This is a genomic window from Enterobacter sp. JH25, from assembly GCF_021725435.1.
Classification (GTDB): domain Bacteria; phylum Pseudomonadota; class Gammaproteobacteria; order Enterobacterales; family Enterobacteriaceae; genus Enterobacter; species Enterobacter intestinihominis.
On sequence record NZ_CP091320.1, the window covers coordinates 228010 to 275976 of the forward strand.

Genomic DNA, 47967 nt, shown 5'->3' on the forward strand with positions numbered 1-47967 from the left:
CTTCTCCGTGCTCCTCATAGACTTTCAGCCACTTGGCTACAGAACCACTACCAGCAAGCATAAAGTGAGCAGCAGCCTGATTGAGGGACATCTGCTGCTCGGTCACGGCTTTCACGACCTTAATGCGCAACTCTGGATCAGCACTAACGCCTTTAGGTTTGGGAATTAAACCTTTTTCTCCATGTTTTTCATAGAGGGCAACCCACGTCCTGACCTGGGTTCGAGGCACACCAAAACGTGCAGAGATGATCCTGTAACCATCATCAGTTGTGAAGTAGTGATTCACGACTTCAAGGCGCTTTTCGAAGGGGTATTTTGGCTTTGACATATCAGGGACTATTCCATTTCATCGTCCAACAAAATGGGTGCAGTACAGGTTAATTGAAAAATTACTCGGGGCTTTCTGCTTTTACCACAGTCAAACAGTGTTACCGCTGGCTGGGGCAAAAGCCTCCAGCACCAGCGTTATTATACCACCCTGCCCTGATCAGCCAAACACCCCGCCTACATAAATTACTGATTTTTCATTTATTTGACATGATTCACTTCCGGTTGTCGGCGAAAGTCATTTTATACTAAAGAAAAGGGTAACGGGCAGCTGCTGGGTCGGAACATACAGTGCAGTTCCTGCCCGTTTAATTTCCGGATGCAATGGTAGGATCAGGAGGCACTGCTTCCGTTGATTAGGGAAATCTTATGTGCCTGAATACGGCTGTATTCGAGATGGGATGCAATATTACAGATGCGCTCCAGTCGATCATGCAGCCTCGTGTAGGTCAGTCGATGAATACCGGACATTTCATCAAGTAGCCAGCGCTTGATGTAAGGGTTACAGGAAAGCCGGGCAAGATCGTCGTCATCCACTTCGTCAAAGAACCAGTACTGCTCCATCGGGACTACCTGAAATATCCACGGCCGGGGATAGTCCCCTGTGACAACCAAAAACCATGCAAGAAAGCATAGACACAGCTCAACGACCATAAGCATCGAAAATTGCGAATAACTTAGACCGGGCACATAGGGTGAACTATCCGCAACATACCCCCTGAGCAATTCCGCCACAAGGTAGCCCAATAGCGTCAAGGCCAGCATCAGGGTCAGGATTAATCCCCCATTAAACGCTACCGAAGCCTTTTGAACCCGATCAGGTGCTGTCCGGCTGCGATAGTTGGTCACTACTCTTTCTACAAGTGCCCTTATGGCAGCCTGTTCTTTACTGACATCAGCTCCGGAAAAACCGGACGGGCTTTTATTTAATTCAGTCATACCCCACTCCTGTTATGTGCTCTACTTAACAAACACGTAGATCATACAGAGCTCACGGACGCACTCCTGCCAGATAAAGGAGGGAATTTGGCTGTAAGACGGTTAGCCAACAGTTCAGGTTATGCGTGGGATCCGCCCAGTCAGAAAGGATTCCGTTAATAACAGGCAAGGTTAAAGGCAGATGGACGGTGAAATTGTGGGTGCTAAAAGGGGGTATTACTCTTTTTCCTGCATAGCGGTTTTTTCAGCCCGGGTGGCCAGACGAACATTTCCGAAAGGCTCACGGACAAGCAGTGGCTTCTCCTTCTTCCAGCCCCTGATAGCCGTTTCTCCAAACCGACGTGGTGCATTGCCGTTCCAGCGAGCAATCACATGGTTATCATGAATTTCAATAATGACAACGGGGTGGACAATGACCGTTGAAATGGTGGTATTTCCCATTTTGGTACGGGTTACAGACCAAACCTGCATCCCGGATTCCAGCTGGCTGATTTTCATATTATATCCTTAAGCCATCACGAACTGCGCCACAAACAATTAATGTGGCGCAATTTACCATAAACAATAAACATCAGATACCCGTGAAAAGATTTCCCTTTATTTTAAAATTCTTCTGGAGAAAAAATGATATTTCCAGAAGAGGTCAGCGAAATTCAGAAACGGCCATCACAATGGTGCTGCGCTGACGCTGGCGTTCTGCCTTGCGCTGCCTGCGGCGATAGATCTGTTTTGCGCTGACGTAAGGGCAGTCCTCACGGGTATACCAGCAGCAGCCGCAAGGTTCGGGCCGGGGTTTTCCGGCAAGTCCAAATGGTTTCATCAAGTCACCTTTTTAATGTTTTTAATGGAAAGATACTTACCTAACCCATTGTTTTATAGGAAATAACGTTGTTGCATAAACAGATACAGATAACCCTCAGGAGAAAACATGCAAAGGTTATCAGTGATAACCGCGTCCAGATACCGAGTGTCAGTCTGTAAACGTTTTATCACCAGAAAATGTGCTGCCGCAGCCTTAATGCCAGAACTACCGTTTACAACATTATGTATACCCGCTTTGAATAACGAACGAGCATGAATTACCTTTTCCCGGGCCGCTTCGATCTCAGCATTAATAACGCATTGCCGCGCCTGGATGACTGCCTCTCCGGTTAAATCGCGGAAATTCATTAGAGATGTGATCATGATTGACTCTCCAGATTATGTGGAATCATTATAACAACTGGCACCACGCCACAAATAACCTGAGATAAATTCTTTGAAATATTCCTATATATAAGGAATTACAGTCGGAAAAGAAACAATGAAATAGCGCCGACCGCTTAAAATCGATAAATTAAAATGGACGGCACTGGAATGAAAAACTGAAAGTAGTAAGACCGTAATTATCCTTCACGGATGTAAGCTTTAAAAGAGGAGTACTGGCAAAGCTTTGCCAAGTACTTCGGCGGTTGTGTCTACGATTTTACGGATGTCATCGATCTGCGAAGGCTTATTCAACACCACCGTAAAAAGCTCTCCTTCGTTATCAGCCTGCTCGCAGTTTCCGTATCGGCTCCCGTCGTACAGCTGCACAATACGTGACATAGAAGACTTTGTTTGTTTCATGGCTTTGCACCTGCTTTTAGGCAGTTTGGTTACTGGTTATCAGAAGCTGGTTTCATGCGCTTCCGGCTGGGACACGAACTGGTATTTGACGCCGCCAGGCACACCTACTGCTTCGGCAATAGAGTCGCAAAGCCGCGATAAATCATTTAGTGTCATCGGATATTCAATATCTACTGAATATAAAGCACCTGCATTTTCAGCATCTTCGATGTTTTTATACTGGGCACTAAATATAGCAATGGTCTGAATTTCGTGGTTATGCATGAACCGGTCCTTATTAAATTATAAAAGCCACCCGAGAGTGGCCTGAGTGGAAACTTAAATCTGTGAAGTATATTTGAGAGATTTTTTGCGATCCAGATGCCGGGCAACAATGGTTCCGATAACAAGTAGCGTGATGACCGCACTGAAGAAGGTGCTGTCAGGGACGCCCTGGAAAAAATCACTGAAACTGTAAACAATAAAAATCAATGCGCAAAAATAGAAAACGATACGAACATAAGGGGTAAAAAACATTTTCATCGGTTGCCTTCCATTCAGGGAGAATTCTCAGTAATTACATCACACCTGAAGAGAAACTATTTTCGTATAAATGAGCATTTTCGACATATCAGAGGGGGGTTTTACTCATAAATGAGGTAGTAAGGGTCACACTTGAGATGAAAGTTACTTTCCTGGCTGCGAACGAACTATCTCAAATGTTAGAGGTGTGCGTTCGCCTTAAGAGCTTCATGCCCTGAGGAGCTCAACTTGAGCCGATAGTATAAACCTGGCTCCAGATGCCTTACTGGCTGGCATAACTCCACGAGGCCCAGCCGGAACAGGACCGGAGAGCTCCTGCACGTCACATCATCAGGATTCCCCATAAACGTACGCCGTTCTCTGGCCCGTCTGAAATTGCCAGAGATATCATAGATCGTGCCGGATGCCATCCGTCTTAACACGTAAATCTGCGCCCTTGTAAGCTTCTGGGCGGAACTGCTTAAACCTGACATACCTTCCCGGCCTTATATAAAACAATCCGCCAGCAGCTCGACTGGCGGACAATGTTTGACTGGAAACAGCAAGGACATACTATTTGCTGACAAGTTTGATATTGGTTTCACTCATTCGAAGTCGAAACTCCTGAAAACCCTGCTCTACCGCTAACTCCAGCCACTCAACGGGAATGGTATAGCTACAATCAGACCCACCCAAAGCGGCATCACAAGCGTAATCCCAGTCCTCATCCAGTTTTGGATTCATCCCCTGGGCGTAAGCCACAGTATCGCGGGATGCGGGAGAGCCCTCAAGCTCAGCATTAGTGATCAGGTATACACCATGACTGTGCGCGAGAAGCACTTTTGGCACCAGATGTGTGCTGGCAATTTTTGAGGATGAGGGAAAGAAAACCCTACCAGCTTTACGCGCCTCTTCTTCAGTCTGTCCCTCAGCGTTAAGGAGGGCTCCCCCCGGATAGCATGCCGGGTCATAGATCTGATCTGGGGTGACCGAAAACGTTTTTGCGGTGCGAATTTCTTCGATCAGTTTATTGATATCTGCCATTTCAAATACGAGAGTGGTCACAGGCTTACTCTCCCTCTTCAGTGGACAACATCAGATACTTTGTTGCCAGCAGAAGCTCTCCCACATCCTTGAGGGACAATTCAGCTTTGCCTTCTACGGCAAGCTGCAAGCGCTGTCGAATTGCATGAACAGAATCTGAAGATAAAGATGCCATTTTGCGCAAAACGGCATTAGCCTTTTCTACAGCAGGATACAGAATTTCTGAGTTGGTATTATCTTCGTCATTATCAAAGATAATTTCAGAATCCATATTGATGTTATCTTCAAGCCAGCTTGAAAGCACTTCAAGTAATGACATCACCTTTTCAATTTGCATATCGCCTCCTCTGTTAACATGAAACAAATATAACAAAGTGGCTTACCCGGCTAATAACCTGAGCAGAAAGTTTTCGAACTTAGTTTGAAAACAAGTTTTCTGCTCAGGTTAATGTTAAAGTCGCTGGGTAAAAGATAAAAGGCACTGAAGATGATTTAAGCATCAAACAGACTAAATAGGATTCCGTCTTTTATAACGCTTTTAAAATAGAATGAATGAAATATAAATTTTGCGTTTAAGAATGAACGCTGTAGAGGATGATTTATCCTGTGATATGCAGTTTGTGGCCTTTAAAAAGGCTTTATTATGGACTTGAATTGCAAAGAGAGCACCGACATTTTTCTGGGGGCTCCCGCAGAGAAAAAGCTGTGAGGTTATGAAGACGTATAGGAGGTATTCGGCGAAATACTGTATGGCCACAGGAGAGCTTCAGCACCCATATCCTGCCGCCTCGCTCGCCTGTGGTGATTTCAATATGTTCTACGTCATACCACGTAGTTGTATTTCTCACTTTGTTTATGCTTCCTGACACCGCGTGAACGCAATCTTCGTCTGGATGCGTTCATAGATGGAAAACTGCCTTTCAATGGAATCGGCATTAGACAGTAATTCATGAAGCTCAGCAGAATCTGTATCAGGAACGATAGCGACAGAAACTCCATATTTACGCCCAGTTCTGATCAGGTGCGCAAGTTTTTCCTTCTCTGATTCTGTGAGCATTGCCAGATCCCTTCCGGATACCTGCTCGATAAATGGACCAAGGTTTTTCGGAAAAAAGGGTTCGGCATCAGAATTATGTACCGGGAGCGTTTGCGGCTTATCGAAGCTATTGGACATGAAAAGAACCTTTATAGTTAGAGAGGTGGAGACTGAATGCGTAGCCCATTAAAATTAGTAGTGCCACACTCGAATGCTAATCATACTTTATGATGGCTATGGTAGGAATGGCCGTCAACTTAAACCGCCAGAAGCGAGCCATTCACCGTTAAAGTAACTTTCCCGTATGATGTTCTTTTTATGGAATGAGTTGTTCACACTCCTCTTTAAGAGCCGCCCTGGAACGAGATCGACAGACTTTGCTTAATGAAGAGCGTAATTGATGTTCATCAACCCCATCAGCGACAAACTGACCAATTTTCTTTTCAAGACGCTGCATTGCCTCATAAAGCTTGGCATCAGTATTATTTTTAAGAAACCTCAGTATATAATCAGCAATAATTTGAACAGGAGTAAAGTTACACATCATGTATCCTTAATAAGTTGTGTAAAAATAAAACCATAAAAAACATAATCAGAAGTAGATTATTATACTTGAGTAAGCTTTTCAGCTAACAAGCTGGAGAAGCAGATTCCGGTAAATTACTACATATTTGATAAAAGTTACTGAATAAAAAAGCCCAGCGTACCGGGCTTTCATTCAATTTGATTCTAAGAATCTGACTCGCCGCCTGATTTTTATACCAAGAAGAGCGAACAAAACGCCAACGAATGCGACGGGACTACCTACTTTAAGACAATTAACCGACGCTTTTGAAAAGGTATGTGATTTAGACATACGTTTTTGCTCATAACGAATCGCAAGTGGTGAGACGGATTTATCTAAAGCTGTCTTTTCCAATGCATAACGAACTTTCACGGGAATATTTGACTGTAATACACCAGACATATACGCCCTAACAACATTCTGTGTTAACTTCACATCTGGCTTGCCGAGTTTTATATGTAGTTGCGCCTTTAAATAGTTTACAGATACCTCTTCGCCTGAGGGCCAATTACTATCATTTAAATATGCGACAAGTTTATCGTATTTTTCATGTTTTACATATTTCTTGATAACCTTTACAGTCGAAGCTGAAGTGGCATCAGTCTCTTCCGAACCTAAAGCAGATGTAAAAACTGACAAGCCGATAAGAAAAGCGCCAGCAATTAGAAGCATCGGGAATATCTCACCTATTTCCTCCCCCTTTAAAATTTTAAAGGCAGTTGAAGAAACTACTAATAGCCCCATAATCCCTAATAGCAACTTAGAATATGTAGTTAGGAAGCCTCCAAATGCATCGCCAAAATCCGAAACCACTAACTTATCTTCACCTTCAGATGAATTGAAGAATGACAAGGGCACATCAATATCAAAGTCCAGAACTGAAGGTGAGAGGTGTAATGACAGCAACCACAAGCAAAGACCAAAAATCATTATCAGCAGGCCCGCACCAAATATCGCGAAACCTGAATTTCTAATCTTTATAGACCGGTGAAAAAGAAATGACAGTTCACGGGAAAAATCGTCACTACTCTTAAGGTTACGCACCATGATCTACCCCTTTTTGTGTCAGTCGGGTGCGCAAATTCTCACGCATGGCAAGAACCTGTTTTTCTGTTTCCCTGAGCTTAATAGCCCCTTCTCTCTGGATTTTAACAACATCGCCAACCGTCTGGATAAGCGTATCCTGCACCTCTTTAAGGGTGCTTATATCAATAACCAGCCGTTGGTTTGCTTTCATAGTTTCTACTGCATTGCGATGCAGTAATTTTGCATTACTACGGAGTAACTCATTGTTGGCATTATCGATATCATTGGCAAGATTTACAGCGTTACGCTGTCCATTTAGAGAAATGGCTAACAGAAACTGACGCTTGAAATTAGGGACAGTAACCTCTTTGACGCTATGAAACTTGTCGATAAGACTTTGGTTATTTGCCTGTATAATCCGTACCATTGGCAATACTTGCATAGCAGACTGCTGAGAAACAACTAAATCGCCAATACGTTTTTCTAAATTAGCAATTAGCGTATCCAGATCAGATACTTCCTGGAACTTAGCAGGATTGTTACCAACATTAGCTCTGAGATTTTCTGCTTTTAATTGTAATTCTCCCAGCCTTAATTTACCGGCAGCAATATGTACACCTGTTAAGTGGTGTTCTTTAACGACTTCATCAAACATTTGCTGGAGCGAAATATTATTAGAACCGAGGCTATTCTGTGTAACTGAAACCTCTGAAACCAGAGCATCGATTTGTTCACGAGTTGATTCAAACTGTGCGGCGAAATTCTTCCCACGGGTGCGGATTTTATCCAACAAAGGGCCAATAACTGGCAGATTTGAACGACTTTCAGTTAAGTTCGAGATGTTTACATTTCTTGCAAGGTTGATAATTTCAGTTAATTTGCTCCCGGCTTCGTCTAAATCTTTATTGCGAATTTGCTCAAGCAGGCTATCCGCATAATTAGCAGTGTTTTCCCCCATTGCCCGGCCAAAACGATAAACTGTTCCTGGATCATCGGCATTAATGCATTCCGCGACGGCTTTAATCTCTTGTTCATCTTGCTCATTCAGCCCGAACTTTTCCAGTTCAGCGGAAGTCAAAGTAAAAGCAACAACCTCAGTTCTGGTGGTCAAATTATTAATCATTTTTGGAATCCCTCTAAATTTTGTCGCAGGCTTTTTAGAAGAGCCTCGTGGGCCTGATTAGCTTTTCTAACAATCGTAGGGTCAGTGTTATTTACTGATAACAGCGAAAGTGTGTGTTGCCGCCATACTGGAACCAGGACTTTTATAGTTTCGTTAAAGCGGTCAGCAATATCTATACAAGTCCCGCGAGTGATTTCCATCTGCATGGCGGCCATTTCATGAGACGCAAGCAGTGTTGCCAGGTTAGCTAAACGTCTGGCAAATCTTTCCCTCGGTTTATCGAAGACAAGGCTTAGATCGTCACTATTTTTTTCTTCGGTAGAATCCCTAAGGAACTCATGGCCTGCCTGGATAAAAATTTTAAGGCGTTTGATTTCTGACACATATGTTTCAAGCAGCTCTTCTAAAGCCAGTAGCGTCTCATTCACATGTGTCAGATATCCGTTCCCCTCATTAATAAGATTTTCCACCTTCTCACGTGCGTGTTGGTAACGAACGCGCTTTTCAAGGTGTTTGCCCGTAAAGCGGGAAAACCAGGATGGATTGCTACTGATAGAACGTGGATCTGCCTCCGCTAAGGCACTTACGATACGGTTCAAGGCTCCTGATAAAGCGGTAACTGCGTCTTTCTCCAGAAGATTTGAATACTTATCCATAGCCTTCGAAGATAAAGCCGAGTCGCCGTAATGGCTTATTGCCCCAGCATTAAGCAGAAGACCGGGTATAAATTCTTCTTTGAGTTCTGCTATCGATATGTTGCTGCTGTCAGTTGAAACGTTCATTTTTGCCTCAAAATGGTTATCCATGACAGCCTATCATTTACCGTTCTGCTGATTTTTCGGTTAAAGCGCCAAAACCTGGGTTTATCCGTTTTCGAGGCAAAAAAATAGAATCTGATCCTCACGTAACCCTTTGCCATTCTGATTAAAGGAGAAGTCCCCTACTGTCTGTGCACTGAATTCAGCACTGGATGAAGTTAGGACATGAAGTGCACATAGATCCCCTGCTTGACCTACCAATCACCGCCTTCAATGTTTAGATCTGGTGACCTTACAGCGACCATTTCTCTAACCGGATGGTCATTGTTGTCGTGGCTGCTCCCCAACAGCAGGCTTACCGTTCCGCTGGCAGAGTAATACATCGCGTCAGGAAAGTGCTCCCTGACCTCCTAAAGCAATTTGTTCATGCTGTTAGTTAAACGATAAAAGCGTCGGGCTGCGTTCGGCATAGCTTCTTCCAGGAGGTCAGAAGCATCAATCTCACGGCCGTTTATAACGCGGAGAATATCTTGCTCATCCATAGGTTACTCCCAGGCAATAAATCAAAGTGGCCAGGCAAAAGGAGACTCGCCTGGCATCAAAAAGAATAAAAGGTCGTTACGAACTGATAATGATGGCCTGGTCAGTTTGAGGAAGTCGGTTTCCTCTGATGAATGCTGGATGGCTTAAACGAGCAGATGACATGGTCATCGCCAGAAATGTCTCTTCACGCGAACGCAGCAATTCCCCCCATGAATAGGTTTCCCATACGTCGTGGGAAAGATCGGATTCCTTTATGTACCTTGACTGCATTGTTGGTTCAAAATCGACGGGAGCTAGACTGTCATAGGATGGATGTACACGGTACCCCAATTCTTCCTCCCTCTGATGGTATGCATGTGCCAAAAGGACATCATGGGAGACCAAGTCATAGTCTTTGTCCTGAACGAGCGTTTTTACGGTATGACTAATTTTTCCAAAGCCTTCAATTTCCCAGATTGTTATCATTGTGAACTCAGTTAAAGTCCGTGGGCTTTTTACCAGAAAGCCATTTAATGCACGTCGCCCCTTCAACATGACAACGTGGTAGGACTTGTTGGGATAAGGTTTCATTGCCACCAGCGAATCAGCTTTAAGCTCAAGTGACAATTCAGGTACAGAAACTGACACGAGAGTACACTTGTTTTTCATATGGTGAAGAATACGGGGCACAAGATGCAGATACATCATTTTCTCCTTTGAAGGATATACCAGGCAGCTCCTCAGCAGCATCAAAATATTTAAATCACTCTTTAATTAGTAAACCACTGCTGATTAACTTCTTTTATGTTTCACAGAAATTATTCGTTTTGTTTCTGTTCGTTATACTGCTCAAACCAGAAGACGACCGGTTTTTCTACAATATGAAGCAACCCAAAACGTTCTGCGGTACGGAAATTCACGCTATATGCGCGAGCCCGTTCAACCTGTTTGGTAATTTCTTTTCTCATTCCTTCAACACTAAAAGCTCCTTTAAAAAGGTTGCAGGGGGCGCATGATGGAAATAAGTTTTCTATAGCATGCAGTTCAGGGTGCATAACCTTACCCGTACTTCGGGCAACATGAGTTACGCCGCTGCCGACAGGGGCTCTCACCAGTTCAAAGTCGCGTCGAACAGGCTCAACATGATCGGCATGCCACCCTTTTTCAGGAAGCTTGCAACCACAATAGGCACAACGCCCCCCAAATTTCATTCGCAGCTCAGCTCGCTGTATTTTAGAGATCTTATTTTTAGGTTTTGAGAACCTACCATCAGGTGATTCAGCTTTGGATAACTTTGCTGAGGGCTCAGGTAATTCAACTAAATTCCCGTTGATATTTATCACCTTGACCATATCATTTTCCGCCTTTACTAAGCTCACGGGCACAGGAACTGGCTTAAGTAACCGCTAAAGATAACAGCCACTGACTGCATCTACCCAGACCTTCTGTTTATACTCAATAGGCCACCCCTCTTTATCTGCCCGGATGACGCAATCATTTACCGTGGTGCGTGACCGGATACGAGGCTTTGTTGAATAAATCAGATTTCGGGTAAGTCTCCCCCGTAGCGGGTTGTGTTTTCAGGCAATACGCACGCTTTCAGGCATACCTGCTTTCGTCATTTTGTTCAGCGCTCGTACCAGGGCCATAGCCTCCGCAACCTGACCATCGTAGTCACGCAGCGTCAGTGAACCCCCGAACAGCTGTTTTACCCGGTACATCGCCGTTTCCGCTATCGAGCGACGATTGTAATCTGTTGTCCATTTCCACCGCGCATTACTCCCGGTCAGCCGCTGATTCGCAACAGCACGGTTACGGTCTGCATATTCACCGGGCCAGTAACCCGCACCTTTTCGGGGCGGGATAAGCGCGCTGATTTTCTTACGCCGCAGTTCATCGTGACAGAGCCGGGTGTCGTAAGCGCCGTCTGCCGATGCTGCCCTGATTTTTCTGTGAGTCTGCCGGATAAGACCCGGGAAGGCTTCTGAGTCCGTCACATTGTTCAGCGACAGGTCTGCACAGATGATTTCATGTGTGTTGCTGTCAACTGCCAGATGCAACTTTCGCCATATACGACGGCGTTCTTTGCCGTGTTTTTTGACTTTCCATTCGCCTTCACCAAAGACCTTCAGCCCGGTGGAATCAATCACCAGATGCGCGATTTCACCTCGGGTGAACGTTTTGAAACTGACATTAACCGACTTTGCGCGCTTGCTGACACTGGTGTAATCCGGGCAGCGCAACGGAACATTCATCAGTGTAAAAATGGAATCAATAAAACCCTGTGCAGCCCGCAGGGTCAACCTGAACACGCGTTTAATGACCAGAACGGTGGTGATGGCGAGATCAGAATAGCGCTGAGGTCTTCCCCGTGATGAAGGCGTTGCCGACTCATACCAGGCCTGAATAGCTTCATCATCCAGCCAGAAAGTTATGGAGCCACGGTTGATGAGGGCTTTATTGTAGGTGGGCCAGTTGGTGATTTTGAACTTTTGCTTTGCCACGGAACGGTCTGCGTTGTCGGGAAGATGCGTGATCTGATCCTTCAACTCAGCAAAAGTTCGATTTATTCAACAAAGCCTCATAGAAGTAAAACTCAGTTAAATGAAGATCGTTTTCTTTCACGTATGCCGCCAATTTGCGGATACGCTGTTCAAGCATTGTATCTATCCGTAAGGAAACACTCTGCGGAACGTCACTTGCAAATTCATTGATACAATCAACGGTAGAAACTATGAATTTATTGGTCATGGCAGGCTCCAGGCCACCGGGGAAACCGGTGGCTACGGTAATTGGCAGGCTTAAGCGCCGCAAAGGGTGTCAAGGGAAGGGAGAAGCTTGCTCAGCTTGTCGTAATCGAGCGGAGACAGTTCTGTAACGAGTTCGACCGAAAGACTAGTGTTGTCTTCTTCACACAGAATATAGATTCCGTCTTCTGGCTCTTTTCCGGCACATGCCTTCAGTCGTTTGTTAACGACCTCCTGGGCTGAATCCGCTACGTCGCAGCTCAGGACATAGCTTGCCACATAGCTGCTCTCACCGTGGTAATGCGTCACTTTACACAGAGCATACTGGATACCGGCTTTGTGAGCCTCATTCATGAGACGAGAAAACTGACAGCCATCCTGGTAATAGTGGGTATCCTTTGTGACCAGAATAGTCATACCCCCAAATTCATCTGTCCGGCTTTTACTGCATGTAAATGCAGCAGTAATTGTTACCATTTCCGAGAGGTCGAATACCGACAGCACGGCAGTTGTGAGGCAAATTGCATGGTCAAGATCAATGGTCTCTCCATGAAAAACTGCCAGCCCACTGCTGGTAACTTCTGTTGCGAACAACAGTTCATAATTGCAGTCTGGGCAGGATGGTTGCCCAAAGCTCGGCTCAGAAGGGTCATACTCAGGGTGGTTCTCGATAATACTGAGGATCAGCTTCTCAGTCAGAGAACAATCTGTCAGTGGCTTATCAAGCAAACGCTCACCTTCTGCAATTTCTGCTTCGGTAACGAATGTGATTGCTTCTTGTGCCATTTTTGCCTGCTCCTGAGTGCAGGGAATAATAAACGACGCCTGAGTATAATTATCTGCCACAGTTGACTCCTTGATTATTTAATTAATGTATTTGATGAGAAGATCATAACAAATACACTAATACCAACTAATAACCTGAAGGCGTTTTTTTAGAAAAAATATTAAGAAGAAGAATATGAACACTACCTCATCTTAAATTAATATCATTCAGGATTAATATTCATTTTTTGCAAATAAAAACCGCCAGACGGCGGCTTTTATAAAGAGGGAAATATCATTGGAAGTTGAAATTACTTCACGGCAGGCCGACAAATTACGCGACTGCTGTGAGCTGAAGCGAAACTTGTAGAGGAAACTATAATCACCTTTTCTAAGTCGTCGGCACTGTCAGCAATATGATGCCGGAAAGCCTCCTCTGCATCACCAGGGGAGTCGGCTTCGACCAGGTAGGCCTGATCATCATCATCAAACATAATGCGCCCGGAAATGAGATAAAGTCGGCTCAAATCTGGCGTTGCTGCGCTCGTGCTTCGTTCGTTCAGATTCATTTTTTCTCCGTCTGTTGCTCGTAAAAAGAATGACGCCGGTTTAAAAGGCGTCGCCAGGGTTCGGGCTAAAACGCAGGGTTGCCATCGAGGAAGCTCATTGGCTGGCCAATAGCGGATGCCACCCTGAGAATTTCACCTGGTGTGGCATAACGCAGCATTTCAGAGCGTCCAAATTTCTGATACTCATCTACTGACATCTTTCTCCACTCTGGGTGAGGATCTTTTCCGCACAGTGACCAGTTGCTTTCAGAGGAATCACGACGGAGAACGTACACATCAAGCGAGGCTGTAAGCCCACTTCCATATCCCCGCTGCGCTACAATACGAACCTGAGAACCATCGTCGCGTTGCAACGTCTGGGTTAATTTCGTGATAGGATCCTGAGAATGCATGCCATTTACCTCGTTTTCAAAAGATTTACCGTAAGTAAATGATACCGAATCGAGAATTCTGGCTAATAGGTCAGAAGAAAAAATAATGAATATTTTTGAAGTGTAGGATAATGATTAGAATAAAATGGCCTGAATAAATCGCTAGCGGTTAAATCCGCTTATTTCAGAGAAGCTCTGATTTAGTAGTTAGGGAAAACGATGCGGTGAAAAGTAACTTTTACACCGCAATTCAGAAAAAAGTTTCAATTAGTCACATTACGAATAACCCGGCTTACTTTCGCATGTGCGTTCCCCTGGATGTTAAAGTAAAGCCCCTCAGGCAGACTCGTCGCCCACTTAACTCCTCGCTCAGCCATACGCTTCGGTGTTTCCAGCCAACCACGAGGAATATTGCCCGTAACGTCACCGATAACCCGTGAAATGCATGCTGCTACCCGGATGCCGCCGGGAATATCGCATTCGGATTCAACAATATGCATAACCTCAAATAAAGCACCATGCCGCTGGACATGATCGCCAATGTGCAACTCGATAGGAGAAACCATTTCTGTATCTGACTTCATATCTGTCCACCTTTAATTTAGAAACCGTCTAAATTACCAATATAGTTAATGTACCGGATGTTAATTCAACAAGTTCTGTATCACAACCATCAGTTTTTTTTGTTGGGTCTATATCGGAGAAACAAGTGAATATTGAATACACTCGTTAATACAGACAACCGGAAATGAATGGCACCCTAATTATCTCTGCGGCGTATGCTAAGCCGTTAATATTGTCATTTTATGGTAGAAACAATGCAAAATGAATAAACCGCTTGTCGCTTCAAACCACTTTATCAAAACCGTTAACTTGCATTAAGCCCGATACAGTTCGGCGAGCTCGTCCAGCATGGGGTTACTCTTATATCCCGGTGCGGCCGTAAAAAGGTTTCGGGAAATCGCCAGCCATTCCATGATTTTGTCCGTCGCCAGCCAACGTCTGCCAAGTCGCTCGGCTGCGATGGGAACTTTATGCAGGCCAGCGAAGGGATCTACAACAAGATCTCCCGGCTCTGTCAAAAACTCAATCAGAAACGCTGCAAGCCTGGTAGGAGACGTTGCACCATGCAGCGGAAAACCTAGCTCGCGGGCAATGGAATGGCAAAATCTCGTATCAGCGCAGCTATTGCCGTAAAACAAAGTATTTTTGGGGATCGTTCCTTCTGTTTTATTTCCAAAGGATCCGCTTTTAAGCTGGTACGCCCCATCACCATAAAAGGTCGTGCGATTTTCACCGCCTGCTGCCTGCAATTTAAGATGCTGCTCTGAATGCGGTTGCAGTACACGTAAGTTGTTTGAACGAACCTTACTCGCATCATTGGTAAACCACAGCACAGGCTCATACGATGAGCAGAGCTGCACTCGTTGCTTACATGCCCAGTGCGTTGGCGATGGGGGCTTACTGCGATTCACCCACTGAAGCCTGTCCATGAGCTCAAGCCCCAGCTTGTCACATAATGCCAGTGTCAGACGCTCCAGATACAGAGAACGTGAAGGCCTGCCCCTATTAAAGCTATCTTGAGTGATATTCAATGCCACACTTGCGCCGGGTACAAGCTGTTTCACGATCGGTTCGAGGATACGCAGAAGCCAGTCAATATAAACCTGCTCGCCACGCCCCCCGCCATGCCCGTAGTCTCTTGAATTTCGAAGGAGGTAAGGCGGCGAGGTCAGGCAAAGATGAATTTGCTCTGTGATATTGCTGAAGAAGGCATAGGCGTTTCCAAAAACCGATGCCCCAAGAGAAGTTGAGAAACCGACAACACAGAGCTTTTCCCATGACTCGTGTAGGTTTGTTTTCGTCTTAGAGGAGTATCTCCAGACGCCCCGTTTTTCTGGAACGCGTTCGATGACTCCGGCCTGCCGAAGAGTCTGCTGAAACCAGCGTACTTTGTGTTTGACGCCGCTGGTTCTGGTTTTATCTGACCCAAATTCTTTCAGTTCGTGCAATTCGGCATCCGACATGCCAGTTTCACGCTGCACTTCGCGATAAAGCTCGTCGTTGCTCAACGGCAATTCGGAGGCTGCGTAGATCCGTGCAATTAAATCCGTAGAAATCGTGCTCATCAGCCATCCTTAATGGAGATGCAGTTTAAATATCGGCCTGATGGTTGGAAGGGGGATTACTAAATCAAACCGATCTGTTTATTTATAGGCTTTGTCAGGTCATGCAGCACAGCTGGGCATGCGCAAAGAGACCCAGTCTTCTTTAGCGGAGACACCTTCAAAAGTTGTACTCAATCAGCCCCAAGATTTTGAAACTCAATGTGCTTTTGCTCACACTCCTCCCTGCCCCACGAGCCCTGCCATTCACAGATGTCCCGGTACTTAATTTCCAGCTTATCCATCTGTGAGAGGTTAGCTGTTGCGAAGTCTGGCCATATGTCGTGCCAGCATGCGTTGTACGTGACGCCTGCTGGTGGGCAATACATCATTGCATCAGCATGGATAATTTCAACGCGAGGATCGTTTGCAAACGAGGCCGCAACGAGGTTAATAACGTCCTGTTCTTTTTCAATTACTGTTACATGGGTTACATCTTCTTTTTGAAGAATGGCGTGAAGCACCATCCCCAGACCAAGACCATTAATGAGCACGCGCCCGGTGGCTCGCTCTAAAAAATCCTGGCAGGTTCTGATCTCCATCGGGGTATTGGACATCACCACATCCCAGCCGTTGGACAAACGCCGATATCTACCGGGCGGGATAAACTCGTCTGTATTACCTGTATACTCGGCACGAAGGGCGAGGCTCATCGCCTTATCTGCGGTAATTTCGAATGTGTCCAGTTTCCAGGTTCCGGACGTGCCGTCTTTAACGGGTAAATCAGAAAAGCAGCTCTTCATCAAGGCAACCAAAATTCCAGTAATGTTGTTACGCTGAACCTATCACAAACCTGCTCTTAATACAGTTATCAGGAGTGACAGCGATCTTTGAGGAATCGTTTAAATCACGGGCATCCTGTAGCGGACGCCCGATATTTAATCAAATGTCGCAGGTGTTAAAGGAAGCGTTGCAAAGTTGCAACGTCTTCTGGAGCAACCTCCACGCAGCTCCTGACACTGTAGTGATTTTCGCCGTTGTAGTCGTAAACCCCACCGTCTTCAAAACTCAGCTGTTCAAGCTCGCCATGGCACTCTGAAATGAGTGCCGTCTGGCAAGCATTTTTCTCACAATCGCTGACGAGTAACCGAACATAGCTATTCTCATGGTCGCCGTTTCGGTTCTGGATTTTAACGATAAAGTGTTTTTCAGACATTTGTGCCTCCAGCACAGTTTGAGGTTAATTTAGCGTTGCCCCGGCTCACCGGGGCAAGAATAAATCAACCCTTAATGAAACTGTGCCCCCAGGTGTTAGGCTTAAATGCCTGCTCTTTGATATATGTTTTCATTACCTTGCAGGTTTTTTTCAGGGCTTTGGTATTGGCATCGGTTACTGAGATAAAATGGCGAGAATAACGGTTTTCCCGGTATTGCTTATCAGCGTTTGGGTCAATTGCTTCGCTTTGCAGGAGTCCTTCGTGCCTGCCAATTACTATTACGTAGTTCATTTCACCTGAAACACGATCCGTGAGTAATTGAATGGAAATATCAGTCGCTCGCGTGGCCTGGCTAGCAGAAATTTTTGCATGTAAGAAAGCTCCCTTTCGAAAGTTGGCCGGAGTCAAACCTGTAATATCCTCGGTGCTAAAATTAAGTGAAGATAGAGTTGAAAATAAATCACAGCTAATGACTTCAGTATTATTAGACATAACCCGGCTCCGCTCATATTCATGTTAAGGTAATTATATCAGGTTGATAGCATTACCTAATAACTTGGTGGCAAAAAGTTGTGGTTTTTGATTAACTAAAATTGATGTTCTCAATACTGCTCAAGAATTCTTTCTTTACACCCGGAGTAAAAGGTATACGTTCAATGTATTTATAAAGCGTCGCAAAGGTTTTGGTTTCAATGTTTCGTGAAATAACATCATCAATCGGGTCTTCGAACATATTAATAAAAACATCAATATGCTGCTCTCCGCTTTCTGAAGCTAAAGAGAGAATACAGACCACTTCAATGTAGCGGTTATCCTGCTCTGCAATGAACAACCAGTGCCCTTCGTTAAAGGCTGGTGCAGCACTGAAGCGTTTTACAATAATTTCTGAAAGAGCATATCCTGCCTGATCCAACAGATTAATAAAGTTGAGTTGAGTTGAAACCACGTCTAACGCTTTCATAAAACCTCCTTTTCATCTGTACTTATTATACTGTTACCCATCCCCCCAGCTAATAACCTCCCAGCAAACTTTCAAAAAAAATACCACCTTTAATTAGAATTGAACACATCCTTTTTAAATAACAAAAAGGATTATGAAACCCACAATGTTTGTGATGTGCCACCAAGGAAAAGTAACTTTTATGTGCTCATAAATCTTATTTCGTATTCACTTTCCTTTGTCTTTCGGTCGTAGATTATCAGGGGAAGCATAAGAAGAATATGTGAGGTTTAAGCAAATGCGGTGATCGGGCATTATAATTTGGTGAGGCTATTATAAGTGGATAAAGATAGTCGTAGGTATAGGATCAGGTTAAATTGCATTTTCCCGGTTGCCTTCCCTGGCCTACCGGTTTCAGCTCAGATACTAAGACCAGCGGTAATACTTAAAATATTCCTCATTTGCAGCTATAAACTCCCTCAAACCGTTCATTAATCCCTTCTCAAACGCTGTCACGATAAACCGGTAACCGTCCAGTGTTTCAATGTAGTAAATACCGCCTGGTGTAATTCCAACATGCAACACCTCGGCTGTCATCATAAACTGGCCTTCCGGAAAATCATGCGAAAGGTAAATGAAACCAGTAGTGGCCGATGCGGGTGTGGCATTCACTAAGACCCCGTTAAACTGCTGCCCGTGCCTCGCCGGTACAAGCTCACTTCCCCTGGTTGACTTATCAAGCAGCCTCTTAACATCTTTTTCTTCTTTTAACGAGGTATAGACCCGCACATCACTGTCATCACCTGGGCGAGAGCCGGTGCCAACATGAGCAAGACGACGGTAAGCACTGCGCATATTAACGTGGCAGGATGCCCCTGCTCTACCCTGAAGCCTTACGCCAAAGTCTTCGCAAAGTAACAAAATCTGACGTAGCTGGTTTTCATGCACGGACGCTGAGAGTGAAAGATTGAAACAGGAAAAGGTCAGTTCTAAAACCTTTTCGCGTTTGTCATTGAAATGAGCTTCCAGCCTGATGACTGGCTTTTCCGACATTGCAAAAGCTTTGTCCGTTACTCTGTACCGGCATTCATCTCCGAAACATTCTTTAACAACGCTGGCTATGACCGTGTCGTGTTCTCCATCTTCCGGAGCTGGCACAAAGATTTCAAATTGTGCCGGTGTATCCGGCTCAAGCAGAACGGGATAGAGACGCGGAGAATTAAGCAAAGCGCATTCAGAATTAATGAGCTTAACCCAGGCGCTTTTGTCGTCCGGATCCTTAAGCTGCTGTCCAAGGTTATCGCAAAAGTCAACTATCTGACGGGTATGCTCATCCGTGACTGCACAGATCAGGTTAAGACCATGCGTGGCCATACGCAGTTCCCGGGTTCGGGACTGGGAATTGATCGACCAGGGGTTAAGTGAAAGCGAAATAGGGCTTATGGAAGGGACGACCGTCTCATTCTGCAAATCTGTAAGCTGGCAGTTCGCAGTAGGCTTCGGGGAAAGGGTACTAAATATGTAACTTGCCTGTTGTTTAGTACTGGCCTGGATATAAAACATCGCGTCCATGCTTGTATCCCGGGATGAAATTGAAAATAGCTTCATTTTTAACCTTAATGGATGAGCGATTTATAGTCATGTGCAGACAAATGAACATTATGTGCGCCATCATTCCATTCAAAGAATAATCGATACTTAGAGTTTACTCGAATGGAGGAATAACGGTTTGACGTCATTCTTAAGCGTTCATAACGCAAGCTGTTGGATAATAACTCCCGCTCACTCTGGACATTATCCAGCGTTTCAAGTCGACACAGAATCGCGTTAATAATTTCAGAAGGAATACCTGCCGTTGTTTTTCCATTACGGAAGAACTTTTCAAGCCGTCTGTCTTTAAATGAATGGATCATAGTTCCTCCGTAATAATTGACCTTAAAATTAAATTAAAAGGGCTTTGAATTAATGAATACCTAAAATGCGGGCGGCAACTGCCAGCTGCTTATCACTTAACTGACGCTGGTGGGTTAAAGAAGACTTAAGGCTTTCCAGAAAATTATTACTACTGGATTGTTGGGTGATTGCATCAACCATTTTTTGATGAGACCTGCACCATGCTGTGAACGCAGAACTGTGGGCGCTTTCAGTCCTTAAACGCTCGTCTTGCAGGGATGCTGACACTTTGCGGGCAGCTTGCGCATTAATGCGGTACAGCGCATTCAGCGTGTAAGCAGTACGGGTCGTTTCGAGGCTGTAACCCGTGGCTTTACAAGCCATACAGCGACTTCTATAAAAATGCTTACGCTCTCCCCGCCCATTGCATTTATCGCAAACAATACGAAAAGTATATTCCGCAGTACCTTTTACAGAATCAACACAGCGGATTTTTGCGCTGGAGATTTCAATTCCACTGCGATCATAATATTTGGTCATAATGTGATTCCTCCGGTTAGTTCTGGAGTAATCATGACAGAATGAATCTACTGGCTAATAACCTGAGAGTAAATATTTTAAAAAAACATTGAGAGAGGGGCTGCAAATTTATACACGAAGGATTCAAATATAATTTGTTTAAAAAATTAAGAGCATTCTGAAGTAAAATTGCATCAAAAAGCATTCATGGATAAATCATGTACTGGTGCCAGCGATTTAAACGAGGACATTGTTCCGGTGTAATTACACAGTTTAGCATCATAGATTATAACCAAAAGGAAGGAGTCCTTCCCGTCTCGGGAATATTACTTTCCCGTTTGCAGTTTAAGAGACACTTAATGAGAAAGTAATAATTAAGTCATGCTCAACTCTACATTTTACATTGAGGATGGCGTAACAGGGTACGGCATACTACCGTACCCTTGTGTAGGGTTTATGTTTGAGGGAATTCTATAGTAAATGTGGCCGTGCCAGATTGACCACTTACAGCGGGAGTAACGGGATATGTGCGCTCTTCACCATTACCAAGATCCAGTGACAGCGATTTAGTTTCACCAGGCTGGACCGTAACTCCGGCAACCGTAACGCCGAACTGGGCGTTTTTCTGAACAGTCAGGGTTCCGTTTAACTGTCCGGTAATGATAGAACCGTCCTGACGACGCAACACACTGGTTCGGATGATGGCCAGCGGCGTGTTGTCCGTTGCTTTCAGTGCTACGGCTGTGGCCAGCGTCTTGAGATTATCCAGCATAATCAGGTTAGCTGGCTGGTAGGTAAAATTAAGCGTTTTAGTGGTCCGGTTACCTGATTCGTCAATAGCCAGAGCCTCCAGATGATACATCTGTCCCGATTCGTCAGTATTGGGGAAGATTCTGGGGTATTCAGGAATAAAGACATCCTTGGATAGCGGCGTGAATGCAAGGGTGACCTTTTCAGAGTTAGGTCCACCAGCGAGCTGAAGCGATATCAGGGAAGCATCCCCAGAGGCATCAGTAACGCTTATGCGTAGGTTCTCAAGCCCTTTAACCAGTTTTCCTTCTGCGTCTGCGCCATTAAAGCTGAACGCAATAACCGGAAGCGTTGAGTCAATTTTCAGCGGTGCATTAAGCGTTTTGGTTCCTGTGTTTCCAACAAGATCCGTGGCAGACACGCTAACAACCGTATAATCCCCGTCCGGTAGACCAGCGTATGAGAAAGTGGCGTTTTTGGTTTTATAATCGCTTTCACTGACAGTCACAGGCTTCAGGGTGAAAGTTTCCCCCCGGGCATTTTTAAGGGTGGCTTCGAAAACTTTGGTATCCCAGTAGCTGATGTTCCAGGCGTTGACGCGATCATTATCGGTGGCCGTCATAGTGATTGTCTTGGAGGCCTTGTTTACCTGAGCGACATTAACCACCGGTGGGTTGTTATCCCAGATAACCGTAAAATTACCAGCAAGCGCATCGAATATGCTGTCACCATCTTTTCCCGAGTAAAGATGCAGATACTCAAATCCTTTGTCACTGGTGTAGTTGAAGTTAACCGTCATCTCGCATGAACTTTGTCCGACAGGAATAGTGCAGAACCAGGCTGCATTTTTTACCGTTCTGAACTTTTGCACGTATGGTCGGGGTTCTGCGGTTACCTTTATGCGGCTAATGGTGGCGGTTTTAACGCTGATTGAGGCCTGAGTTAACCACTCACTGGTATCACTCCGGTACATCTCTTTAGCCACTATCTTCGGGGCTATTTCCATCGCCGGGGCTGGAGTGAAGTTGAGGGAGTTATGATGAATTCGTCTTACTCCTCCCGCCAGAGTCTGAAATTCATGATAAGTATCCCCCACATTTGGATATATGTATTTGAAAGTATAGATATTATAAGTGCTATCGGACGTCTGGAAATTCGAGTCCGCCCAGCCATATTTGGAACCGTTAACAGCAGTAAAGTCACTTTTCTTCCTTAATACCCGTACGGAAATAGGGTTCTGGAAGACGGTCATGCCAGACTGATAGGAGACCCATGATCCGGTAGTGGCGTCCTGCACCTGGATGATATCGTCAGGCTTAACCCGATCAATTACGCTTCGGCGGCTTAGTTCGCTCCTGTTTCCCGCTTTGTCATAAAGGTAGATCCCCACTTTATATTCAGAGCGGTTTTCCGGTGCCAGGGCATTGCTGCTTGCGTCGGCGACTTGAACGGTTACGCTACCTTCCACTGTATTAATTTCCGCTGGCTTTTTACGCTCCACTCCAGCGGCATCGGTTATGAAATATTCAGCATTAGCAAGCCCGGAACCTTTATCACTCAGTCCATTAAAGACCAGTGCCTGGACGCTGGCGTACTGCATACCGGCTGGTACTGAAGTGAAGATCGCTTCGCTGCCAAAGTTCCACCCATTTCTCGTATAACTTATGGTACCCGTTGCCGGAGGCGTTCGGTCAATTGCAAGCGGGTAATCCTGCCGGGAGACCTCCTTCCCTTGCAAGTCGGTAATCACCTCTCTGAGGGTGAAGCTATCTTCTCCCATCGCTGGTACGGTCAGAGTCTTGCCGTAATAATCAAAGCCTGTCGAAGATGTGGTACGGTCATCAACGGTAACCAGGCTGCTTTTCGTGCTCCAGATGAGGCTCCCGTCACTTTTCAGCAGACTGAGCGTAATATAACGGTCCAGACCGGAAATAACGGCAACGTCAAAGCTCGTTACCGGATTAATCCATACGGATGCAGGCGATACGGTCTTTTTAACGTTCAGGGTATCTTTAAAGCTGAATTCTGCGATTTCAGCGGAAGCTCCTGCGCTGAAACCTGCAAATGCAATAAGCAGGGCTAGTTTGATTTTCATGGGTTGTCTCCTGATCAGGTTCCCCATGATACTTTTTCAGTGTTCGTGATCTTTTCGGGAAAATAGCTATTTTTGATGTTTTTCTTTTCTGCCCGGCGGGACTTTTTTGTTTACGTGAATGCAACAAAACCAGAAAAGTTACTTTTTGATAGGGTAAAATTAGGTTTCCCTAATTTCCAGAAGCAAGCGAAAGCAGAACTAGCTTAATAGCCATTAAGAACGCCATACCTATTGATAAATAACGCTCCTTACATTTAATGATTTGAGCATTTAAAAATGAATTAGCGAAAGAATTTTGGTTTGCTTTTTATTGCATGAGTAAAACAGTATTAATAATCCGGAGCCATTAGAACGTACTCTAAAGACTCCGGTATACAGATATCTTGCCAGTAAAAATGGCCTTACTCCTCATCATCCCCCAGCGCTTTTTTGATGGCGCGGCGGCGGGCTGCATCACCTACACGATATCCGACTGAATATACGTCATTCAACCGGCGCAGAATAAGATTTATTTCCTCATCTTGAATGTAGGCAGGTAAACACAGAACCACGTCGCCATCTTCATCATAGACTCGAACAACTTCCTTCTGCCCATCTCGCTCGCGAATAATCTGGACATGCTGAACCCTGGTGTATTCTGGGTTTACGCTCATTTTAAGTATCTCTCTGTAATTGTTGTTACCAGTTAGCTATAAGCCGGATAATTCTGGTATTCAGTGTTCTGCACAGCAATCGCCTGCTCGTGGATCATTGACACTGCCAGGCGGGCTTTAACTCGCTTGCTGGTGAGAAAACGCTTCACTTCTTTAAGTTCGCTGCCAGCCGACAGCATATTGAAGACATGCTGTTTGAGACTGTTGTTATTTTTGGCCACTTGTTTCTCCATCATCTTTGTACATGGTTATTTCAGGCTGGCCTGCCAGATCACACACGTTATCCATATGCTTTTGGACCCAGTCTGTTAGACCCAGACCTTCGGCCTTTGCCTGATTGACGTAACGCAGTTTACGTTCAGGGGTAACCCGCATCTGTAGTTGTGCCGTCGCTGGAACCGCCTCTTTCAGGGCGTTAAGGCCCCTCTGATCACGGGCCTGAATTGATGGTTTACCGCTAGGCATCTGATGTATCGCTCTCCCGGCGAGCGGTGGACAGCTCTATTTCTTTTGCGATAGCTTTATCTATGGCATCCAGCTGCATGGCAAACTTGATTTCAAGCGAACAGCGTAATGCCTTCAGGGCGCGTTCTTTGGTGCTGTATTGTGGTATGCCGTTCTGGCTACCATTCATGCCTCGCATGCGGCGGGAGGTTGCATCGACAACCTCTCCCTCTTCCCGTGTGCCGTGAACCGTAGTTCCGCTCCATGTCGGATAAACAGTGCCAGTGGCGGTGTTGAAGCTCCAGCCGTTTTGGTATTCCCCCGAGACCTCTGGTACGGGCATATCGCGTTCAACGCCATAGTCAGACCAGCGTAAAGCGCGGTTTATTCTGGCCTGTGCCACCAGCTCATCATACGCGGCTTGTTCTTTTTTATTCATCGCCATTTAGGGCAATCTCCTTAGAGGGGAATTAGGTGTTATATCGGTACGTAAGTGCTTTTCAGGCCTAATCTCTGACAAGGCCTGATGTGCCAGACTGCCGTTGCATTCACCGTTTTATGGCGGTTGACAGAGCCTCATTAAGAGCCGCAATTAGCTCAGGCGAAGTCGGCTCCAGATTTTTGGAAGCGTTCAGCAGCTCCTGAAGTGAAGAGATTTCCTTTGGCTCCACCTGGTTTGTTTCAGGTGCCGTTTTTTGCACTTCATCCAGTGTACGCTGTGCACCGTTATCCAGCACCAGCACCCCCCCGGCACGAATTTCTGAAATGGTGCGCAACGTATACATCAATTTATCCCAGACACGGCTACCAACCTCGAACCCGGAATCAGCTACTTTTTCTTCATTATGCTTTTGAAAAATTTCTTCTAACCAAGTGGTGAAGCGCTTTCCAAAAGTATTGGCGGCTAAAGAAGTGCAGGAATAAACCTGTTCGACCTGTTTTGTTCCATTTTTATCAGTGAATGTAATGAGACCGATTCGGCCACTGTTAACAGTGTAAAAGCGAGGTTGAAAGCCAGCTTTGAGAAGGTTTTCAATAGCTGAAAAAAAATCTTTTTTGAGCATCGGTTTCAAAATGGTTTTCCTTTTATGCCCGGTGCCGCCGGGGCGGTGGCGTTAAATATACGCCATGTAAGTAAATTAATTTATACCCATTTGATTGTCAATACAAACAAAAAAACAAACCATGTTTATTATTTTATCAACGATGCTATTTTAAAGTCCGTCTAAAATAAAAAACCAAAAAGTTAAATTTGAAGCCGTCCTTCCTAAATTCATTTCTTGCGCATATTAGCACCCTGCTTTAAGTAAATAATTTTTGAAAAAGTTGTCTGGAGGTTATTAGCTCGTGCATCTGGATTGGTAATATAAAGCCAACACAGAAAAGGAAAACAAAATGTATAAATTAGTATCTCCTCGTGAACTGACTGAGATTATTACCGGTTTACTGCTTAAACCTGAACTCCTTGGTGAGCTGGACTCACCAGAAAAGCATCGGATGTTTATGGCAGATTTAGGCCGCGTGGTGGCCGAACATTGTGGAGGTCTGGTAAACAGCGTCGTCTTGCCAGGAACAGAAGTTACAGTGTCGGATGGGTTACCGCTTAATGGCCAGCCGGTACGTTATCTCGGAATCAAAGAGAACATCCCTCACCTCCTTGTAGAGCCTGATGCTTCCTTACCTTCGCTCGCTAAAAACGTCTGGATGTATGCAGATCCTGAAGGCTGGAAAGAACATTTTGGAGCTGAGGAAGACTGCCTTACTCCTGAAATGATGCAGCTGTTCCGTAAAGGTATCCAGGCTCTTCAGAAAGAGCATGACACCCCTGAAATTAGCCTCACACTTCAGGACTGGCGCCTGGAGGAGGAAACACTGCCAGAAGAGGACAGTCAGGCCTATCAGGTCAGCGTTACCGGCCAACATAACATCCACTGTGAAGTTGTTAACAAGGAAGGTAACCCCTGTTTTGGTGTCATGTTCGAAATCGATCAGGGTGTGCCTGCCTTACACATCAACACCGGCGGGGATATGTTGCTCCACATTCATTGCGCCCATAACGGACTCGTTCTGACCCCTGATGCAAGCGGTCAGCGATTTGATAAGGCTCCCGTTGACCGCTTCTCTTATAACAGCCCATCCCTGCTGTTGTCTGCCGACTAACCAAGGCCAAATCTGAATTGTCCCGTTTAAGTAACCAACCCGCTGCCGCCAGGCGGGTAAATCCTCTTAATGGAGTTTTAATGCAAATCTCAACTGAAGTTCTGAACGTCTTATCTCGCTGCCGTGCTGAAGGGAACTTTCTTTTCCTGGCCGACCAGCTCGACCGCAGCATTTATGTTAAGACAAACAAAGTGCTCGAAGCCGCCGGTGGCAAATGGAACCGAAAAGAGCAGGCACATATTTTTACGGCGGATGCAGCTGAGCGTATCGAGCAAATCATTCTGACAGGTTCGGTTGACATCCCACGAGATCTGTTCAATTTCTTCCCTACACCTGAGAATTTAGTCACAGATATGGTTCTACGCGCTGAACCAGCTGCCGGGGAGCGTGTACTGGAGCCAGAGTTTGGTGATGGCCGCATTCTGAAAGCCTTAAAACTGGCGGCTCCGGATGCATTGATTACCGGGATCGAATTGAACGATGAGCGATTCCTTGCAGTGAAGAACGATAGTGTCCTTAGCACAGGAGTCGAGCTGGTGCATACCGACTTTCTTGGGTACCAGCCCGATGAAACTTTTGATGTTATCGTTATGAATCCACCATTCCTTAAACGCTCTGACGTTAAACATGTCATGCATGCCATCGCAATGCTCGCTAAGCGAGGTCGCTTACAGGCCATTCTGTCAGCTGGGGTATTGTTCCGGGAAGACACACTGACAAAAGCGCTCAGGGAGCGAGTCAAACAACTTGGCGGACAAATTTCGCCTCTTCCGGATGATACATTTAGGGAGTCCGGAACAAAGGTCAAAACAGCCCGCCTTGAAATTGATCTTCGCCGCTAACTGACAAGCAACCGGAAAGAAATCTTAATACGAGTAGCCGGTTAAAGTTACCTGACCGGCTTAACTGACTAAATCAATAAAGAGTGAACAGAAATGACGCATACTGCCGTTTCTCAGGCTAATAGTGCTTTGCAGCTACCCACGGTGGAGCATGTCTACGCTCTTCTGAAAGCAAATTGTAAACCTGACCGCTTTGACGGGCGTGACGGACCCGTGTGGGGCCAGGAATACTCGTGGAATCTGGCAAAAGATCGCTTACAGGATCTGGAGAAATACGGTAAGGCATATGTCTCCCGTCATGAAGACCGTATGGGGGAAGGATTTAGTTTTGGTCCTGACCTGTTAATTATTCGCTAACGCTCCTAATGCCTGATGATATGGTAAGCACAACTGGAAAAATATGTTTTCAAAGCCTATGACCACTTTCACACCAGAACGTATTGAACAAATTTTGGAATTTGCCGAGGGTAGTAACCCAAGCGAAGCAATGAGTCTCAGAGCTGACGAAGTTGCTGTACTGGCACGTATTGGAAAGGCAGTTATGTCGATTGCGCCTGTTTATCAGTGCGAGTTTTGCCACCATGACGCAACCGGGCAACTTCAGTGGCACTGGGAAGATGTGAACAAAGCTTTTTATGATAAATACGATCCAGACAGACGCGGAAGACGTCGAATCCTCTATACCGCCCCGCCGATGCCTTTAGTTTCGGCTGACCTGCTTAACATGGCTTCATCTGCTATTGAAGACTTGCTCACTAACAAAGACAGAAGTGGTGCGGGAATGTGGAATGACATTCCAGAACAGCTACGACGCGCAGCAGAACTGGTAATGGATAATAGCCGGGCCGCTGAAACAGAAGCGATGCTGATGCGTCTTTATGTAGAATGTGACACAGGTGAGCGCAGGGGCAACGGCACTCAATCTGGCGTAGCAATGCCTTCTTGGCAAACCGTTGAAGAGGCACGTGTGTTGCTAGGGGTGAAATGATGCAGTTCTCGCCAGGGCAGTTTGTAATTCACAACAAGAAGCGCCTTGCGGAACGAAGGTAGACGTACTGACTGAGGTTCACTCCCCTCTCGACTGGTGGCGTAATGCCGCCAGGTTTTGATTCATATATGCCGTCCGTTAACGCATTTATATCTGACATACCTAATTTATCCTGATTCTTTTTTACACAAAGTAAAAGCATCACTTAATGCGATATGTGGATGCCGATAGTTTCAGGCTAATGTTATAAGTTTTGCAATCGTTGCCAGTTTGGACACCACAGAAATGTCAGATGTAATTCCAAAAAGAAAGATTTCCGTCCTGAACGCACAATAAGGTTTGTCGAAAGGCAAATTATAGATTTGTAATTTCGAGCACCATATGGAGAAGTTTTTTATACTTTTACGAACATAGTGACCTTTAGGAAAAGCTTAAAATAACACCAAACCTAAAGGGGAATAAGAATGAAACATCTCGCTTTTATTACTGCTGTAGCCGGACTCGGTATGTCTGTTCAGGCCCCAGCTCAGATATATGAATCGGCCTTTAAAGACACGAACGGTATTGAGATCCACGCCCCGTCTTCTCGTCTTATGCTTAATCCGGCATCACCGGTAACTTTGACACTTATTTCAGGTCTTGATCGTTTCGTTAATGTCAAAGTCACGAAAGACACTGGAACTGTCATTCTTAATACTACGACTACACGGACGGGTGTATCAGACCGACTAACAGCTGCTGACGGTAGTGAGTTCTACGGCAAAAAAGTAACTTTGCCTGCTTTGGGTGAAGGCAAATTTGTCGTTCAGATAAACGTGTTAGATCTCAATCAGAAGCCTGTAGCGACCTATAACTATAACTGGCTAATTGATGTCACCCCTCCAGCGGCAAATGCTCTTACCGCTAATACTGGTTCTGGCTCTACCGCTGGTGACGTGTGGAAGCTTGGATTAGAGGCAACGGGGCAGTATGACTTCACCTCTTCGGGCGTAAGTGATGCAAATGGTATTGATAAGGGCCTAATATATATTTACAGGCAGGACGGTAGCCTCTACAGCACTACACAGATGCAGTATGACGTATCCGGCCAAAAGATGTACCACACTTACTCTAAGAATTCAGTTAAGGGAACCGGAATACCAGACAGCAACCTGGATGAAGACTTTACTGCAAAAGTTGTTATCTTCGATAACGCAGGTAATAGCCGAACGCTGCCAACTCAAAAATTTCGCTACGACAACACGCTGGGTGAGATGACACTGTGGGCCGTTCATGATCCAAATACGTCTTCCAGCGTCGTACCCGGGGTTTCTAATTATCCGGCTTACAAAGCCGGTATGGTCGTTAACGAAAACCCTATTCGATTAGTCTACCGGATCCCAAAATCTAACTACCGTGCTTATTCAGAAGGTGGGCTTCAGTTCATCAATCAATATTCCGCCCCCAAAGAGATAGCTGTAGACAGCACTTATGCTTATGTTGAAATGACTCTTCCCTATGGCTCAATTAATGGGGATATGGCTCGTATGGCGAACTTTGGCCAGTGGGGAGGGTATTATCCGTCATACAGCCTCGTTCTAAACCCATCTGCAAACCAAACGCCTGCATTTGCGGGTACCTGGGTAGATTTCCTCGATGATAAGGGGAACTGGGTTAAGTGGAAGGATTTTGAGAGTGTGGCTTCATCACGACTGCCAATTAAAATTTCCCGACTTCGTTTTAACGTTGAAGCCCGGCCCTTTGCACAAGAGATCGGCGGTAAGGCGACCTGCACCATTCCGGCAGGAAAAACCTCGTGTGAAGCGCCTGAGACGTTTGATATGGCCTTGGGTACCCAGGGCTACAATAGGATCCTTTACTTCGTTCGCAGCATCAGCAATCCCATTTTGCGGTCTGAGCAATGGATTATGACACGCTGGAACAATAAACAACTGCCGGTAATAAACTCGATATCATATGACGAGACTAACAAGCAGCTGGATGTACTGGCGTCACTTGAAGGCGATGGTAACTGGTTCGACTCGGTCTCATTGAGGGAATTTTATCTTTCCGATAAGAACACCGGTACCCGGATGTCACCCACAGGCGTAATCAAATCTCGTATCTCAGGTAACTACACGATTGCTTATGATTTATCCCGTCAGTCTGAAGGAAAATACAACGTTGAGGTCAACATCAGGGACTTCTTCCAGAACCAGACCAATAAAACTTTCGGAGAAATTGCTCTGGATAACACTCCTCCGACAGTGGCCATAACATTCGACGGAAAGCCGGTAAAAGACGATACGGTAGTGTACGGCCTGGAGAACCTCAGGATCGCTCTGGCAGATAATCTGACAACCCCGAGGATAACCCGTCTTCAGCTCGTAGGTGGCCCCACAGCTGATAACGTTGAGCTTACGTGGTCACCGGCAGGCAAAGATACATACATGCCTGAGTATCCGAGGCTGTTCCCAAATTTCGAACCATCTGAAAATTATTCAATTAGCGTAACAGTTGCCGATAGTCAGTCGAATACCAAAACCTATACTCAGAAGTTCAGTTATCTACCGAATAACCTTGTGCAGTTACATAATCTACGCACATTATCGGTCAGTTCGCCTCTCAAAACGACAGATGGCGTACCCCTTGCGTACCTGTCCACTAACGTTCTGCGTAAGACAAATGGAGAAATTGCTAAAGGGGTCCAGAACGCAACGCTGACTGTGCGGAAGGATGCAGCCTTCGGTATTAAATTTAACGGGGCACAGGCGGCTCCAGGTGAGTCAGTTGAGGTGCAAATAGATATGGGCCAGGGGGATAATCTTCTGTTACCCGTTTATCCTTCCGAAAATGGGAAAGTTGGCACCTCAGAATTCATGATTCAGATCGACGAGTTGAAGTAACTACCCGGAGCCGACAGTAAAACTGACGGCTTCAATTTTACTGCCCTCCTTGACTCCGATCAGCCAGTACGTCTTCAGAGATTCGCAAGGAAGAACCGAAAGAAAAGTTACTTTAATCGTACGTTTCCAGCGATGCTTTTAAAAGACAATGCACACTCGTTGATTACGACAATGGGAGTGAGTGTCGAAACCCTTGAGTAAGGATACCCGGTAAATATACAGCCCCGGGGATCCTCTTCCTTCAACCGGGGATGACAACGGTAGTGAGTCCGGCAACTCACTCCCGTTGTCACTTCTCTGACATATCGTCATACGAGCTTACTCAAGTGCATCCACAAAGATGGGATCGTTTTGAATCTAAACTGGTACTGGTTAGCCAGTCACTTGCATCTATTCCCCCGTCGATACTTAAGTGACAATTGTAGTGATCTGCAATACTGGTGTCTCAGAAACACTGACGACGGTAGAGACTCAATACCCTAACCCCTGACAACAGGAGTGAGCTTAGAGGTGTTACGCTGCTGTCACTTAATGCTTGGGAATTGCCTGACTCACAACCATTGTCATCCGGAGCTACTGATTAACGTTGAACCGCTGGACTTTAATGACAGTGGTAGTGATGGATAGGCTCATTTCCATTGTCGTCATTTTATCGGACAAGCCTCTTCGTCCTACAGGTTTAAGCTGACAATGGTAGTGATTGGATGATCTCACTACTGTTGTCACTCAGTTCTTTGAGCGGACCCTTCCCTCGGTTGGTCGGCATTAACAACGGTAGTGACTCGATTGGCTCACTGCCATTGTCATCGTGTAAATGACGTACCTTATCAGCTCAGCTGAAAGCAATGACAACGGAAGTGACTCTAATTGCTCACTGCCATTGTCGTCGTGTCTATTGAGAGCCTTATCAGTGCACCTGAAAAGCAATGACAACGGTAGTGATTCTAATGGCTCACTACCGTTGTCACCGTGTGTATTGAGAGGATGGTCCACTTAACTGGACGTCTATGACAATGGTAGTGACTTTAATAGCTCACTACCATTGTCGGCGTGTGAATTGAGAGGATGATCAGCTCAGCTGTACGGCCATGACAATAGTAATGACTTAATGAGCTCACTACCGTTGTCACCCTGTTAATTAAGAGGCTCATCTGCTCTTCTGGAAGGCTATGACAACGGAAGTGACTTGCTGGGCTCAGTGCCATTGTCGCCGTATGAATTGAGAGGATCATCCGCTCTTCTGGATGGCAATGACAACGGTAATGACTTAATAGGCTCACTACCGTTGTCATCCTGTAAGTTAAGAGGTTGATCTGCTCAACGGGACGACTATGACAACGGTAGTGACTTGCTGGGCTCACTACCATTGTCACCCTGTGAATTGAGAGGTAGATCCGCTTAACCAGACGTCCATGACAACGGTAGTGACTTTCTGGGCTCAATACCGTTGTCACCCTGTGATTTAAGAGGTTGACCCGCTCTACTGGACGGCCATGACAACGGTAGTCACTTTCTGGGCTCACTACCGTTGTCGCCACATAGAATGAGAGGAGCATCAGCTCAGCTGAACGGCAATGACTACAGTAATGAGCTGGATGAAGCATAACCATTGACATCTGGCCCAACCGGAAGCCGTATTCGCCAATCCAATCGAGATTCACAATGGCCGTGACTCGCCGCATTAAGTTCCGGTGTCCTCCCAAAGCTGAACGCACACTCGGAGGACAATGACAATGCCAGTAAGGTACACATCATTACCATTGTCACTATAGCTACCAGAGAAGCCGGGATTTGAATGTCGATGGTAGTGAGTGGGTCAACTCACTGCCATTGTCACCCCGTTACGATATTTTCCGTTGGATGTACTGGCCAATGAAGTAAAGCGTAGAAACCGGGTGTTAACAGGTGACTCAGGAGAAAGCGTTGAATTCGCAATCTCGATCTACATAGGGTGGTAGAGAACAATGACAACGGTAATGACTTTTGACTCATTACCGTTGACGTGAAAGAGCGGGCTGGGACTAACGAAAATCGAAGAAGTAATTTAGCACCCGGAGCCTGAACCGCCGGGTTAACTTTAGCTGGCGTTGCTGTTCTTTTTCTGGCTTCGAAGACTACGAATATAGCGCAGTTCTTCAGCGGTTAAATCATGGACGGTAAGAACATCATCGCCGTCTATCGGGTCAGCTGGTGGGCATAACTCACCTTCTAAAACAGAAGACCCTGAGTTCTCTTCTTCATCTTCAACCACTTCTAAAGGAGGCTGAGTATTGTTCAAATTCAGATCGGGATCCCGCTTATGAATCTGGAAGTATACTTTTCCGTCTTTCTTAATTTCGGTGTACTGGAGGTATCCTATCGATGCCAACTCTTCAAGAGCCTTTCTCACGGTAGCATTCTGACTATTTGCTCGTGTTTTGAGGTTCAGACGATTTTTCAGCCGAGTAAGGGATATCGGTATAGGATTTGGCGGTAATGACTCTATGAACGTATAGAGAGCCTGGGCGCTTTCCTTCTTGGCCAACTCCTTAATTGCCTTCAGCTGCATCAAAACCTTATGATCGTATTGATAGAGCTCGAAAATCTTAGGATCAACCTGAAGGACAACCTGATCTGATTCCGGGTCTAACAGGGCAGACTGTACCAGATGCGTTGTATAGACTTTGGACGAGTTATTACTGGTGAACGACAAGGTAACGGATGCTAACCTGCGTAAGGAGGCGTCTATACGTTTTCTGGACGCTGTAGATGAGCGATAATTTTCAGGCGTACATAGCTTGAGGAATTCAGTGAATTTTAAGCTTATCGTGTCATTGTTAATCGGATGATTGGCATAGGTTCGAATGATGCCCATCCACGTCTTAAAATCTACTGACATATCAAGACGCTCACCGACAATTGAAATATTGGTGAACCCCTCGCTCTCCATTAAAGAGAGCGTCTGTAACTCTTTCGTTGCGTCAAAGCCAACCGTTTTATATTCCCGATTTTGACGCCCCACACTCTTTGGTGATGGGACGAACAGCCCGAGCCGCATCAAAGCAATAGACTGCACCGTACGGTTGCTGTTAGGACGCAAAATGATGTCTTTACCTGATTCTTTCTCTCTAACAGAGAAAGCCCTGGTGACCAGGTCCTGCTGCTCAGTATCTTTCTCTTTAGTCATAATAAGTTATCACTGAATGTGTAAACAGATTGGTGAATAGTAAGCCCCAGCGAACTCTATGTCACTGGATGGATCATTGTGATGATCCATATCTGTGCATAAGTTCTACCTAAAAAAACGACTCCACTCATTAAAACTTGGCAAAAACTCTTTGCATACAATGACCTGCAACTCTTATCAACAACGGATCAGATCAAGTTAAAAAGATCTAATGAAAAGTCACTACTATTGTCGCTCTGATCACTACTGATGTCAAAAAACTCATTACCAACGTTATAATAATCACTACCAATGTCAAAATAATCACTACTGTTGTCACTGATCACGTCTCAGGCCTTGTGCCGTCTGGCCTGGAGGCAGCGGGGATCTCTTTTGATCTATCAGGAACACTAAGGTACTAATTATTGGAACTACCTTGTGGAAAATGGGGATAAATAAATGCTTAGTTCTTATACAGGTCTCAACTTGCCTCCCTGATAAAAACTGTCGTCAAAGCTAAATCACAGCCACAGGCATTTTCGGTGGATAAATTTTTGAGAAATAGAAGCATACATGCAGACTCGTGTCGCAAGTAATTGAAAGTAATAATTTATTTAAATAATGCGAGTCACCTTACCTTACAGTGGAAGTTTAAGTCTAACCTCACTACCATTGTCACTTAAAATCATTACCAACGTCGAAATAGTCTCTACCATTGTCTTTTAAGTCACTCCCGTTGTCACTTATGTCGCTACTGTTGTCAGTGACAATGCTCCAGCCCAGTAACCATGCGGCCTACAGCGTACCGGGATCTTCTTTGTACTCTCTGGCACCTTTGGGATCATTTATTGGATCTACATGAGGGATAAAATCTTTTGACGATTTCGTAGTGCAGTTATACCAGCGACTTAGCAAGACAAAAGCTGCAATTTAGTGACGAGTTACTAGTCTGCCCAACAAGAGCAATGCAGAGAAGATATGTGGTGAAATGACCATGGTAGTGAGTCTAATCACTACCATGGTCCGCAGTAAGCGTTACTTACGCAATGAACGTCGGACTGATTTGCAACAACATGGGCTACGGCGCATCAGAAGACGGCCGTTGTGCTTCAGCAAAACAGCCCTGCTTTATTTTAATTCTTCAATGTTAATCATGAACTCAGATCTGCCTGTAAGGCCGGATACAGCAGGGAAAATAGGAAAGCTACGGCTGTCCCCGAGCCCCAAATCCAGTTGAAGCTCTTTGCTTTCACCTGGCATCGCAGAAACACCATTTACAGTCACGCCGAATGCAGCGTCCTTACGGACAGTAAGCACTGCGTCCTGAAGCCCTGTAGCGATTGAACCATCCTTTTTACGCAGCTGGCTGGCATACAGAACAGCCAGAGGAGTATTGTCAGATGTTTTGAGAGAAGCATTGACAGCTAAGGTTTTCAGATTCTCTAGCCTGACGAGATTGTTTGGAAGGTAGTTAAATTCGACTGAGCTTTCTTTAACGTTGTTCATCTCATCTTTGGCCTGAACTGTGAGAGTGTATGTTTCGCCTTCATTAAGAGACGGAAAGATCTTGGGATAATTAGGTGCATACAGGTTGTTTCCCAGATTCACCCAAGACAATTCCACCGCATCAGAAACAGGGCCACCGCGAAGAGTCATACGGCTTAAGGATGGTTTAGTTAGAGCATCGGTGAGCTGTATACGGACGTTCTCCAGCCCATATACTGTTACGTTTTTGCTGATCGGTTTTCCTTCGTAGCTAATACTTACAGATGGTGCTGTATTATCAACGACAACAGTTTGATAAGGGAGGTTACCGGTATTGTTGAATGTATCTTGGGCATTAATTACCACGTTATAACTGCCTTCTGGTACCTCTTTCATGTTGAACTCATACGTGTAGTTCCCAGACGCCATATTTCTACCTGTTTGTTTGCCGGTTACGCTTATTTCTGCGTTGTTACGGTTTTTATCTGACAACCAAACTCGATTTACATAAACATGGTCGAAATATGAACCATCTCCAGGTTGATTCACGTAAACCTGGAGAATGTTGGTGGTTTCAATGTAATCAAATCCAGTGACGGAGGGACCCAGTGTATGCCAGGCTATATTCTCCCATATAGGGGCAAAGAAGGTTGCTTCGGTGGTTGACCTTACTTCATAGCCACTATGAAGATAGCCGGTAGTGCCATTTATAATATCCTGGGGCAAAGAGACGGTACAGGTTGTTGAGCCAGCTGGAATACTGCATGTTGCTCCGCCAGTGATTTTTTGATCATATGGCCTAGCCTGTACATTGAACCGGATATTAGTAAGTTTTATAGGCATATCAGATGCCTTGAACAGGTTCCAGTTTACGCTGTTGAACCATGTTCCATCAGCCTTTTGTCGTTCTATGGGTGAACTTCCCCAAGCCGGACTCTTTACAGAGGCAGGATCCCAGTTGAGCCAGCTGGCATACTGACCAAGATCTCCTCCAGACCATTGATATGTATTCACAGGTCTATAGTAGTTTCCATCTAAGGCACCCTGTGGCAGCTTAACTTCCACGTAGACATAGGTGGCATCTTCGGAAAGGACCTGTACTCCGCCATAGTTATTGGTAATGCTCATGCCACCATTTCGATATGGCTTCCAGTTAGTTCTTGGGATACGTATAACCAACTTGTAGGGGTTTTCCAGCACTGTAAGGCCTCGTTTAAACGGGACGTATCCCGAAGAAATGCCGGGTACAACACTGGTGCTTACACGTGAGTCATGAACTGCAAATGGCGTAAATTCTCCCATTTGATCGTCATATAAAAACCGCTGGGGAGGAATGTTAAGCGTATTTCCTGCCAGGTCCGTAACGATGAAATTGAAGGTGAATTCTTCATCAAGATCACTTGAGGGCATGCCAGCCTGGGTGTTCATATCTTTAATCCACGGATAGAACGCACGTTTATTGGCTGTGTCATAACTCAGGTTATTGTCGGAGACCACAGAACCATTACTTCGTTTAATGACAAGACGGATCTTGGCAATTCCACTAGCATCCTCAATACCGTCTGCAAATATAGAAAACTGGCCACTACCGCCTCGGCCCAACTCCCAAAGTGGCCCAGAAAGTACCATGTCGTAACCTGCGTTTTGACTCGGATAAATACTCTTATAGCGTGGAGGAGTTGTATCAACGATGAAATGATAAGTAGATGTGCTCACTACAGTCTGGCGAATATCCAGAGTTTCATTGACTACAGTAAAGGTCCCTTCTCCGAGCGCCGGTAGAACCATATCCTTTCCATAGTATTCTGTTCCATCGGCAGCAACGATACGATCTGCAACGCTCGTTTTGGTCGAGACGGAGGAATACATAACCTTTTTATCGCTGTCTCGTGTGACCGTCACTCGCTCGTACCGATCAAGACCCGATATCAAGTTCAGAGTCAAAACACCAGCGGGATTAAGATATGTTTGTGTTGCAGGCTTAATATTCCGAACAGCCTTATTGGTATCTGTAAATGAGTAGCTAAATACCTGAGCATGTGCCGAAGATACAGTAGCAAGGGCAGTTGCAACCATGCAGCCAATTAGAGTTTTACGCATATGATGCTCCGGGAATAGGTTATAGCCTTATTCTACGGATTCAGCCTACAAGGTCCGGTCGGATAAAGTGATAATTTGCCTGTTAAAAGAGACATCAAGTGAGAAAGCAACCAACGTACAGAATGCAAAATGGCGGCAGTGCATCTGGATGACGCAAAAGTAACTTTTTGTACCCACTTTTTTGGATTTTAGCCTTCAAAATGAGTATTCAACCAATCATAAAAGTAACTTTTGATAGACGCTGCTCCTTTATGTTTGCCAATTGTGCTGATATGTTTTTAAATTCAAGGAAGCGAGATTTTAAAAGCATCTGTTGAGTCAAATTTATGTAAAATAACAGGGTAACCATCACTTCTAGGTTGAGGAAACCCAATGTTATACATGCTCTTATGCTGTTTTCTGATGCTCAACAGTACATTCGTTATGTTCAGAGCAATGTCTGCAATAAGTAAAGGATCCGCTAAAGAAAACCGGTCTGAAATATCGCTGATAGTCCTAGCAACACTTGGAATTGCATCACCATTCATTGTCGCAATGATTACTATTAATGAAAGTATGACATCTAAAACAGTAACAGATTTTTCTTTGGGTGCTCAGTGGTCCGGAATGGTTTCAGCGGTAGCGCTAATGGGGTTATATGCTCGACGCGTTTGGAAAGAGAAGAAGTCCTTATTTACTGGCGCTTTCCTGGCCTCTTCCTTAATGGCCTTTATTTTTACTGACAGCCTTGTTTTCGTATCCCAGAAGGACACCGGCGTTCTGGCTACTTTCGTACTCGATAAAAACGCTGGAGATATTGATTGTAGTCGCCCGGCTATGATTGTCCATTACAGTAAAGGTGTTCCAACGGACTGGCGTTGCCCAACCAGTATCATGTTGATGGCGTATTCTTCATATCCTTTTTTACCTTGGCCTGAGTATAGCCATGGTACCAGCCAGTCTCTTACGGTTGTTATTGATACATTTATGGAAAACGCTGTTAATCTCAGTCAAAAATAATAAATAAACCTCTCTAGTGAGAGGTTTTATAAACCTGAGCCACCAATCTAATTAACTCTATATTTTTGTTTTAGCTTTTTTAAAGGTAGACTTACCGAATAAAACAGCAATTATAGAGCAAAGGCCTGGCGTTAGGACAAAAGCTAATAATGCACTGCCAAAACTTGTCATTTCAGGCACCACGAACCAGCTGATAGGCCACGTCAGGGCAGGTAAATTTAGCGGATCATAAAGCGCATGTAGAGCGCTTAACACACAGTAAAGTGCTAAAAAGCAAACTAGATAAACAACGATCCACATTTTAATTTGCTCAGCAATTTCAAATTTAGGACTGCCCATGCTTTACCTCAGTGGCTGAATATTGATGGTTAATATCTTTAATCACCCGTAAGCACTTAGTGCATACCTTAGTTCGATTTGTCTGCTTGTCCAGAGTGTATTTAACTTCAAGTTGACCTCCAGCATTAAGCAAAGTGAGCATCTCATCTTCTAACACGCTTCGGTAAATGGTCTTGTCCGAGAGTGTGCCCGGTAACGAGTACTCAACATAATTGTTTGAAACTCTTACCGATTTAGGGATTTTACCACTGAGCTGGATTTCATTCGTTGAAGGCATTACAGTTACTTTAATCACAGTTGCCGGTGACCAGAAATCCTGATAACGCACTTTATGAATTTTATCAGCTCTAAGGCCTAACCACACATTTCCGGCGATAAGAACAATAAGCAATCCATAAACTGATCGTCGAATGTTACGCCTTTTAATCACAATGTCCCCCATCCCTCAAATATCATTCTAAATAACTGCACCAGGATATCATGAGCGTAATTAAAAGAATTCTTCATAACCGGGGTTTTCAGTTGAGTTTGCGGACTCTTTACTTTGCGGTTTCTCGCCCTCTATTTGAGTATCCCTGACAGGTTTGGATTTACCCATGCTCCTCTGAAAGGTATCCATAACAAACTCAATATCTTCTTCTGGCAGGCTGGTGGGTTGGTTGCTCATAGGACTTCCTCTTGTTGAATACGTTCGGCGTACAGGATGCGAACCGAAACGGTCGTGTTTTCAAACTCGTTCTCAAAAACGTCCATCCATTCCGTCCGGAATTCTTCCCCCAGAAGGTTATCGAGCCCCTGAAGAGATAATGGAAGAACGGCTGCTAGAGATCCCCCGGCTGCGAGATGAGATGCAGCTGCCTGGAGATGCAGCCTGGCCCGGTTATCGGCAAAAGGTGGGTTCATCACGACATAATCAAACTTCTTCTGTTGATTAGACTTAGACCATGTGAGGAAGTCAGCTTCTGTCGTATCGTATCCCTTAGCCCGGGAGATAAGGCAATTCAAAGTATCAAGCTCGATGCCAGTAACGATCACACCGGCAGGGAATGATTTAAGCAAATCCGCATGGCCAATATTAGGCTCCAGGAGGGTATCCCCTTCCCCTGCACCGAGCAGGGAATATACATATTCGCTGATTCGGCAAGATGAAGGGTAAAACTGATGCGATACAATATCAGGCATCTCCCCTATCTGGCCGATGTAACGAATAACCTCACACGGATCATAGGAAAATGTCACATCGTATTTTGTTACTGTTGCCCCTAAGAACCGAAGGGTGTCAGCGGCAACACTCGAAGATTTGCGTTCGGCGAGAGACCCTAAAGATGTCCAGCAACTCCATTTATTGTCCCCGTCATTTTTAAACATTAGTTCAGAAAGCTGCATCCGGGTATCAAAGTCGATGCACTGCTTAAGTACAGGGAATGCCTCCAAAGATTTCTTGCTATGAGCCATGCGGTCGGCAGGTAATGCCAGCGGTACGATAGCTGATAAAATATTGTTAAGCCGCTCGGCGATATCAGGGTGGACGTCAATATGCATTGATCCATTTTTGTAAACCCTGAAACGAATACTGTTGCCATCGATGCAGATCCATTTTCTGAACCCCTCATGTTCGACCAACGCCTCAACCAATGATTTGGTGTTATGGATCGCCTTCACCTGTTCGCCACGGAAGAATGCGCATATAACGCGGAGCTCGCTCAGTGGTGAAATGCCAGACTCTTTAAAATCCACCCTTAATTTCTGCCAGGGGTATTTAGACGGCTCGCAAACTCCGGTAGTGATCATGCGGGTGGAGAACCCAAAAGCTTTGTTTGTCTTATGACTGCGGCTCAGAGACTGGAAGACGTCGTAAACCCTTTCTTTAATAAATTGATTGCGGTCATTAAGCAAAGCAACGACTGTGCCTACTACAGCGTCAGCTGTGAAATCAGGGATCACCTGAGGCGGCATAATATAGCGGTCGGCCGTAAACTGCTTATCCCATTCGTTACGTTTGGCATCCGACATGATAGGCAAAACATCAGTGAGTGCCATAACGCGTTTCCAGTATTCAGATCTCAGAGCGTTTTCCGCGAACAAGGCATCCGCTTCAGAGATACTGTGGTTGTAGCCTGAGAGATAAGAATAAAGTTTCTGGTGATTGTGGGTTTTGAACTGGACAGCCATGTGTTTCAACAAGCAGAGTTCATCATTATAGGACTCAACAAGATCCGCGATAATGCCGAGCTCTTTGCGCATATCTGGAAGAAATGTTTCAGAAGAGCTAACCACCAGGCTATGAGAGGTTGTTAAAGCCAGTACGCTGTGACCTGCATTATCGGGTTTAGCTTCAGAATCAAGAGATGACATTTTACCGGTCCTTTAGAAAAAACTTTTACCAGGATAGCAACGTCGCTCTGTAACCTAATAGGTTCAGTGACACGAAAAAGTTTTTTATGTCTCTGAATAAAACTTAAAGATGTCAACTCATAGAAAGAAGCAAAAAAAAAGCCCCGCATAAACGGGGCAAGAACGATACATGGAGGTTTAAAAAAGGCGGGCAAAAAGCCTGAATCCTTAATGACTCTGACAAAACCAACACTTTGCCAAAAGTAAATTATTCTGCGTCCGGCTGTGGGTCAGTATCCTGATCGGTCTCTTCCCCTGCCTTCTTAGCATTTTTTTTACGTGGGTATTTTGGCTTCTCACCATTAAGTTTTGCCTGACGATTCTCCGCACGGCGAAGCTGCTTGTTCTCTGATTCTGTGATCTCTTTTGAAAGATTTCTCAGCATCTCCAGAGTACTGCGGTTCAACGTAATGTTGATTTCTTCGTCAGCACTTGAATCTGTCATCTCCGGCAATTCAATATCCCCCAGTTTCTGTAATAAGCTGGTGGTGATGAGTTTGACGCCTTCTACGGCTTTTGTGGCAATAACCGGCGGAATCCGTGCTGGCTTGAAGTCTGAAGGTCTGACTCGTACCTGACCATGTTGGGTTTTTTTCACCGTGATGCCATTCGCATCGGCCTGCTCAAGTTCCGCGATCATCTTCTTGATACGTGAAATTGCTTCTGTTTCACCGAGCTCATCGATCAGTGAAAGCACGTTAACATACGAAATAGCGTCAGCATGAATCCATTTCTTGATAACAACAGAACAGGTTGTCAGGCGGATAAGAGAACTGATGGTCGTCGGGCTTTTATTTTCACGTTGAGCAATTCGTTCGAGTGACCAGCCAGCAAGAGAATGTAGGCGACGATAGGACTCGCCAAGCGCAACAGGAGAAAGCGCAAGACCACGGTTACCATCAATGGTCGCGAGCTCACAGCCAATTTCATCTTCTTTAATCTCAACGCAAAGGATTGTGATGTCATGATCTTCATCACATGCCATCATTGCGGCTTTTAAACGGCAGTGCCCCTGGCGAACAAAAGGTACCCCATCAATGACACGTACTCGGATAGGGTCTACATAGTCACCTCGAATGTAGGCATTCTTGATGTTGTAGATGTGTTCTTCAACCTCAGGGAGCTTATAGTAATCGTCACCCATTCCCATTTCGCGGGAGTTGAAGCCTGGCGTGACCTGAATTACTGAAGGGTGGATAGCCCATGCTTTCTGGTCACTTACTTCAGTACAAAGTTCAGGGTTTGCATCACGGAACTGTTTAAGCCCAGTGACGTAACGACCTGTGCCAGTAACTACTGAAAAGGCAACATGGGCCGTTTTAAAGACCTTGTCATTAGCTTGCTGTGTAGGTTCTGTCAGTAAAACACTCATAGGGGCTCCGTTACATTTTTCTGCTTACTTTCTGCGTAGCGGGGATACTACCGAAAAAAAAATCCATAATTTTTCGCAAAAAAGGTACTTTTTGAGCCTATTCTGATTTTTCACAAAAAAAGAGGGCTCCCCATTTCTTGTGATGGCATCAAAATCGCTTCATAAACAAAGACATAAATCCAAAACATAAAGTTCAGGTATCAGTGAGGAAAAATCTTATAAATCCGCAATGCTGAAAGTCAAAACTGTGCGTCTTAAACAACTTTTTTTTGCTCCCTAAGTTATTAGTTAAAGCCCGTGGTTAGGTACGATACCAGCACCTAAATTTCTCTCTCAGGTATAGACACTTTGACTCGACATCTCAGACACATGCCGATAATCAAATGGGCTGGTGGAAAAACGAAACTGATGCCTTTCATCAGCCATCACTACCCACACGATCATAGTTGCCGGTGGGTAGAACCCTTTATAGGCGGTGGTGCCGTTTTTCTGAACATGTTTGCACAAAATGCATTGCTTGCAGATAGCAATCCAGACTTGATCAACCTATACAGGACTATTCAAAGACAGAAAACTAACTTTATAAATCAGGTCCAAAACCTAGCGGATAAAACCTTTGTCGAAAAGGACTACTATGAGATGAGGGACCGTTTCAACAAAACCTGTATTTCTGGTCAACCGCTTCAAAGAGCGGCTTTGTTTTACTCCCTGAATCGCCTGGGCTATAACGGTATGTGCCGCTATAACTCAGAAAGAATCTATTCAGTGCCCTGGGGGAAACATACAGAACTGAAGCTTGACTTCAATAAAATAGACTACCTTTCATTTCGTCTTTCAGGTATTGAACTGATCACCGCTGGTTTTGAGGAGACTCTGGCCGCAACCGGCGAAGGAGATCAGATTTATTGTGATCCGCCATATGACAAAACAAGCAAAACTAGTTTTGTCAGTTACGATGGTAAACCGTTCAGCCAAAGCGACCACGTGCTGTTAGCAAATATGCTCGTTGACGCTCACAGAAAAGGCGCTGCTGTTGCGATATCAAATAGCCTGACACCATTCACTTTGGGCCTCTATGAAGAGCGTGGATTCGTCATACACAGACTCAGCGCTTACCGATCCGTAGGAAGTAAGCCAAATACACGGAAAACGGAAACAGAAATACTGGCCGTGCTGAAATAGAGTTAATTCTAATCAACGGGGCTAATCCATTCCTGAAAAGTTAATACCTCAGGGTGAGTTCGTTGAACATAAGGTATAAACTGAAGCTCTTCTATTCTCCGGTCGCCCCTCTTTCCTTCGCAAATAAATGAAATGAGTCCTTGCTGAGAAAGCCCAGTAAGGACGCTCATAAGTCTTATATTTAGAGTTTTAAGCTGTAAGTCGTTATTAATGTCCTCCACTTTATGAGAGCTCTGGCCTGAACGTTTAAGATACTCGTAAACCATGAAATTCGAATTTCGTCGTTTTAACAATTTTTCGGTTATGCATTCCTGAATGAAACCGCCAAGAGCATCTAAAAGCGGACTGAGAACTACCGGGAAAGTTAATGTGTAACTTTGAGAAGTTTTAGACAAAGTAAATGAATTTAGAAAGCTAAAGTTAAGTCTCTTTTTTGAATATGGAGCGTAAGCGACAAGAGTAGTTGACATAACAGTAAGTAAAGCTTCAAGATGTTCCACTGTTATTAATGTGGTTTTATCTGTATTTCTTAGATTATGGAAATCAATAAACGCTACTCTTGAACGGCTAAGCCAATCTTGTACTTTAATGTCGATAGAAAATTGCGATATATGATTTGAACATTCATTTTGGTTGATAGGGCATGCAGACGAAAGATGGTTATGGATTATCATGCATAGCACAAAAAAAGGAAATCGGCAGGCTGTGGGGCATTGAAAACCGGTTAAAGAAAGCTTAGACGTTTCATATGCGCTTACCGGAAAAGTAACTTTTCTTAACGTTGGCTTTGACGATGTTCTTGCATTTTTACAAATGAAACCGAGACCCAGATCATTGTGCATTTTAAAGTCCATCTCCATCATCACCTTTTAGCCTTAACTGTATGGTATTGGTATACAAAAAATTAAAAATTATAATTAATAAGATTATCATTTTTTTACTATTGAAAAGGTTGTGATAGAGGGGAATTTAAATGTAAAAGATTTATACTCGCAGATCTTTATGAGGGATAAAACCCATTGCGTAAGCAACAATATTACGTGAGTGAGTCCTAACGACAGTTTAAGTCTTGGCTCTATATTTAAGCAGTAAAACATTTAACTGTCTTGGAGTTTACTTAACTTAAAAACTGTTATTGCAGCATAATTTTTCGAATCAAAATCATAGAATTTTCTGACTTTTCCAGTCAAATGATAACGTTCACCCAATAAAATGTGATCCTGTTTATCGGCCGTTAAAGCGATCCCGTCATTTCTAACTTTACCAGTAAATGTAAAAAAATAACTCCCTTTACTTTTTGCGTACGCGGCCCTGACTTCAGTAAATGTTAGTTCAATGCTTATGACCTGGCCGATATTGTAGCTATGTTTTAAAATTTCTTGTTCATTTTCCGGAGTTTCAGACAACATCACATCAAAGGTTGTAAAGAAACAATCCAGCTGGCGTTCTGTCAAAAAACGGTTATTGTCTAGTTGCGCCAATATACTATTAGAAAACTTAGTGTTAGCCTTTTTTGCTTTCTCAATAAGTACGTGGTTTCTGGATTTCCATGCTTCGAGTGTTGGGTTAACACGCAGTTCCGGAATGTTATCGAGAAAGGTAATTGGCTCTAGTACCACTAATTTTTCAATAATGGGTCCAACTGTTTGCACCCCATGACACTTTTCACATACATCAGCCCCTTTGTGGCCTGTGCCCGCACATTCGTTACATTCTCTTTCGATAGGTGCATAATAATTTCCATCTCCGTTAAGGGATACATTCACTGAGGCTGGTACCATATGACCATCAAGAGTAAAGAAAAGAGATTTCATTTTCGAAACACCTCCAAACGTGCCTCTACGATTGCTACAGCTTCTTTCACAGTTTTTTCATAGTGGTCATGCCCTTCAGGAAATTGGTCAAAACGTTTACCGTGTTCTAACTCTTCCATGTTGCGTTTAAGGACTTCATGAGTTAGAAGCAAATCATTATAATTATCGATAAGAGTCAGCTTTATAGGTTTAATCACTCAACTAATCCTCGGTTTTTTATTCCTTAAGGAGATCTCGAATTTCCAGAAGCTCTTCTAATTTTGGTTTAGAAAGAATGATTGCTGTATTTTCGTCGTTAAGTAAAGACAATAAAATATTTAGCTTTTCATCATTCAAGATTATTTGAACACCATCATCAGAAAATATTACATTTTTACTATCAACATTTTTGAACAAGTGTGCACTATCTCTACCAAATTTTAGTTCTGTTTGAGTATTCGTTATAGATTCCGTATGTGTACTTTCCACAAGCTCAAGAAATTCAGATTTTAGCCGTTCTGTTTTCTTATGCGAGAGGCGCTTAATACCCAAAGTCTTACGTGTGACTGCCGAATTTTTCTTTTCTGGTCCGCCTTTATTTAAGGTGTCTGGTCCTGCTCCAGCTGCATTGTGTTCAGGTATGCCTACAATTTTGCTCGTTGTAGTCTCAATATTCTTAACGCCAGGTAAGAAACCTTCTATATGTTTTAAAACCATTTTGTGATCGTTGGAATATTTTAACATTATTTCAATGGCGAGCGTTTTTTTGATTAGATTTAGGCTAATCAAACGTTGAAGCTCTAATGGCATATCAAGGATTTTTAGCATATTACGAATTGCGGTAGTTGATCGTTGATATCGCATTGCTAGTTCTTCAACCGAATACCCGAGACTAACAGCATGAGCTAATGCATGAGCTTGCCCAACCGGATTTAGCCCATTGCTTCTGTTACCATCGAGGTTCTCAAGGTATTCTTCAATTTCGTTTTTATAATCGATTAAGATAACAGATAATTTTGGAATATTAGCACCTTCAGAAATTGCTAATTTTAAGCCATGAAAACGAGTATGACCTTGACGAACTAAATATTTACCTTTTCTTTTTACGACCTTGATCATATCAACCTGCCTTCCTTCCTTAAAGGCTTGTTTGATTGACACAATCATCGATTTGACAGGTTCTTGTTCGTAACACAAATCTCCGATTACCGCCTCTCGGGGATTAAATCCCTTTTCAATTTCAACTAGATTAGTATCCACTTCAATGACTGTATGTTTGCTGTTGTTCATATCTTCCTCCTGTTTACTACATGATACATGAACCTCAAATTTGCCAAATAGGGCTGATACATCTAAAAGGTAAACTCAAAAAATTTGCTTAATAAAATTAAAATAAAAACTGTCTTGAATAAAACAATGATAGTAAACCCACTTTCATTTCCGTTTGCGATCTGTAGATATTGATAAAGGAGCGCTATTCCTTGTTTTATATGGACTTATCATTGTTTTCAACAGGTTAGATCAATTCTTTAGATCACTAAAGATCAATAGAGTTCAAGTAAAGATCACGGCATCTTTAACTCATTGATTATAGTAACTTTATGAAAGGATCCGGCATTCGGATGCATGCGAAAAGCATTTGAATGAATAAGGAAGGCATTTACTGGAATGCTTATGGCATTTAGGTAAATGCGTAAAAAGCATTTGCAAGAATATGTTATAAACAGTTTGCCAAATGAAAATCTTATCACCGACGAGTTAAGTTA

At 44.4% G+C, this 47967-nt stretch carries 54 protein-coding genes (1 of these 54 only partly in view); 7 read left to right on the forward strand and 47 right to left on the reverse strand.

Annotated features, from left to right (window positions below; genetic code table 11):
• The 36 genes from L2Y28_RS23765 to L2Y28_RS23940 all read right to left on the reverse strand — a co-directional run.
• The gene (locus L2Y28_RS23765; protein WP_085949440.1) for an IS3-like element ISKpn8 family transposase occupies positions 1-328 on the reverse strand; it reaches 1042 nt to the left of the window's first position. Within the gene, positions 1-328 belong to an annotated coding region that runs on past the window's edge; the region does not span the whole gene.
• A 332-nt stretch (positions 329-660) separates the two neighbouring features.
• The gene (locus L2Y28_RS23770) at positions 661-1266 is read right to left on the reverse strand and encodes a hypothetical protein (RefSeq protein ID WP_000137794.1); all 606 of its coding nucleotides are present in this window, start codon (positions 1264-1266) and stop codon (positions 661-663) included.
• A 216-nt stretch (positions 1267-1482) separates the two neighbouring features.
• Positions 1483-1764, reverse strand: coding sequence for a hypothetical protein (locus L2Y28_RS23775; RefSeq protein WP_000703842.1), 282 nt, complete (start codon positions 1762-1764; stop codon positions 1483-1485).
• Between the two features lie 145 nt (positions 1765-1909).
• Entirely contained in the window at positions 1910-2086 is a 177-nt protein-coding gene (locus L2Y28_RS23780) for a hypothetical protein (RefSeq protein WP_000802040.1), read from the reverse strand.
• Positions 2087-2139: 53 nt separating this feature from the next.
• Positions 2140-2451 carry a hypothetical protein gene (locus L2Y28_RS23785; protein WP_000633161.1) on the reverse strand — a complete coding sequence of 104 codons (312 nt, stop codon included), beginning with the start codon at positions 2449-2451 and terminating at the stop codon, positions 2140-2142.
• 222 nt (positions 2452-2673) lie between these two features.
• Entirely contained in the window at positions 2674-2874 is a 201-nt protein-coding gene (locus L2Y28_RS23790; protein WP_000814953.1) for a hypothetical protein, read from the reverse strand.
• Positions 2875-2913: 39 nt separating this feature from the next.
• On the reverse strand, positions 2914-3138 hold the full coding sequence (locus L2Y28_RS23795; protein ID WP_000551490.1) for a hypothetical protein: 225 nt from the start codon (positions 3136-3138) through the stop codon (positions 2914-2916).
• A gap of 54 nt (positions 3139-3192) precedes the next feature.
• Positions 3193-3396, reverse strand: a complete 204-nt coding sequence (locus L2Y28_RS23800; protein ID WP_000781547.1) for a hypothetical protein — start codon at positions 3394-3396, stop codon at positions 3193-3195.
• A gap of 552 nt (positions 3397-3948) precedes the next feature.
• Positions 3949-4440, reverse strand: a complete 492-nt coding sequence (locus tag L2Y28_RS23805; protein ID WP_001371932.1) for a DUF3085 domain-containing protein — start codon at positions 4438-4440, stop codon at positions 3949-3951.
• Positions 4441-4444: 4 nt separating this feature from the next.
• Positions 4445-4756, reverse strand: coding sequence for a DUF957 domain-containing protein (locus L2Y28_RS23810; protein ID WP_001165367.1), 312 nt, complete (start codon positions 4754-4756; stop codon positions 4445-4447).
• A 516-nt stretch (positions 4757-5272) separates the two neighbouring features.
• On the reverse strand, positions 5273-5593 hold the full coding sequence (locus tag L2Y28_RS23815) for a hypothetical protein (RefSeq protein ID WP_000071366.1): 321 nt from the start codon (positions 5591-5593) through the stop codon (positions 5273-5275).
• 178 nt (positions 5594-5771) lie between these two features.
• Positions 5772-5999 carry a hypothetical protein gene (locus L2Y28_RS23820; RefSeq protein WP_000336109.1) on the reverse strand — a complete coding sequence of 76 codons (228 nt, stop codon included), beginning with the start codon at positions 5997-5999 and terminating at the stop codon, positions 5772-5774.
• Between the two features lie 174 nt (positions 6000-6173).
• Entirely contained in the window at positions 6174-7067 is an 894-nt protein-coding gene (locus L2Y28_RS23825; RefSeq protein WP_000252081.1) for a hypothetical protein, read from the reverse strand.
• A complete protein-coding gene (locus tag L2Y28_RS23830; RefSeq protein WP_032666269.1) occupies positions 7057-8169 on the reverse strand; it encodes a toxic anion resistance protein in 1113 nt (370 codons plus the stop codon). The genes L2Y28_RS23825 and L2Y28_RS23830 overlap by 11 nt, the downstream gene beginning before the upstream one ends.
• Entirely contained in the window at positions 8166-8975 is an 810-nt protein-coding gene (locus L2Y28_RS23835; protein ID WP_000368643.1) for a toxic anion resistance protein, read from the reverse strand. The genes L2Y28_RS23830 and L2Y28_RS23835 overlap by 4 nt, the downstream gene beginning before the upstream one ends.
• Before the next feature lie 570 nt (positions 8976-9545).
• Positions 9546-10157, reverse strand: coding sequence for a DUF6012 family protein (locus tag L2Y28_RS23840; RefSeq protein ID WP_001371923.1), 612 nt, complete (start codon positions 10155-10157; stop codon positions 9546-9548).
• A gap of 110 nt (positions 10158-10267) precedes the next feature.
• Entirely contained in the window at positions 10268-10801 is a 534-nt protein-coding gene (locus L2Y28_RS23845; protein ID WP_000241452.1) for an HNH endonuclease, read from the reverse strand.
• Between the two features lie 228 nt (positions 10802-11029).
• Entirely contained in the window at positions 11030-11998 is a 969-nt protein-coding gene (locus L2Y28_RS23850) for an IS5 family transposase (RefSeq protein WP_016151349.1), read from the reverse strand.
• A gap of 1 nt (position 11999) precedes the next feature.
• Positions 12000-12200 carry a hypothetical protein gene (locus L2Y28_RS23855; RefSeq protein ID WP_022646497.1) on the reverse strand — a complete coding sequence of 67 codons (201 nt, stop codon included), beginning with the start codon at positions 12198-12200 and terminating at the stop codon, positions 12000-12002.
• Positions 12201-12250: 50 nt separating this feature from the next.
• Positions 12251-13042, reverse strand: coding sequence for a hypothetical protein (locus tag L2Y28_RS23860; RefSeq protein ID WP_000774871.1), 792 nt, complete (start codon positions 13040-13042; stop codon positions 12251-12253).
• A gap of 230 nt (positions 13043-13272) precedes the next feature.
• On the reverse strand, positions 13273-13530 hold the full coding sequence (locus L2Y28_RS23865; protein WP_001052325.1) for a hypothetical protein: 258 nt from the start codon (positions 13528-13530) through the stop codon (positions 13273-13275).
• Positions 13531-13595: 65 nt separating this feature from the next.
• Positions 13596-13922: a hypothetical protein gene (locus L2Y28_RS23870; protein WP_000556022.1), complete on the reverse strand. Its 327-nt coding sequence runs from the start codon at positions 13920-13922 to the stop codon at positions 13596-13598.
• Positions 13923-14164: 242 nt separating this feature from the next.
• A complete protein-coding gene (locus L2Y28_RS23875) occupies positions 14165-14485 on the reverse strand; it encodes a hypothetical protein (protein ID WP_000834113.1) in 321 nt (106 codons plus the stop codon).
• 294 nt (positions 14486-14779) lie between these two features.
• Complete coding sequence (locus L2Y28_RS23880) at positions 14780-16030, reverse strand: site-specific DNA-methyltransferase (protein ID WP_000104393.1); 1251 nt, start codon at positions 16028-16030, stop codon at positions 14780-14782.
• Between the two features lie 170 nt (positions 16031-16200).
• Positions 16201-16809, reverse strand: coding sequence for a hypothetical protein (locus tag L2Y28_RS23885; protein ID WP_000833775.1), 609 nt, complete (start codon positions 16807-16809; stop codon positions 16201-16203).
• Between the two features lie 155 nt (positions 16810-16964).
• Positions 16965-17222, reverse strand: a complete 258-nt coding sequence (locus tag L2Y28_RS23890) for a hypothetical protein (RefSeq protein ID WP_001290639.1) — start codon at positions 17220-17222, stop codon at positions 16965-16967.
• A 64-nt stretch (positions 17223-17286) separates the two neighbouring features.
• Complete coding sequence (locus L2Y28_RS23895) at positions 17287-17715, reverse strand: hypothetical protein (RefSeq protein ID WP_000069824.1); 429 nt, start codon at positions 17713-17715, stop codon at positions 17287-17289.
• A 91-nt stretch (positions 17716-17806) separates the two neighbouring features.
• Complete coding sequence (locus tag L2Y28_RS23900) at positions 17807-18184, reverse strand: hypothetical protein (protein WP_044704553.1); 378 nt, start codon at positions 18182-18184, stop codon at positions 17807-17809.
• A 405-nt stretch (positions 18185-18589) separates the two neighbouring features.
• The gene (locus L2Y28_RS23905; RefSeq protein WP_000339750.1) at positions 18590-19735 is read right to left on the reverse strand and encodes a hypothetical protein; all 1146 of its coding nucleotides are present in this window, start codon (positions 19733-19735) and stop codon (positions 18590-18592) included.
• A gap of 44 nt (positions 19736-19779) precedes the next feature.
• Positions 19780-20076: a type II toxin-antitoxin system RelE/ParE family toxin gene (locus tag L2Y28_RS23910; protein WP_000581857.1), complete on the reverse strand. Its 297-nt coding sequence runs from the start codon at positions 20074-20076 to the stop codon at positions 19780-19782.
• Positions 20077-20125: 49 nt separating this feature from the next.
• On the reverse strand, positions 20126-20596 hold the full coding sequence (locus L2Y28_RS23915; protein WP_000170639.1) for a hypothetical protein: 471 nt from the start codon (positions 20594-20596) through the stop codon (positions 20126-20128).
• Between the two features lie 433 nt (positions 20597-21029).
• Positions 21030-23420: an Ig-like domain-containing protein gene (locus L2Y28_RS23920; RefSeq protein ID WP_000694552.1), complete on the reverse strand. Its 2391-nt coding sequence runs from the start codon at positions 23418-23420 to the stop codon at positions 21030-21032.
• A 401-nt stretch (positions 23421-23821) separates the two neighbouring features.
• Positions 23822-24073, reverse strand: coding sequence for a hypothetical protein (locus L2Y28_RS23925; RefSeq protein ID WP_000115760.1), 252 nt, complete (start codon positions 24071-24073; stop codon positions 23822-23824).
• A 32-nt stretch (positions 24074-24105) separates the two neighbouring features.
• Positions 24106-24294 (reverse strand): hypothetical protein, encoded by a 189-nt coding sequence (locus L2Y28_RS23930; RefSeq protein WP_001107529.1) that lies wholly within the window; start codon positions 24292-24294, stop codon positions 24106-24108.
• A 236-nt stretch (positions 24295-24530) separates the two neighbouring features.
• A complete protein-coding gene (locus tag L2Y28_RS23935; RefSeq protein WP_001251242.1) occupies positions 24531-24962 on the reverse strand; it encodes a hypothetical protein in 432 nt (143 codons plus the stop codon).
• Between the two features lie 103 nt (positions 24963-25065).
• Positions 25066-25581 carry a hypothetical protein gene (locus L2Y28_RS23940; RefSeq protein WP_012695482.1) on the reverse strand — a complete coding sequence of 172 codons (516 nt, stop codon included), beginning with the start codon at positions 25579-25581 and terminating at the stop codon, positions 25066-25068.
• 331 nt (positions 25582-25912) lie between these two features.
• Here L2Y28_RS23940 and L2Y28_RS23945 point away from each other — a divergent pair, with 331 nt between their 5' ends.
• The 5 genes from L2Y28_RS23945 (at position 25913) to L2Y28_RS23965 (ending at position 31392) form a co-directional block, all read left to right on the forward strand.
• Positions 25913-26677: a hypothetical protein gene (locus L2Y28_RS23945; RefSeq protein ID WP_000277498.1), complete on the forward strand. Its 765-nt coding sequence runs from the start codon at positions 25913-25915 to the stop codon at positions 26675-26677.
• Between the two features lie 80 nt (positions 26678-26757).
• Positions 26758-27519 carry a methyltransferase gene (locus L2Y28_RS23950; protein ID WP_001447802.1) on the forward strand — a complete coding sequence of 254 codons (762 nt, stop codon included), beginning with the start codon at positions 26758-26760 and terminating at the stop codon, positions 27517-27519.
• A gap of 93 nt (positions 27520-27612) precedes the next feature.
• Entirely contained in the window at positions 27613-27876 is a 264-nt protein-coding gene (locus L2Y28_RS23955; protein WP_000149862.1) for a hypothetical protein, read from the forward strand.
• Positions 27877-27919: 43 nt separating this feature from the next.
• Complete coding sequence (locus tag L2Y28_RS23960) at positions 27920-28507, forward strand: hypothetical protein (RefSeq protein WP_000491820.1); 588 nt, start codon at positions 27920-27922, stop codon at positions 28505-28507.
• Positions 28508-28971: 464 nt separating this feature from the next.
• Complete coding sequence (locus L2Y28_RS23965; RefSeq protein WP_000681217.1) at positions 28972-31392, forward strand: Ig-like domain-containing protein; 2421 nt, start codon at positions 28972-28974, stop codon at positions 31390-31392.
• Positions 31393-33469: 2077 nt separating this feature from the next.
• Here the strand turns inward: L2Y28_RS23965 and repHI2 are convergent.
• Complete coding sequence (gene repHI2, locus L2Y28_RS23970) at positions 33470-34558, reverse strand: IncHI-type plasmid replication initiator protein RepHI2 (RefSeq protein ID WP_000159528.1); 1089 nt, start codon at positions 34556-34558, stop codon at positions 33470-33472.
• A gap of 1107 nt (positions 34559-35665) precedes the next feature.
• Positions 35666-38122 (reverse strand): Ig-like domain-containing protein, encoded by a 2457-nt coding sequence (locus L2Y28_RS23975; protein ID WP_001232713.1) that lies wholly within the window; start codon positions 38120-38122, stop codon positions 35666-35668.
• A gap of 372 nt (positions 38123-38494) precedes the next feature.
• Between L2Y28_RS23975 and L2Y28_RS23980 the strand changes: the two genes are divergently transcribed.
• Positions 38495-39121, forward strand: a complete 627-nt coding sequence (locus L2Y28_RS23980) for a hypothetical protein (protein WP_000966518.1) — start codon at positions 38495-38497, stop codon at positions 39119-39121.
• 57 nt (positions 39122-39178) lie between these two features.
• Here L2Y28_RS23980 and L2Y28_RS23985 read toward each other — a convergent pair whose 3' ends face one another.
• The 5 genes from L2Y28_RS23985 to L2Y28_RS24005 form a co-directional block, all read right to left on the reverse strand.
• Positions 39179-39460: a hypothetical protein gene (locus L2Y28_RS23985; RefSeq protein WP_000535423.1), complete on the reverse strand. Its 282-nt coding sequence runs from the start codon at positions 39458-39460 to the stop codon at positions 39179-39181.
• Complete coding sequence (locus L2Y28_RS23990) at positions 39447-39890, reverse strand: hypothetical protein (protein WP_001805248.1); 444 nt, start codon at positions 39888-39890, stop codon at positions 39447-39449. The genes L2Y28_RS23985 and L2Y28_RS23990 overlap by 14 nt, the downstream gene beginning before the upstream one ends.
• A gap of 60 nt (positions 39891-39950) precedes the next feature.
• Entirely contained in the window at positions 39951-40127 is a 177-nt protein-coding gene (locus tag L2Y28_RS23995; RefSeq protein WP_000070862.1) for a hypothetical protein, read from the reverse strand.
• Positions 40124-41815 carry a DUF4942 domain-containing protein gene (locus tag L2Y28_RS24000; RefSeq protein WP_000096325.1) on the reverse strand — a complete coding sequence of 564 codons (1692 nt, stop codon included), beginning with the start codon at positions 41813-41815 and terminating at the stop codon, positions 40124-40126. The genes L2Y28_RS23995 and L2Y28_RS24000 overlap by 4 nt, the downstream gene beginning before the upstream one ends.
• Positions 41816-42062: 247 nt before the next feature.
• A complete protein-coding gene (locus tag L2Y28_RS24005; protein ID WP_000114860.1) occupies positions 42063-43226 on the reverse strand; it encodes a hypothetical protein in 1164 nt (387 codons plus the stop codon).
• A 369-nt stretch (positions 43227-43595) separates the two neighbouring features.
• Here L2Y28_RS24005 and L2Y28_RS24010 point away from each other — a divergent pair, with 369 nt between their 5' ends.
• Positions 43596-44408, forward strand: a complete 813-nt coding sequence (locus L2Y28_RS24010) for a Dam family site-specific DNA-(adenine-N6)-methyltransferase (RefSeq protein ID WP_001121574.1) — start codon at positions 43596-43598, stop codon at positions 44406-44408.
• A gap of 8 nt (positions 44409-44416) precedes the next feature.
• Here L2Y28_RS24010 and L2Y28_RS24015 read toward each other — a convergent pair whose 3' ends face one another.
• The 4 genes from L2Y28_RS24015 to L2Y28_RS24030 form a co-directional block, all read right to left on the reverse strand.
• Positions 44417-45271, reverse strand: a complete 855-nt coding sequence (locus L2Y28_RS24015; protein ID WP_000970401.1) for a hypothetical protein — start codon at positions 45269-45271, stop codon at positions 44417-44419.
• A 234-nt stretch (positions 45272-45505) separates the two neighbouring features.
• Positions 45506-46222 (reverse strand): zinc finger-like domain-containing protein, encoded by a 717-nt coding sequence (locus L2Y28_RS24020; RefSeq protein ID WP_000838219.1) that lies wholly within the window; start codon positions 46220-46222, stop codon positions 45506-45508.
• Positions 46219-46419: a hypothetical protein gene (locus tag L2Y28_RS24025; protein WP_000594930.1), complete on the reverse strand. Its 201-nt coding sequence runs from the start codon at positions 46417-46419 to the stop codon at positions 46219-46221. The genes L2Y28_RS24020 and L2Y28_RS24025 overlap by 4 nt, the downstream gene beginning before the upstream one ends.
• Positions 46420-46438: 19 nt before the next feature.
• On the reverse strand, positions 46439-47491 hold the full coding sequence (locus tag L2Y28_RS24030) for a hypothetical protein (RefSeq protein ID WP_001065778.1): 1053 nt from the start codon (positions 47489-47491) through the stop codon (positions 46439-46441).
• Between the last annotated feature and the right edge of the window lie 476 nt (positions 47492-47967).

Coding starts and splice junctions, on each gene's coding strand:
- L2Y28_RS23770 (WP_000137794.1), bottom strand. CDS start 1,266: ATGACTGAATTAAATAAAAGCCCGTCCGGTTTTTCCGGAGCTGATGTC.
- L2Y28_RS23775 (WP_000703842.1), bottom strand. CDS start 1,764: ATGAAAATCAGCCAGCTGGAATCCGGGATGCAGGTTTGGTCTGTAACC.
- L2Y28_RS23780 (WP_000802040.1), bottom strand. CDS start 2,086: ATGAAACCATTTGGACTTGCCGGAAAACCCCGGCCCGAACCTTGCGGC.
- L2Y28_RS23785 (WP_000633161.1), bottom strand. CDS start 2,451: ATGATCACATCTCTAATGAATTTCCGCGATTTAACCGGAGAGGCAGTC.
- L2Y28_RS23790 (WP_000814953.1), bottom strand. CDS start 2,874: ATGAAACAAACAAAGTCTTCTATGTCACGTATTGTGCAGCTGTACGAC.
- L2Y28_RS23795 (WP_000551490.1), bottom strand. CDS start 3,138: ATGCATAACCACGAAATTCAGACCATTGCTATATTTAGTGCCCAGTAT.
- L2Y28_RS23800 (WP_000781547.1), bottom strand. CDS start 3,396: ATGAAAATGTTTTTTACCCCTTATGTTCGTATCGTTTTCTATTTTTGC.
- L2Y28_RS23810 (WP_001165367.1), bottom strand. CDS start 4,756: ATGCAAATTGAAAAGGTGATGTCATTACTTGAAGTGCTTTCAAGCTGG.
- L2Y28_RS23815 (WP_000071366.1), bottom strand. CDS start 5,593: ATGTCCAATAGCTTCGATAAGCCGCAAACGCTCCCGGTACATAATTCT.
- L2Y28_RS23820 (WP_000336109.1), bottom strand. CDS start 5,999: ATGTGTAACTTTACTCCTGTTCAAATTATTGCTGATTATATACTGAGG.
- L2Y28_RS23825 (WP_000252081.1), bottom strand. CDS start 7,067: ATGGTGCGTAACCTTAAGAGTAGTGACGATTTTTCCCGTGAACTGTCA.
- L2Y28_RS23830 (WP_032666269.1), bottom strand. CDS start 8,169: ATGATTAATAATTTGACCACCAGAACTGAGGTTGTTGCTTTTACTTTG.
- L2Y28_RS23835 (WP_000368643.1), bottom strand. CDS start 8,975: ATGGATAACCATTTTGAGGCAAAAATGAACGTTTCAACTGACAGCAGC.
- L2Y28_RS23840 (WP_001371923.1), bottom strand. CDS start 10,157: ATGATGTATCTGCATCTTGTGCCCCGTATTCTTCACCATATGAAAAAC.
- L2Y28_RS23845 (WP_000241452.1), bottom strand. CDS start 10,801: ATGGTCAAGGTGATAAATATCAACGGGAATTTAGTTGAATTACCTGAG.
- L2Y28_RS23855 (WP_022646497.1), bottom strand. CDS start 12,200: ATGACCAATAAATTCATAGTTTCTACCGTTGATTGTATCAATGAATTT.
- L2Y28_RS23865 (WP_001052325.1), bottom strand. CDS start 13,530: ATGAATCTGAACGAACGAAGCACGAGCGCAGCAACGCCAGATTTGAGC.
- L2Y28_RS23870 (WP_000556022.1), bottom strand. CDS start 13,922: ATGCATTCTCAGGATCCTATCACGAAATTAACCCAGACGTTGCAACGC.
- L2Y28_RS23875 (WP_000834113.1), bottom strand. CDS start 14,485: ATGAAGTCAGATACAGAAATGGTTTCTCCTATCGAGTTGCACATTGGC.
- L2Y28_RS23880 (WP_000104393.1), bottom strand. CDS start 16,030: ATGAGCACGATTTCTACGGATTTAATTGCACGGATCTACGCAGCCTCC.
- L2Y28_RS23885 (WP_000833775.1), bottom strand. CDS start 16,809: ATGAAGAGCTGCTTTTCTGATTTACCCGTTAAAGACGGCACGTCCGGA.
- L2Y28_RS23890 (WP_001290639.1), bottom strand. CDS start 17,222: ATGTCTGAAAAACACTTTATCGTTAAAATCCAGAACCGAAACGGCGAC.
- L2Y28_RS23895 (WP_000069824.1), bottom strand. CDS start 17,715: ATGTCTAATAATACTGAAGTCATTAGCTGTGATTTATTTTCAACTCTA.
- L2Y28_RS23900 (WP_044704553.1), bottom strand. CDS start 18,184: ATGAAAGCGTTAGACGTGGTTTCAACTCAACTCAACTTTATTAATCTG.
- L2Y28_RS23905 (WP_000339750.1), bottom strand. CDS start 19,735: ATGGACGCGATGTTTTATATCCAGGCCAGTACTAAACAACAGGCAAGT.
- L2Y28_RS23910 (WP_000581857.1), bottom strand. CDS start 20,076: ATGATCCATTCATTTAAAGACAGACGGCTTGAAAAGTTCTTCCGTAAT.
- L2Y28_RS23915 (WP_000170639.1), bottom strand. CDS start 20,596: ATGACCAAATATTATGATCGCAGTGGAATTGAAATCTCCAGCGCAAAA.
- L2Y28_RS23920 (WP_000694552.1), bottom strand. CDS start 23,420: ATGAAAATCAAACTAGCCCTGCTTATTGCATTTGCAGGTTTCAGCGCA.
- L2Y28_RS23925 (WP_000115760.1), bottom strand. CDS start 24,073: ATGAGCGTAAACCCAGAATACACCAGGGTTCAGCATGTCCAGATTATT.
- L2Y28_RS23935 (WP_001251242.1), bottom strand. CDS start 24,962: ATGGCGATGAATAAAAAAGAACAAGCCGCGTATGATGAGCTGGTGGCA.
- L2Y28_RS23940 (WP_012695482.1), bottom strand. CDS start 25,581: ATGCTCAAAAAAGATTTTTTTTCAGCTATTGAAAACCTTCTCAAAGCT.
- L2Y28_RS23945 (WP_000277498.1), top strand. CDS start 25,913: ATGTATAAATTAGTATCTCCTCGTGAACTGACTGAGATTATTACCGGT.
- L2Y28_RS23950 (WP_001447802.1), top strand. CDS start 26,758: ATGCAAATCTCAACTGAAGTTCTGAACGTCTTATCTCGCTGCCGTGCT.
- L2Y28_RS23955 (WP_000149862.1), top strand. CDS start 27,613: ATGACGCATACTGCCGTTTCTCAGGCTAATAGTGCTTTGCAGCTACCC.
- L2Y28_RS23960 (WP_000491820.1), top strand. CDS start 27,920: ATGTTTTCAAAGCCTATGACCACTTTCACACCAGAACGTATTGAACAA.
- L2Y28_RS23965 (WP_000681217.1), top strand. CDS start 28,972: ATGAAACATCTCGCTTTTATTACTGCTGTAGCCGGACTCGGTATGTCT.
- repHI2 (WP_000159528.1), bottom strand. CDS start 34,558: ATGACTAAAGAGAAAGATACTGAGCAGCAGGACCTGGTCACCAGGGCT.
- L2Y28_RS23975 (WP_001232713.1), bottom strand. CDS start 38,122: ATGCGTAAAACTCTAATTGGCTGCATGGTTGCAACTGCCCTTGCTACT.
- L2Y28_RS23980 (WP_000966518.1), top strand. CDS start 38,495: ATGTTATACATGCTCTTATGCTGTTTTCTGATGCTCAACAGTACATTC.
- L2Y28_RS23985 (WP_000535423.1), bottom strand. CDS start 39,460: ATGGGCAGTCCTAAATTTGAAATTGCTGAGCAAATTAAAATGTGGATC.
- L2Y28_RS23995 (WP_000070862.1), bottom strand. CDS start 40,127: ATGAGCAACCAACCCACCAGCCTGCCAGAAGAAGATATTGAGTTTGTT.
- L2Y28_RS24000 (WP_000096325.1), bottom strand. CDS start 41,815: ATGTCATCTCTTGATTCTGAAGCTAAACCCGATAATGCAGGTCACAGC.
- L2Y28_RS24005 (WP_000114860.1), bottom strand. CDS start 43,226: ATGAGTGTTTTACTGACAGAACCTACACAGCAAGCTAATGACAAGGTC.
- L2Y28_RS24010 (WP_001121574.1), top strand. CDS start 43,596: ATGCCGATAATCAAATGGGCTGGTGGAAAAACGAAACTGATGCCTTTC.
- L2Y28_RS24015 (WP_000970401.1), bottom strand. CDS start 45,271: ATGATGGAGATGGACTTTAAAATGCACAATGATCTGGGTCTCGGTTTC.
- L2Y28_RS24020 (WP_000838219.1), bottom strand. CDS start 46,222: ATGAAATCTCTTTTCTTTACTCTTGATGGTCATATGGTACCAGCCTCA.
- L2Y28_RS24030 (WP_001065778.1), bottom strand. CDS start 47,491: ATGAACAACAGCAAACATACAGTCATTGAAGTGGATACTAATCTAGTT.